A 48,740-nucleotide genomic window follows, 5' to 3' on the forward strand; every position below is an offset into this window, starting at 1 on the left:
GGGGGGGGGGTGGGGGGGGGTGTGGTGGGGGGGCGGGCGGGGGGGCCGGGGGGGCCCCGGGGGGGGGGGGCCCCGGGGGCCCCCCCCCCCGCCCATGTCCGGCACGTCTGCCCCCCGTACCCGCGCGCCGCCGTCCGCGCGACACTGGACACCGTCGGCCCGTGGCACACAGCGACGGGGCCGACCGAGCAGGAAGGGCCCCGCGCCGATGAGAATCGTCCAGTTGGGAACGTCCGGTGTGTCCGGTCTACGAGGTCAGCTCGGCAGAGGGCTCTTCACCCGCGTCGCCGGCCCCGACGGCCCGCGCAACCGCGCCCGCATCCACGAAACCCCTGGTCCACGCTGGTTCGAGCCCGAGCGCCCGGTCCGCCGCGTGCACGGGGACGCCTCGATGTTCATCGGCGGGCTCTCCGCGCTCCTGCTGCAGTCCCTCCACCCCCTGGCCATGGCGGCCGTGGCGGCCCACTCCGGCTACCGCGGCGACCCGTGGGGCCGGCTCCAGCGCACCAGCACCTTCCTCGCGACGACGACCTACGGAACGGCCGAGCACGCGGAGCAGATCTGCGAACAGGTCCGGTCCGTCCACGAGCGCATTCACGGATTCACCGCCGACGGAGACGAATACCACGCCGCCGACCCGCATCTGCTCGGCTGGGTGCACGCGGCCGAGATCGACAGTTTCCTGCGCGCACATCAGCGCTACGGAATGAATCCCCTTTCCGACGAGGGCTGCGACGGCTACATCGCCGACACCGCCCGCATCGCCACCGAATTGGGTGTGCCCGACCCGCCCCGCAATCGCGCGGAACTCGCCGAGCTGTTCGCCTCGTACCGACCGGAACTGCGCGCCACCACCCAGGCACGCGAGGCCGCCCGCTTCCTGCTCCTGAACCCGCCCGTCCCGCTCGCCGCCCGCCTCCCCTACGGCGTCCTGGCCGCGAACGCCGTCTCCCTGCTCCCCGACTGGGCCGCGCGGCAACTGCGCCTCGTGAGGCTCCCGGTCGTCGACGAGTGGTGCGTCCGGCCGCTGGGAAGCGCCGTCACGTCGGCGGTCCGCTGGGCGATGGCGCCGGCCCGCCCGACGACGTCCTGACCTACGCGCCCGGCCGCTCGCTCCTCTCGCACTCCTCGGCCGCCGCGTCCCGAAGCAGCGCGAGCAGGGGTGCCGCGGGCAGGGGGTGGCGCGTGTGACCGCGCGGTCCCGTGGTGGTCGTAGCCGTCAGAAGGGCGTTGAGAACGGCCTCCTCCACGGCGTCGAGCGCGGCGGCGAAGAGCGGGTCGAGGTCGTCGTCGCGGACGACGGCCGGGCCCGCGGGTGTGCCCAGGGGCCGGGTGCCGAAGGCGAGGCCGTAGTCGCCGCTGCCGTGGCCGTAGGCGGCACCCACCCGGGCCAGGGCGTAGACGCCGCGGCGGGCCAGGCGCGTCAGCTGGCGCGCGTCCAGCGGCGCGTCGGTGGCGGCCACCACCATGCAGGATCCGGTCTCGGGGGCCGGGCCCGCGAGCGGCAGACCCACGTCGGCGGGCGTGACCGTGCGGCCCCGTACCCGCAGCGTGCCGCCGAAATTGGCCTGCACCAGCACACCGAGGGTGATCTCCCGGCCGGCGAGCGGCAGCCGCCGCGAGGACGTGCCGATGCCGGACTTGAAACCGAGCGCGGTCAGCCCGGTGCCGCCGCCGACGCAGCCCTCGGCGAGCAGGCCGCCGGACGCCTCGTCGAGCGCGGCGCGCACGTGCTCCTCCCGCACCGGACGCGACCTGATGTCGGACAGGAGACCGTCGTTGCACTCCCCCACCACCGGGTTCACGCTCCGGACGTCCGCGGTGCCGGGCCGTTCCAGCATCCAGCCCACCAGGGCGTCCGCCACCCGGAACGCGGACAGCGTCGAGGTGAGCAGGACCGGGGTCTCCAGCGCGCCGAGCTCGGCGATCTGGGTGGCGCCGATCAGCTTGCCGTAGCCGTTGCCCGCGAACACCCCGGCGGGCAGGGGGCTGCCGGGACCCACCCCGTCCGGCACGATCGCGGTGACCCCGCTGTGCACCTCGGGAGGGCGGATCAGCGTGGTGTGCCCGACCCGGACCCCGGGCACGTCCGTGAGGGCGTTGTGCGGACCCGTCGGCAGCCCGCCGACGGCCAGCCCGAGGGCGCGGGCTCTGCCGCGGGCCGCCGGCCCTGGTGAACTGGGATCGTGCGCGCGCATGTCCCGCACGGTAGCGGCACGCCGCCACTGCCGCGGGGAGCGGGCCTGGTCAGTCCGTGAAGCGCCGCAGCGGACCGTCGGGGTCGTCGACCAGGGCGAGCCGGACCGTGAGGCGTTTGCCCACGGGCTCGCGGCGCGCCTCGAAGCTCTGCACGACCGCCATCACGATCTCCAGGCCGTGCTGCCCCACCCGTCCGCTGTCGGCGGCGCGGGCGAACGGCAGCGTCGGATCGGAGTCCCACACCTCGATGTCCACCGCCCCGTCGCCGATGTGCAGGTGCAGCAGCACCGGGCCGGGGGCGTACTTGAGCGCGTTGGTGACCAGCTCGCTGACGACCAGTTGCGCCAGGTCGACGGCACGGTCCGAGACCGTCAGCCCGCTCTCGGACCGGGCCCGGTTCAGGAAGTCCAGCGTCCGGTTCCGCGCGCCGGCGATGCAGCCGTCGGCCCCGTCGAGAGCGATGGACACGTCGGCTGGTGCGGTATCCGGCATGCGGGAACTCTCCTCGGGCGAGACTGGCGCTCTGCCGGTGATCTGCAGTACCCCGTTCATGGCCGCGCGGCTACCCCGCAATATGCGCGTTACTCCTGTGGCGCGGCCCACAGGTTCGTCATGGTTGTGCATCGCCCTCGCCTTCTCGGGGCAATCGTTGGCAGCAGAGGGGCGATCGTCGGCACCAGCGACGTGACACAGCCGGACCGAGTGCGCAGAGGACGCGAGTGGCAGACAACAAGGAAACAGTGGGGCGCGGCCAGTTGTCGGTGGCCGGCAGCGAGATCGACGGCATCACCGTGCTCGGCCTGCGTGGCGAGGTCGACTACCAGAGCGTGGGCGCCCTGACCCGGGCCATGCCGGCGCCGGACCCCGCCGACGGCCGCCGGGTCGTGGTGGACATGAGCGGGGTGACGTTCATGGACAGCAGCGGGGTCAACGCCTTGATCGCCGCCCATCAGGCCATGCAGGGCCCGCAGGGGTGGCTGCGCCTCGCGGGGGTGCGGGGCGCGGTGCTGCGCACCGTGCAGCTGGTGGGACTCGACACCCTCGTCAGCTGCCACGCGACCGTCGAGGACGCCATCGCGGCGTGACGCCAGCGGCGGCGGGCCCCCGCGTCGCCCCGTCGCGCGCCGACCGCCGCGTCGCGCCCTTGCCGCCGAACCGGGCCGAGTACCCCTGAGTCGCTGCGTCATGCCATTTTCGCGGCTCCTTCTTCTCGCCGGATCGCGGCCCTCGCACCGGGCTTTGTCGCCGGACGCAACTGGGTTAATCTGCGATCGATTTCTCATCCGGCCGCCCCGTCGAAAACGGGATCGCCGCTGGTGAGCGGGGCTTTACGGCTCCGTCTCGGTTCCGAGTCCCTGGGGTGGGGACTCTTGGGGAGCGGAACGAGGGTGCACGCATGACGGGCAGACCGACGGACGTGCGGGTGCAGGCCCCCGGCGAGCAGGAGCTGCGGCAGCTGCTGGCCGGGTTGACCGCGGTGCGGGACGGTGACTTCGGGACCCGGCTGCCGTCGGACGGCACGGGGCTGCTCGGCGACATCGCCACGGTCTTCAACGGCATGGTCGACCAGCTGTCCGTGTTCACGTCCGAGGTGACGCGTGTCGCGCGCGAGGTGGGCACCGAGGGCACCCTGGGCGGGCAGGCGGAGGTGCCCGGGGTCTCGGGCACCTGGGCGGACCTGACCGACTCGGTCAACGCCATGGCGGGCAACCTGACCGCGCAGGTCCGCGACATCGCGCAGGTGGCGACCGCGGTGGCCAGGGGCGACCTGTCGCAGAAGATCGACGTGCCCGCCCACGGCGAGATCCTGCAGCTCAAGGAGACCGTCAACACCATGGTCGACCAGCTGTCGTCGTTCGCCGCCGAGGTCACCCGCGTGGCCCGCGAGGTCGGCAGCGAGGGACGGCTCGGCGGCCAGGCGCAGGTCCCCGGTGTGGGCGGTGTCTGGCGCGACCTCACCGATTCGGTCAACTTCATGGCCGGAAACCTGACCGCGCAGGTCCGCAACGTCGCCCAGGTGACCACGGCGGTGGCACAGGGCGACCTCTCCCAGAAGATCACCGTCGACGCCCGCGGCGAGATCCTCGAACTCAAGAACACCATCAACACGATGGTCGACCAGCTCTCCGCCTTCGCCGACGAGGTCACCCGCGTCGCCCGCGAGGTCGGCACCGAAGGACGCCTCGGCGGCCAGGCCGACGTCAAGGGCGTGAAGGGCACCTGGCGCGACCTCACGGACTCCGTGAACTTCATGGGCGGCAACCTGACCGCGCAGGTCCGCAACGTCGCCCAGGTGGCCACCGCGGTGGCACAGGGCGACCTCTCCCAGAAGATCACCGTCGACGCCCGCGGCGAGATCCTCGAACTCAAGAACACCATCAACACGATGGTCGACCAGCTCTCCGCCTTCGCCGACGAGGTCACCCGCGTCGCCCGCGAGGTCGGCACCGAGGGCGATCTCGGAGGACAGGCGACCGTGCGGGGCGTGTCGGGCACCTGGAAGGACCTGACCGACAACGTCAACGTCATGGCGTCCAACCTGACCGGGCAGGTCCGCTCGATCGCCCAGGTCGCCGCGGCCGTCGCGCGCGGCGACCTCTCGCAGCGGATCACCGTCGAGGCCAAGGGCGAGGTCGCCGCCCTGGCGGACGTCATCAACACCATGGTCGACACGCTGTCCGCGTTCGCCGACGAGGTCACCCGCGTCGCCCGCGAGGTCGGCACCGAAGGACGCCTCGGCGGCCAGGCCCAGGTGCCGAACGTGGCCGGCACCTGGAAGGACCTGACCGACAACGTCAATTCGATGGCGAACAACCTCACCGGGCAGGTGCGGAACATCGCCCTGGTGACGACCGCGGTGGCGGGCGGCGACCTGTCGAAGAAGATCGACGTCGACGCCCGCGGCGAGATCCTGGAGCTCAAGACCACCATCAACACGATGGTCGACCAGTTGTCGTCGTTCGCCGCCGAGGTCACCCGCGTCGCCCGCGAGGTCGGCAGCGAGGGGCGGCTCGGCGGCCAGGCCGAGGTCGAGGGCGTCGAGGGCACCTGGAAGCGGCTGACGGAGAACGTCAACGAACTGGCCGGCAACCTCACCCGGCAGGTGCGCGCGATCGCCGAGGTCGCGAGCGCCGTCGCCGAGGGCGATCTGACGCGCTCGATCAACGTGGAGGCGTCCGGGGAGGTCGCCGAGCTCAAGGACAACATCAACTCCATGGTGGAGTCCCTGCGCGAGACCACGCGGGCCAACCAGGAGCAGGACTGGCTCAAGACCAACCTCGCCCGTATCTCCGGTCTGATGCAGGGCCACCGCGACCTGCCCGTGGTTGCCGAGCTGATCATGGACGAGCTCACGCCGCTGGTCTCGGCCCAGTACGGCGCCTGCTACCTCGCCGAGGACACCGAACGCGGCCCCGAACTGCGGCTGGTGGGCTCGTACGGCAGTCCCGACGACACCGCGCGGCCCACTCGTATCCGTGTCGGCCACTCCCTCGTCGGCCAGGCGGCGCGCAGCCGCCGCCCCGTCACCGTCGAGGAGCTGCCCGAGGGGTACGTCACCATTTCCTCCGGCCTCGGACAGGCGGTGCCCCGGGCGCTGACGGTCCTGCCCATCGTGGTCGAGGAGCAGGTCCTCGGTGTCATCGAGCTGGCCTCGCTGACCCGCTTCACCCAGATCCACCAGGACTTCCTCGCGCAGCTGATGCCGACCATCGGCGTCAACCTGAACACCATCGTCGCCAACGTGCGCACCGACGAGCTGCTGGACGAGTCCCAGCGCCTGACCGCCGAACTCCAGGCACGCTCCGAGGAGTTGCAGGTCCAGCAGGACGAACTCCAGCGCTCCAACGCCGAACTGGAGGAGAAGGCCTCCCTGCTGGCCTCGCAGAACCGCGACATCGAGGCCAAGAACCTCCAGATCGAGCAGGCGCGGCAGGAGCTGGAGACCCGGGCGCAGCAGCTCTCGCTGGCCTCCAAGTACAAGTCGGAGTTCCTGGCCAACATGAGCCACGAACTGCGCACCCCGCTCAACAGCCTGCTGATCCTGGCCCAGTTGCTGGCCCAGAACCCCTCCCGCAACCTCACCCCGAAGCAGGTCGAGTACGCGGGCATCATCCACTCGGCGGGCTCGGACCTGCTGCAGCTGATCAACGACATCCTGGACCTGTCGAAGGTCGAGGCCGGCAAGATGGACCTGGCTCCCGAGCGGGTCCCGCTGCGTCAGCTGCTGGAGTACGTCGAGGCGACGTTCCGGCCGATGACGACGCAGAAGAGCCTGGACTTCACCGTGGCCACCGCGCCCGGCACCCCGGCCGATCTGCTCACGGACGACTCCCGGCTGCGTCAGGTCCTGCGCAACCTGCTGTCGAACGCGGTGAAGTTCACCGAGCAGGGCGGTGTGGAGCTGCGGATCGAGCCCGCCGCCGACCGCGAGGTGCCGCCGGGCGTGCACCGTGGCGGCCCCGTCGTGGCGTTCCGGGTCAAGGACACCGGCATCGGCATCCCGCAGCAGCAACTGGAGACGATCTTCGGGGCGTTCCAGCAGGCGGACGGCACGACCAGCCGCAAGTACGGCGGCACCGGCCTCGGTCTGTCCATCACCCGGGAGATCGCCCAGCTGCTGGGCGGCGCCGTCACCGTGGACAGCACCCCGGGCAGGGGCAGCACCTTCACGCTCCATCTCCCGGTGGCCCGGGAGGACTTCGAGGAGCTGCTGGACCCGGCCGACCGCACGGCGGAGCAGCCGCGGGCCGTGTCCGCCGCCGGGAAGGCGCCCGCGCCCCGGGCGCTCGCCGCGCCCGCGCCGCCGGCCCAGGAGCGCCGCAGGCGCCGTCTGCTGGTGATCGAGGAACGTCCGCGCGGTCTGCTCAGCCTCGTCGCCGAGCGTGCGGTCGCGGACATGGCGCAGGGCCACGACGATCCGCACGCGGCGGTCGACATCATCACCGCCGTCGGCGCCCAGGAGGCGGCCGGCATGCTGGCGGCCGACCCCTGCCACTGCGTCGTCCTCGAACTGGGCACGCCCGACGACGAGGGCGCGGACTTCCTCGCGGCCATGCGCGGCGACTCGGCGCTGGCCAGCGTGCCCGTGCTCGTGCACACCGGTCACCGCGTGGACCTGGCCCAGGAGCAGGCGCTGCGCGCCCGTGCGGGCGACCGGCCGCTGGACTTCCTGCCCAGCCTGGACGAGTTGCGTGAGCGCATCACCCTGCATCTGTCCGCCGAGCAGCCGGGCGACGTGCTGTCGCTGGTGCGTGCCGAGGAGCAGCCGCCCGCCCAGGTCGTGGACGACTCCTTCCTCGGCCGGACGGTCCTCGTGGTCGATGACGACGCGCGCAACCTGTTCGCCCTCAGCGGGGTGCTGGAGCTGCACGGCTTCCGGGTCCTGCACGCGGACAACGGCCGCGAGGGCATCGAGATGCTGCTGGCCCACCCCGACGTCTGCCTGGTCCTGATGGACGTGATGATGCCGGAGATGGACGGCTACGCGGCCACGGAGGAGATCCGCTCCCTGCCCCAGTACGCAAGGCTGCCCATCATCGCGGTCACCGCGAAGGCCATGCCGGGCGACCAGGAGAAGAGCCTCGCCTCCGGGGCGAACGACTACGTCACCAAACCCGTCGACACGAGCGACCTCATGGCCCGCGTCGGACGCTGGCTGTCCGTGTGACCGGCCCCCGCACCGCGCCCACCCGCCGACCTCGTGACGTCCTCGGACGTACCAGCCCAGGAACTGGCAGACCGTGAGTGATCTCCGTCAACCGCCCGACCCGCAGGCGGCCCAGGCCGCGGCGGGAGCACAGCCCGCACCCCAGGGCGCGGGTCCGGCCGGCCGCGCGCCCGCGGGCAGCGGTGACCAGGACGGCGTCGCGCCGTCGTCCTCCGTCGGCCGGCTCGCGGCGACCGTGGAGCGGCTGCGCCGCGAAGTGCGGGCGGCGCAGGCCGAGGCGGACGGGCGCGCCCTGATCGAACTGGCCAAGGGCATCCTCGTCGAGCGGCTGGCGTGCGGGCCCGCCCAGGCCGCGCGGCAGCTCGCCGAACTCACCGAGCAGGCGGGGGTCACACCGCTCGAGTTCGCCGTCGAGGTGATCAACCAGGCGGCCCGCGACCGGCTTTCGGAGGTGACCGCCGCCTTCCTCGCGGCCACCGCGGCGCCCGCCGACCCCGCGGACCCGCCGGACGGACGCACCTCCGCCGTACGGCTGCGGGCGGCCGAGAGCGCCGCGCTGGCGGCCCATGACGCCCAGGCCGTCGCCGACTCGCTGCTGGAACACGCCCTGACCCCGCTGGGCGCGGAGGCGGTGGCCATCTGGGCCCTCGGGGCCGACGGTTCGCTCACCCTGGCGGGCAGCGCCGGGTTCTCCCCCGCCGAGGCCGGACGCTGGCGCCATGTGCCGCCGGGGGTGACCACCGTGGCGCGGCGCGGCCTCGCCGAGCGCAGCGGGCAGTGGATCAGGAGCCTGTCCGGGACCGGGCTGCCCTCCATCGGGCAGCACCACCGTCCCGAGGGCGGCCGGGTCGCCGTACCGGCCGGGGTGGGCGGGCGCATCCACGGCGTGCTGGAGATCGCCTGGCCCGCGCCGCTGGACAGCCCTCCGGCGCCGATCGTCCGCCAGATCGAGGCGCTGGCGGAGCTGTGCGCGCACACGTTGGAGACGTGCGCCCCGCAGTGCCCGGGCGAGGACGCCGGCCCGCGCGTCCTGCCGGACGTCGCCGAGCTCATGGACCTGGCCGACGGGCTGCACGACCCGGCGCTGGTGCTCGTGCCGCACCTGGACGCCGGCGGCGAGCTCGTCGACTTCCGCATCCTGCACGCCAATATCCACTTCCTGGACCCCGCGGGGCGGCCGCGGGGCGCCGTCAACGGCGCCCTGCTCCTGGAGGCGTACCCGCTGGCCGCCGGCCAGAGCGAGCTGTTCGAGCGGACGGAGCGCGTCTACGCCACCGGCGAGCCCTACCGCGCCCGCCGGATGCGCCTGACCGCCCTGGTGGACGATGTGCCGCTGGCCGCGGTGGCCGACATCAACATCAGCCGGCACGGCGGCAGTGTGCTGCTCATCTGGCGCATCGAGGACGAGACGGCCCGGCTGGCGAGCCTGCTGCAGCACGCCCAGCGGCTGGGCCGGATCGGCGGCTTCGAGGAGAACCTCCTCACCGGTGAGATCACCTGGAACGGCCAGCTGTACCACCTCTACGGCAAGCCCGCCGCCAGCGGCCCGGTGCGGCTGGAGGACCTGCCCGCGCACGCGCATCCCGACGACGCGGTCGCCATCGGCCGGTTCCTGCGCGCCCTGCTCCACCACCGGCGTGCCGCCTCGGCGGCCTTCCGCCTGCAGCGCCCCGACGGCGTCACCCGCCACATCCGTGTCGTGGGCGAACCGGTGCTGGACTCGGACGGCCAGCTGTACGCCGTACGCGGCGCCTACCAGGACATCTCCGCCCACCACTGGACCGAGGTGGCCCTCGCCGCGACCCGGGACCAGCTCGCCCAGAGCGAGCAGCAGTCCAGTGAGCGCAACCGCCTCGCCCTCCAGCTGCAGCACGCCATCATGCCGCCCGCGCAGGCCCCGCTGGCGGTGCCGGGGCTCCAGGTGGCCGTCCGCTACCGGCCCGCGGAGACCCAGCACCTGGTCGGCGGCGACTGGTACGACGCGGTCGTCCTGCCGTCGCGGCTGGTCCTGCTGTGCGTGGGCGACGTGGCCGGGCACGGCATCGAGGCGGCCACCACCATGGTCGTCCTGCGCAACGCGCTGCGCGGTCTCGCCGTGACCGGTGCCGGACCGGGCCAGCTGCTGTCCTGGCTCAACATGGTGGCGCACCATCTGACCGGCGCCGTCACCGCCACCGCCGTCTGCGGCCTCTACGACCCCGAGCGCAACACCCTGAGGTGGGCGCGGGCCGGCCATCTGCCGCCCGTCCTGGTGCGCGGCACGGAGGCGGCCGCGCTGCCGCTGGTCGGCGGGATGCTGCTGGGCGCGGTCCCGGAGGCCGCGTACCAGGAGCACGAGGTCCAGCTCGCCGGCGGTGACACCCTGCTCATGTACACGGACGGCCTGATCGAGCGCCGTGACCGGTCCGTCCAGGAGTCCCTGGCCCAGCTGCTGACGGCCGCCCGCGCGGTGCAGCCCACGCTGGACCAGCAGCTGGACCGGCTGCTGGTGCACAGCAGGTCCGACACCGACGACGACACCTGCATCGTGGGCATCCGGGTGGCGCCGTGACGCCCGGCTGCCGGGTGGGCGCCCGTGACGCGGGTACCGGGGACCCGGAGGATGTGCGGCGCACGCTCAGGGGGGCACCTGTGAAGCGCACGCGGACGGCCGCGGCGGGACCGGACGGCGGCCCCATCGGCGAGGAGACGGAGCCATGACGGCGCACAAGGAGACGCAGGCCGCACGGAAGCGACCCGTGCGGCCCGTCTCCGCCGACCTCCAGCGCGTGCTGCGGGCCATCGGGACCGGGGCCTACGTCGTCGACGAGGAGGGCCGCATCCTCAGCGTCAACGGGCAGGCCGAACAGCTGCTGGGCCTGTCCGCCGACCGTCTCGTCGGCCACGACGCGCACGATCTGCTGCACCGCGGGCCCCACGGCCGCCCGCTGCCGCGCACCCAGTGCAGCATGCGGCAGGCGTTCCACGCCGGGCGCACCGCCCAGGCCGACGAGGACTACTTCGCCCGGGCGGACGGCGGCCTGCTCCGCATCTCCTGGCTGATCACCCCGTACGTCTGCGGGGACGGCGACGACTGCACGCTCGTCGTCTTCCACCCCGTCGAGCCCGCACCGGACGCCGACGCGCCCGGGGAGCCGGTCGCCGCGTCCCTCACCGAGCTCGAACGGCTGGCCCTGCTGGCCGAGACCACCACCCAGCTGACCTCGACCCTCGACGTAGACGAGGCGCTGCGCCGGCTGGTGGGCCTGGTGGTGCCCAGGCTGGCGGACTGGGCGATCGTCGATCTGATCACCGAACGCGACGAGGTGTGGCGCACCGTCGTGGTGCACGCCGAGGGCGGGACCCTGGTGCACCGCGAGGACCTGCAGGGCCCGATGCCCCCGGTCCCGCAGCGGTCGCAGATGCCGCTGTCCAGGGCCCTGCGCGGTGTCGCCTCCACGCTGGCCGGGCCGCGGACCTACGACCGGGCACCCGACTCCGGCATCGCGGTCGAGCAGCGTCATCTCTTCGACGCCACCGGAATGCACTCCGTGGCCATCGCGCCCATCCGCAGCACCCGTGAGGTTCTGGGCGCCCTGACCGCGGGCCGCTGCGAGAACCCGCTGTCCTTCACCGCCGCCGACCTTCCCCTGATCGAGGACATCGCGCGCCGCGCCGGGCTGGCCCTGGACAACGCCCGCCTGTACCAGCGGCAGCGCAAGGTCGCCGAGACCATGCAGAACCATCTGCTGCCGCAGATGCCGGGCGTGCCGGACCTGCAGATGACCGCCCGCTATCTGCCCGCACCCCACGCCTCACAGGTCGGCGGCGACTGGTACGACGCCTTCCCGCTGTCCGACGGCTCGACCGCCCTGGCCATCGGCGACGTCGTCGGCCACGACCTGGAGGCCGCGGCGGGCATGGCGCAGGTACGCAACATGCTGCGCGCCTACGCCTGGTCCCAGGACGAGGCGCCCAGCCGGATCGTCGAACGGCTCGATGAGGCCATCCAGCACATCACGGACGTCTCCATGGCCACGATGATCTTCGCGCGGATCGACGCGGCCGAGGACGGCACATGGCACCTGTCCTGGACCAACGCGGGCCATCCGCCGCCGTTGCTGATCAGCCCGGACGGCATGGCCCACTACCTCACCACCGGCCACGGCCTCCTCCTGGGCACCGGGGTGGACCGGGAACGCCCCGACGCGACGGCCGGCCTGCCGCCCGGTTCCACGCTCGTGCTGTACACCGACGGCCTCGTCGAGGACCCCGGCCACAGCCTCGACGTGGGCCTCGACCGGCTGCGCCGGCACGCCGCCGCCCTGGTCCACCGTCCCCTGGCCGCGTTCACCGACCAGCTGCTGCGCCGTGTCCGCCCCGAACGCAACGACGACGACGTGGCCCTGCTGGCCCTGCGCATCCCCGACCGCGAGGAGTGACGTCACCCGCTGCCCCGGCCGTGCGGACGCCGAGGAACCGCGGCCGGGTGAGAGGCCGGCCGCGGCTGCCGGTCAGGCGATCGCCTCGGCGAGCAGCTCGATCTGCTCCAGGCCCGAGCCGGTCGGGACGAAGATGAGCTCGTCGCAGCCGCTCGACTCGAAGGCGGCGGCGTAGGACCTGACCATGTCCGGGGTCACCGCGGCGCTCGCGGCGATCTGGCCGGCGACGTCGCCGAGGAAGCCGTAGTAGTCCAGGAGATAACCGTCGGCCTGGGCGCGGGCGTCGGGCCCGAGCCCGAAGTAGGCCAGGGACAGCTTGCGGGGTGCGCCCGAGCGGCCGGCGTCCCGCCAGGCGGCGTCCACTCCGGCCGCCGCCTGGGCGAACATGTCCGGCGAGCCGCCGCCCATGATCCAGCCGTCGCCCAGCTCGGCCACCCGCCGGAAGCTGGCCTCGGTCCCGCCGCCCAGGATCAGCTCGGGACCGCCGTCGCGCACGGGCCTGGGCCCGATCCCGCCGGCGATCCCGCGCCTGTCCCCGGCCCAGATCCGCTTCATCTCCTGGATCTGCTCCTCGAAGCGGCGCCCTCGGCCCTTGGTGGACAGCCCGCTGGCCGCGAAGTCGTCGTCCCGCCCGCCGAGGCCCACTCCGAGCACGAAGCGTCCGCCGGAGATCCGTTCCAGGGAGGCCGCCTGTTTGGCCAGCAGGGCGGCGTTCGTGTGGAGCGGTGCGAGGAGCACGCTCGTCGTCAGACGGATTCTGCTGGTGACGGCGGCGGCCGCGCTGAGGGCGATCAGCTCCTCGTAACCCTGGTACACGAGCCGGCCGATCGTGCCGAGAGTGCTGAATCCCGCGCCCTCCGCCTGCCGGGCCCAGTCCAGCAGCCTGGCCGGCTCGGTACCGGGAACCGTGTTGGGAAGGCCGATTCCGATGTCCATCCGTTCCTCCGGTCGTAGGCAACTCGCTCGACGCCCATCATGCGCACAGGCACCGTGCGGACGACCGCATTGACGAACCTACGACCACCCGGCCGCGCGACCCGCCACAGTTCTAGTGCCAGTTGCTGATCTGGACGTCGCGCGGTGCGGGCTCGCCCTTGCCGGTTTCGATCAGCCTTTTCAGGCTCATCAGGAAGATCGCCCACTTCGTGCTGCAGTGGTACATGAACTCCACGGGCTCCTTCCAGCCCTCGTGCCGGAACAGCACGATCGTGAAGCCGTCCTGCTGTTTCAGGTCGAAGTGGACCTGGGTGCCGATCCACTCCTCGGGGCCGTCGACGACCTCCCAGCGCACGTGCTCGGCCGGCCGGGCCTGGAGCACCTTCATGTCGAAGCCGCCGGGACCGAAGCGGAACCGGATCACTCCGCCGACCTCGGTGTCGCCCTCCGTGTCCTGGGTCCACCAGTCGGACAGGCCCTCGATCGTGGTCAAGGCCGCGTAGACGTCGTCGGGGGACGACGTGACGCCGATCCTGTGCAGGATGTCCACCATCTCGATATCTCCCTCTCTTGCAGGTAGTCGTGGTTGCCCGGAGGTGCGTGCGCAGGGGCTCAGCCGTCCTGGCCGCGCTGGATCGTCTCGGCGATCCGCCTGATGCGCTGCAGCCGGGCGTCCCAGGCGGACCCGACGGACGCCAACTGGGCCACGGCACGGGCGAGTTGCGCCTCGTCGACCTGGTAGAGGCGCTCCCGTCCGGACGGGGTCACATGGACGAGACCGACCCGGCCGAGTACGCCGAGGTGTTTGGTGACCGCCTGGCGGGTGACCGGCAGGCGATCGCTCAGCGTGGTCGCGGTTCCGCTGCCGTCGGCCAGCAGCAGGTCGAGCATCCGCCGCCGGACGGGATCCCCCACCGCGGACCAGAGCTCGTCGTCGACGGCGGGGATCACGGCGCCGACACCACCCGGGCGGCATGGGCGACGAGCCGGGGCAGGAAGTGGTCCCAGCGCTTCACATGGTCGCGGTACGCCTCCTCGAGCACGGCCGCCTCCCAGCCCCTCTCCCGAAATCCCGACTCGCTGAAGCGCAGCAGCGTGCCCGTTCCCGAGGGGATCAGGTCGAAGGTGACCAGGAGCGAGTCGGCGGGTGCGGCGGTCTCTCCGTCGTCGTACACCCACCGGAAGCTGAACCGCCGCGGCGGGTCCGCCTCCACCACCGTGAGGGACTCGGTCTTGGCGTCCGGCGCGCTCGGGTCGCCGAACGTGATCACCCCCGTGCCGCCGGGCACCGGTTCGAGGTCGGCCTCGTCGGGCCACCACTCCCGCAGGTGTTCGGGCCTGCTGACGACCTCGTAGACCACCTCGGGCGTGGCCTCGATGCGGATCTCCCGCTCGATGCTGCCGTACTCCATACCGCCCGCCTCCTTTCGCAACCTTTGGTTGCGCATCACGGTAGGCCACGCCACCTCAATGCGCAACCATTGGTTGCAGATACGGGTCCGGTGCCCGCCGAGGCGCGGCTCAGGGCAGGGGCGGGACGTCGAGACGGCGGACGCCGTTGGGCACGGGTCTGGTGGGCATGAACAGCGGCGGCGCCTCGCCGTCCGCGGCCGTGGCGGGTGCGTCGGTCAGCCGCATCCGCTCACGCAGGCGCCCGTAGAAGTTGGCGGGGTTCAGCCTGACCAGGCGCAGTGGCTCGGGGGCCGCCGTCACGCCGATCCAGTCGCCGGGGTCGAGGACGCCCCGCGGCTGCCCGTCGACGCTCACCGCGGCGCGCCCCGAGTGGGGCAGCACGCGCAGCGTGATCGGCTCGTCGGCGTTCGCGATCACCGTGCGGTTGAACGCCATGTGGGGGGCGACGGGCGTGAAGACCACCGCCCGCAGACGGGGCGACAGCACCGGTCCGCCGGCGGCGAAACTGTAGGCGGTCGAGCCGGTCGGGGTGGCGACGACGACACCGTCCGCCGAGTACGAGGCCAGCAGCCGCCCGGCGATGTAGACGCCGAGGCTGACCTGGTGGTCCCGCGCCAGCTTCTCCACGACGACGTCGTTGAGGGCGGTGACGTCGAGCGCGATGCCCCCGTCGTCCTCGGCCGCGAGACCGGACTGCGGCGGAGGCGGCGGGAGCGCCGGTCCGTGGCCGTAGCAGAGGAACTGCTCCACGTCGGTGGGGAGTTCCAGCAGCTTCGAGGCCCTCATGGTGAGGGTCATCCGCTCCTCGCACTCGGACTCCCCGGCGTGCACGGCGTCCAGCGCCCGCTCGACCTCGGCGACCGCGGTCTCGGTCAGGAAACCGACCTTGCCCAGGTCGACGCCGAGCACCTTGACGTTCTTCTTCGCGGCGATGCGGGCTCCACGCAGAAAGGTTCCGTCTCCACCGAGGGTCACGATGAGGTCGGGGCTGCCCGCGGCGCGCACTTCGTCGCGGCCGCTGCGGCGGCTTCCCTGGCCCTGCCAGACGTCGATGTCGACGCAGCCGATGCCGTTGCGCGCGCACCACTGCCGCACGGTCCGGCCTCCCGACACCGCCTCGGGCCGGCCACCGTGCACGACGAGTCCCAGCCGGCTGATCGGCATGTCATCTCCCCCAGGGCCGTCGGGTCCGCTGCCTGTACGCCATCGTCACAGCTTTCGCGGGCGGCTGCCACGGGGCCGGGCAGCCCGCGGCGCGTCCGTCGTCCGCCCGTCGGCGCGCGGAGCCTTCACCCCGTCCGACCACGGACGGATGCCGGCCGGGCGCTCCCCGGGAGGACTCGACAGCGGCCGCCGCCCGATGTCGGCGGGGGCGACGGCCGCTGTGCGCGAGGGCTCGCGCCGTCCCCTGGCGCGAGGGCCCGCGCGGGAATGTCCCTGCGGCTCAGGGGCCGAGCGGGAGTCAGCCCCAGCTCGAACAGCCGCGAGGACGAAGGCCGGGACCCGCTGAAGGCTCGAGCGCGGGACGAGGTGGGCTCCGGCCGACCGAGGCGTCTGCTTCGCCGTCCGAGGACTGGGGACGCGGGAGGAGCGGATTCCTCCCTTCCGACAGCCTAGAACGGTCCGGCCGCCCGGCGACAGTGCGCGCGGCGGCTCATGGTGGGCCGGAGCCGGGCCGACGGTGACCAGCCCGGCACCAGCGGGCGCAGCCGCCCCCGGAGCCACCGGTTCCCGCCCCACGAGCCGACCTGGCGGCGCCCCGGGAAGGTCCCGGACTCCTGGCCGGGCAGCCTCGGCCGGGAATCCGCTCCGTGGCGTCCTACGGCCCGGTCGTCGGCCTGCCGGAACGCCGGGGCCCTTCCGTCGGGCGGACCCCGGGTTCCCCGTTCGGTGCCGCCGACACCCGTCCGGGGCGCGGTCGGGCGGCCCGCCCCTCAGGCGGAGCGGGAGAGCTGTTCGCGCACCCACGCGGGGTCGGGGTTGACGTACGGCCGGCCCGCCACGAGGACGGTGGGCACCGTCTCGTCGCCGTCGTTGGCCGCTCGCACCACGGCCGCACCGGCCGGGTCACGCCAGATGTCGACCCAGTGCAGCCGGCGGGCACGCCGGCCCAGCCGCATCCGCAGGCGCAGGCAGTACGCGCAGCCGGGGCGCCAGAAGACCACCGGCCGGCCGTCGGCCTCGCTGCGGCGCTGCGCCTCCAGCGCGCCGACCGACCTCGGGAAGATCAGCGGCGAGTTGACACCGGCGAACGCCACGAACAGCACGATGACCACCGCGGCCGCACCCGGGTTCCCCGCGAGGACCATTCCCGCCGCGGACACCGCGCCGCAGAGCACCAGCACCACCGGCAGGATCCATGCGCGCATCATGGTGATCAGGCTATCGAGGAGACGAGATCACGTGGAAGACCGGGTCCGGCGGGGTGAGGACGAGGAGCGGGAGCAGGCGAGCCCCGAGGTGTGCAAGCGCGTCCAGGACAGCTTCGGCCGGCAGGGGCTGATGAGCCACCTCGGCGCCCGGATCACGCACATCGGGCCGGGCCGCGTGCACATCGTGCTGCCGGCCCGGCCCGAAGTGACCCAGCAGCACGGCTACTTCCACGCGGGCGCCACCAGTGCCATCGCGGACAGCGCGGGCGGCTACGCGGCCTGCACCCTGTTCCCCGCGCACACCGACGTGCTCACCGTCGAGTACAAGATCAACCTCCTCGCGCCGGCCGTCGGCGAGTTCGTCGAGGCGGTCGGCACCGTTCTGAGGTCCGGACGCACCCTGACGGTCTGCCAGTTGGAGGTGTTCGGCGTCCAGGACGGCCGGCGCGAGCGCGTCGCCGCCGGTCAGCAGACGCTGATCCGCGTCGACGGGTCCGGGCAGTGACAGCGGTGCGGATACGCTGACCCCTGCGTGATCGTCGGAGGGGCCCGGAGCGAGGAGAGACGTGAGCAGCTGGTCGGACGCCCTGGACCGGTGCGGCATCGTCGATCCCTCTCTGCGCGGGGACTACGGCGCGCAGCGCGCGCTGGCCCGGCGGTTCGCGCCGGCCGAGTACCTGACGGTCCGGCTGCTGCTTCCCGGGCCGCTGCACCCGTCCGTGTTCACCGCGGTCGCCTTCATGCACGAGACGGACGAGCGCATCGACAGCGGGGAGCCGGGCGCCCGGCGGGCGGCGCTCCGCGTCTGGGACCAGGAGGTCACCGCCGCACTCGCGGGTCGAGGCGCCGCGCGGCAGCCGATGTCGAGGGCCCTGGCGGACACCGTCCGGCGGCATCCGGTCCTGGCGGCGCGGGTGCGGGCCTTTCTCGACGGGGCGCCGGCGGAGGCCGACTGGACCGGCTTGGACACGGAGAGCGACTTCCAGGCGTACGTGGACAGTTACTCCTTGCCCGCTCTGATGCTCACGGCCTGCCTGCTCGAACCGCCGTCGCCGGCGGACGCGTCGGCCTTCGAGGCCGGCTGCCGGACGCTGATCGAGGCCATGCAGCGCATCGACTTCCTGGCGGACCTGGCCGAGGACATCGCTCAGGGGCGCATCGGTGTGCCGCGGGACGCCCTGGCCCGCCATGGCCTGAAGACCGAGGACTTGGCGCGCGGCAGCGGGGGCCAGGTGCCCGCCGTCGAGCGTCTGGTCATGGAGCAGGCCCGGCTCGCCGGTGCCGGGCTGGACGGCTGCGCGAAGCTGCCGGAACTCGCCGAGCCCGGACACCGGCCGTTCCTCGACGCGCTGATCGCCGTGCAGCGCCTGCGGCTGCGGGCCGTGGAGCGCAAGGGTGCCGCGCTCCTGACGCACGGCGCCCGGCCCGCCGTCCTCGCGACCCTGCGGCTGCTGACGCAGGCGTACCGCAACACCCGCAAGCAGCGCCGCACGCGCAACTGACCGGGCCGGTCCCTCCCCCGCCGGCATCCCCTCACCGCCCACCGCCGCGAGGCGGTGCCGCCCGACCCGACCGGCCACACGGAGCACGGGCCCCACCGGCCGCCCGTGGAGGCCCCCAGCACCCCGCCCCACGAGCCGACCTGGCAGGCCCCCGGCCCGACGCCCTCGCGCCCCTCCGGCTGCCGACGGGCGCGTACCGCAACCCCGGCAGGCAGCGCCGCACGCCCAACTGGGCAGGCCACTTTCCGCCCCTTGCCGACGTACCCCGCCCGCTCACCGCCGCGAGGCGGTGCCGGTCGTCCCGGTCGGTTTCGTGCCGTGTGGGTGCGCCTCCGTGGCCGAGTGGTGGGTCGCACGTCGAGGTCCGGCGCCGCCACCGGCGGGCCGGCCGAGCACGATCCCGGCCAGGACCAGGGCGAGTCCGCACACCTGCCGCACGGTGAGCGTCTCGCCGGCCACGGCCGTGCCCAGCAGCACACCGGTCACCGGGTTGAGGAGCCCCACCAGCCCCACGGTCGCCGCGGGAAGGCGGCGCAGTCCGGCGAACCAGGCCGCGAAGGCCAGCGCCGTGGCCACCGTCGTGACGTACCCGAAGGCGAGGACGGCCGACGTGTCCAGCGCAGGGGGCGCGCCCTCGACGGCGACGGCGACCGGCAGCAGAAGCAGGCCGCCCGCGATGAGCTGCCAGGACGTCGAGGCGAGGACGTCGACCTGCCGGCTCCAGCGCTTGGCGAGGATGTACCCCAGTGACGACAGCAGCAGGGCGGTGACCGAGGCGAGCACGCCGAGCGCGCTCGCCCGCGTCCCGCCGGTGAGCAGCATGAGGCACACGCCCACGATCCCCGCGGCGGAGCCCGCGAGATGCCGGGACGACGGCCGCTCGGAGAGCAGCGGCCAGGCCGTCAGCATCATCACGAGCGGCGACGTCGCCATGATCGTCGAGGCGAGGCTGGTGGGCAGCAGCTGGGCGGCGACGTAGACGAGGACGAAGAACACACCCGCGTTGAGGGTGCCCAGGACCAGCGACTTCCACCACCAGGACCCGTACGGGCGCCGGCGGGCGGCGGCCAGCAGCAGCAGTCCCGCGGGCAGCGCCCGGATCACCGCGCCGTACAGGGGGTCTCCCGCGGGGAGGTAGACGTGCGTGACGTAGTAGGTGGTGCCCCAGGCCACGGGAGCGATCGCCGCGACCGCCGTCCACCGCAAGGTAGCTTCCATGGAAGCTAATATAGCTTCCCCGGAAGCTATAGTGAAGTCATGAGTGAAGTCATGGCTGACGACCTCGACCATGTGGCCCGGATCCAGGCGGAATGGGCTCGCGAGCGCCCGGATCTCGACGTGAGCCCGCAAGGGGTGATCGGCCGCCTCCACCGCCTCGCCGGGCTGCTCACCGAGCAACTCTGCGTCGTCTACCGCCGATTCGGCCTCGGTGAGGGCGAGTTCGACGTCCTGGCCACGCTGCGCCGGGCCGGGGAACCGTTCGAGCGGGCCCCGAGCGAGCTGTCGGAGCACACCATGGTGACGACCGGCGCCATGACCAAGCGGCTCGACCGGCTGGAGCGCGCGGGCCTGGTGAGCCGGCGCCGCTCCGAGGCCGACGGCCGCGGCCGGGTGGTCGCGCTGACCGACGCCGGCCGCGAGCTGATCGACGCGGCGTTCACCGAGCACATGCGCAACGAACGGCGCCTGCTGGAAGCACTCGCGCCGCAGGAGGCGGCACAGCTCCAGGAGCTGCTCACGGCCTGGCTCGGCCGCATGGACCCGCCACGGACCTGAGACGACGGGTGCCCGCGCGGGAAGCGGTCCGGGCGCTCGCGGCCCGACCGTCCGCCGGCGGGGGACGCCGCCGGCGGACGGTCGGGCCGGGAGCGCTCCGCACCTCACGTCCCTGCCGCAGACGTCGAGGACCGCGGCCCGGCCCTGGTCACCGGTCACCCCCGACGCGCGGCCCGCGTCCTCGGGCAGGACGATCTCCCCGTGCCGTGCCGTGCCGACGCCGTACTGCCGGTGCTCTCGGCGCCTGCCGCCGCGCCGCCGTTCCGGCAGGCGGGCGGTGTCAGCCCACGGCCATCGCGGCAACTCCCCTCGCACACGCACCCGTTGACGGCCGCGGTGAGCTTCGCCCCGGACCGTCGCGAGAGGGGTGTGATCTCGTACGCGAAGGGCCGTGGGCGCCGCCTCGGCGGACCGCCCGGCGGCGTGGGAGCATCGTTGCAGGCATTCGGCGTGGAGATGTCCGAGCGACCAGGAGGTGCCGACATGCGCTGGTGGATTGCTGGTTGGGCGGTGGCCGGGCTGGTCGTCCTGACGGCCTGCGGCGGGTCCTCCGGCGGTGCGCGGAGTACGGGGTCGGCCCCGGGCCGCTCCGCCGGGCCGTCGAGCGGTGCGCCGACGCGCAGCTCCCCGGCGGCGTCCCCCGCTCCGTCCGCCCCCTCGTCCTCGCCCACCGGTCCGGGCACGCCGGGCGGGTCCGCGTCCGCGGGTGAGCCCTCGCGGTCCGCGGGCGGTTGTGCCGCCGGGCACGCCCAGGTCACCGTCTCCCCCGGCGACGCGCCCGGGCGCCGGTTGTGCGTGCGGCCCGGGACCGTGGTGTCGATGGTTCTCGAGCCGCGGACCGACGACCGGCGGTGGACGGCGGTGAACAGTTCCGCGCCGGTGTTCGTGGTGGCGACCGGATGGCGGGTGGGCCGGGACGGCACCGCCCAGGCGTCGCTGCGGTGCGCGGGCACCCGGGGTGGCAGCTCCAGGATCACGGTGCTCGCGAAGGCCCCCGACGTGGCGGGCGCCGCGCGCCCCGCCTTCACGCTGAACGTGAGTGTCGTGCCGTATCCGAGGGAGGGGTGATCCCGCGGTCCGGGATCACCCCTCGTCCACCGGTGCCACGTCAGCGGTGGTGACGCATCCTGATCGCGTGGATGCCACGGCCGTGCGTGGCCGCGTACAGGGTCCGTCCGTCCGGGCCCAGCTTCAGCTGGAGGACGGCGACCGCCGGGAGGGAAGCGAGGCGCTCCCACTTGGTGTGCCCCGGGGCGCGGTAGACGACGCCGAGGTCCGTGCCGACGGCGAGGCCGCCGTCGGCCGTGACGACCGCGGTGTTGGTCGGCACGTCGGGCAGGTTCGCCGAGATGTCCTTCCAGGTGGTGCCGCCGTCGGTGGACTCGAAGACATGGCCGAGGCCGGCCCCGGGGCCCTCGGTCCAGTGCCGCGAGAAGCCGTTGACCGCGAGGAAGACGTGGTCGGCGTTCTTCGGGTCGATGGCGAAGCCGCTGAGGTAGCGGTTCGGCACCGTCCCGTTCACGGGCAGGCTGATGTCGTGCCAGCCGGTGCCGTCCGCGTTGCCGACGGAGATGCCGCGCGCGAAGCCCTGATCGTTGCAGGGGCCGCACCAGGCCGCGTAGACCTTGCCGCCGGAGGCCGCGACGGCGGTCGCGGTCCGGCCCGCACCGAGGTCGTACACGCTCTTCCACTCGCTGCCGCTGCGGATGGCGTAGCCGTGCGACTGCACCCACACGTGGCGGCCGCCGGCGACCCAGGCCGAACTGTTCTTCATGTCGGCCGCGAGCGGGGCGATGAAGCGGGCCTCACCCGTGGCGTTGTCGGCCGGGGCGACGTCGTACGAGGTCGCCTTGCTCGGGTCGTTGATCCAACTGCCGTCGTTGACGGCGCAGTTCTGGGTCACCTGGACCGAGAGGTAGACGTACTCCTCGGCTATGTTGCAGCCGTTGGCCGGGTCGGTGAGGGTGTCGCCGCCGTCGCCGCCGAAGTTGGAGCCCATCACCTTGTCGTTGCCGCGCAGCACCGACTGGCCGTTGTCCTGCAGCCCTCCGGTGACGGAGACGCCGTGGTGGTCGGGGTCCTTGCCGATGCCCACCGAGTAGTACTGCAGGGTGTCGATGGACCCGTCGTTGAGCGAGGTCCAGTCGGTGGCGTGGCCGGAGGCGTCCTGGGAGCCGTGCACCGGGCGCCGGTAGACGCCGCCGTCGTTGCCGACGTAGACGACGCTCCTGCCGTGGTAGCGGCCGACGGCCACGCCGTGCTGGTCGGGGTGCGTGGTCTGATGGCAGTCACCGGTCTGCTTGGCCGGGTCGATGCTCCAGCAGGGGAACCCGAAGTTCCAGTACGGGCCCACGGCGGACCAGTCGGCGCCGGCGTCCTTGGACTCGAAGACCTCCTCCAGCCCCAGGTACACGTGCTTGGGGTTGGCGGGGTCGACGGTCAGGAACTGGTTGTACCAGGCCTGCACGCCCGGCATGTATCCGGGGTCCGTCAGCGCGGAGCCGTCGGCGGCCAGTTGCTGGTAGTCGGCGACCTTCGTCCACGGACCGAACGGCGACGTGGCGCTGAAGACGCCCTCCAGGTTGCTGTCCGGGTTGGTCGCCAGCTGCTCGGGCGACTGGTCGATGGCGTAGTAGCGCGAGTTGTCGGCGGAGTGGGCGAAGGTGACCGTGCCGACGTTGTCCGGGTCGGTCGGCATGTCGCCGAAGCCGCTGCCGATCCGCTGCCAGCTGCCGCCGGTCCGGGTGTAGAAGCCGTTGTAGTCGTCGCCGCTGCGCCAGCCGACCGCGAGTACCACCTTGGCGGGGTTCTTGGGGTCGAAGGCGATGTCGTTGGTGATGTTCTTGTACGCGGCGGAGGGGTCCTTGGCCTTCGAACCGCCCGGCAGATAGTCGGGGTTGGGCGCGAACTCCAGCTTCCAGGCGCCGCTCAGCCGCTTCGTGGAGTGGCTCCACACGCCCTCGCTGGTCGCTGCCCACACCTTGCCGCCGCCGAAGCGGAGTTGGCGGATCGTGGTGCTCTCCAGCTGGTCGCCGCCGACCCGGCTGCGGGAGGAGAAGGCGCCGTGGTGGGGGTGGGTGAGCACGTACACGCCGCTGCCGAGGTAGGCGTCCGCGTTGGTGTTCGCCTCGCCGGTGCCCAGCCACAGCCGTCCGCCGCCGTCGATCGCGAGTGCGCCGGTGGCCTGCGAGGACAGTCTGTCGCTGATGGACTGCCAGTGGCCGCCGCCGGAACGCGAGCGCCACACGCCGCCGCCGGCGCTGCCCGCGTAGACGTAGCCGTCGTCGTCCGCGGCCATCGCGGCCATGCGGCCGGTGACATTGCCCGCGCCGCCGCTGGAGTTGGAGTCGATGTCGCGGTAGCGCGGATCGTCGGAGTTGTAGGGCAGGTCGGTGACCTCCCGCCCATGGCCGCCGGCGCGCGGCAGTTCGTTCAGGCTCTGCCAGGCGGCGCCGTACGCGCCCGGCGCGACGACACCGGGAGCCGTGCGGGCCTCGGCGTACTGGGCCGCGCCCTCGGCTATCTCGTCGGCCTCTCCTCCTTCGTCGCCGTCGTCCGCCTTCACCTGGGGGCTGACGTCGCCCACCGAGTGCTCGCGCTCGGCGGCGAGTTGAGCCTGCGCGCGGGCCCCGAAGGGGCTCGCGTGCCCGCCACCGGGCGCCGCGCCTGCGGGTATCGCCACGAGCCCTGTGGTGGCAGTGATGGCACAGATGGTGAGCCACCGTCTTCTGCGGGTTTGTGCTGGCACCAGATCCTCCCGAACGGGTGTGGATACAACCGTTGCGGGAGACCCGACCATGAGAAGACGGAAACCGCCTGATACTTGGTCAACTCTTTGTCCGGAACCTGTCACGCCGGGCGTCCGTAGCCTGTCGGCACGTACACCGTGCGCGCCGGTCCGGGAAAGGTCAACTACCGTGCTCGTACGGCCTGTACGTAATACAGCCAGGGCCGCACGTCCCCGTGCCCGGCCACCTCGAACCCGGCGTCCGCGATCATGCCGTCCAGGACGTCGACGCGGTTGTGCGCCATGGCGTGGGCGGTTCCGCCGTGCACCAGGTGCCGGCCGATCCGGCTTCGGGGCGGCCGGAACTCCACGACGAGCAGCCGTCCCCCCGGGCGCACGACGCGGAACATCTCGCGCAGGGCCGCCGGCCGGATCTCCTCCGGCAGGTGGTGCAGCATCAGGCTGGTGACGACCGTGTCGTACGAGCCGTCCGGCAGGTCGAGGGACTCGGCGAGCCCCTCCCGGTACTCGCAGGATGCGCTGCCGGGGCGCTGCTTCCTGCGGCGGGCGTACTCCAGCACCGGCGGCGAGGGGTCCACCCCCGTCACCTCGCCGTCCGGGCCGACCCGTTCGGCCATGCGGCGGGTCAGGTAGCCGGTGCCGCAGCCCACGTCCAGGACGCTCTCGCCCGGCTCGGCGCCGCTGAGTGCGGCGAGGCGGGTGAAGGCGCGGTTGCGGCGGCCGGCGAAGCAGACGTCGCCGCAGAGTTCGTAGGCACGTGGGGTCGCGATGGTCACACCGGGGGTGTCCGGGCGCGGCCTGCCCTGCATGAGGCGTCCGAGAGACATGGGCCCTCCTCCTTAACTTAGTCGTGACTAAGTAGCGGCCTCCAACTTAGTCGCGACTAAGAAATTCGGCAAGGGGCGGCATAGGATGGCCGTCGTGACCGAGTCCCGCCCGCGTACACGGACCCGCCTGCCCGCCGCCGAGCGGCGCGCGTCGATCCTCGCCGCCGCGGCGGAGGTCTTCTCCGAGACCGGCTACCAGCGGGGCAAGGTCTCCGACATCGCCAAGAAGGTCGGCGTCAGCGAACCGGTGGTCTTCCAGAACTTCGGCTCCAAGGCGGCGCTGTACCGCGCCACCCTCGACCACGCCACGGACGCGGTCTCCGCCCTCCTCCATCACGCAGCCGACGCGGGCCGGCCCGTGCCCGAGGTGCTGGCGGCCTTCCTCGACCCCGCCCACATGGACCGCTTCCACCAACCCGGCTCGCACGGCTTCCTGTTCGCCGACGCCACCGCGCTGGCCCACGACCCGGACCTCGGCGACGCCCTGCGCCACGTGCACCGGCACTTCGCCGGCACGCTCGCCGAGTTGCTGCACCGCGGCCAGTCGGCCGGTGAGGTCCGGGCCGACGTCGAGCCCGACACGGCCGCATGGTGGCTCGTCTCGCTCCTGGCCGGCCGTTCGTTCCGTGCCGCCGTGGTGCCGGACCGGGACCCGGTGGAGGCCGAGCTGACCCGGATGGCACTGGAGGCTCTGCTGCCGAGGGAGCGCGCGGGCGGGGAATCCGGCCAGGGCCTGCCCCGGGGCGTGGTGCGCAAGTAGCACCGTCCGCCCGCCGGGCAGGGGGACTTTCGCACCACGCCCCGGACGGTCCCGCGCGGGCAGGGGGCCGGCGCGCGGGGCCGGGCGCCCGCCTACCGGGCGCCCGGACGCGAAGCCGAAGACACCGGGACTCCACGTGTGTCATGTCCTGGATACACACACACGACCATTCATTTACCTTCCCTTTGCCGATGCCTGGTGATGTGGCGGTCGTTGGTCGCCGCACGCGGATGCGGGACACCGAACGCCTCAAGGAGCCTCATCCATGCCCAGACTCACCCGCCGTCACCTCATGATCGCCACCGCCGCCGTCGCGGCGGCCTCCGCGGCCGTGGCCGTCACGACCACCGCCGGTGCCTTCGACGGCGCGCACCAGGCGAAGAACACGATCCGGAGCGGGAAGGCGAAGAACGTCATCCTGCTCATCGGTGACGGCATGGGCGACTCGGAGATCACCCTCGCCCGCGACTACACGGTCGGTGCGAACGGCCGCCTGAACATGGACAGGTTCCCGCTCACCGGCGCGTACACGACGTACGCGGTGCACCAGGACGGCACGCCGGACTACGTCACCGACTCCGCCGCCAGCGGCACCGGCTGGGCCACCGGTGTGAAGACGGTCAACGGCCGTATCTCCAAGACCCCCGGCAGCGACAAGGCCGTCCGCACCGTCCTGGAGCTGGCGCAGAAGAACGGCTACGCCACCGGCAGTGTGACGACCTCCGAGCTCACGGACGCCACCCCGGCCGTGCTCGCCTCGCACGTCACCGACCGCGGCTGCCAGGGCCCGGCCGACATGGCGAAGTGCCCCACCGACACGATCGCGGCCGGCGGTCCCGGCTCCATCGCCGAGCAGTCGGTCAACCACAAGGTCGACGTCCTGCTCGGCGGCGGACGGCAGCGCTTCGACCAGCAGGTCACCGACGGCCGGTACAAGGGCATGACCGTCACCCAGCAGGCGCGGAAGCTCGGCTACCAGGTCGTCACCGACAGCGCGGGGCTCGGGAGCGCGAAGCCCGGCAAGCCGGTGCTGGGCCTGTTCGCTCCCGGCAACGTGCCCGTCGAGTGGTCCGGCAAGGCCGCGGCCGTCGGCGGCACCGACCCGCAGCGCTGCGTGACCTCCAACCCGAACCGCCCGTCCACCACCCCGAGCCTCGCCGACTCCGCCACCAAGGCGATCCAGCTGCTGGAGGCCAAGCAGCGGGCCAAGCACTCCAAGCAGGGCTTCTTCCTGCAGATCGAGGGGGCCTCGATCGACAAGCAGGACCACGCGGCCGACCCCTGCGGCCAGATCGGTGAGACCGCCGCCTTCGACCGGGCCGTGAAGGTCGCCCGCGACTACGCGGCCAGGCACCCGGACACCCTCGTGGTCACCACCGCCGACCACGGCCACACCAGCCAGATCGTCCCGCTGGAGGCCACCCCGCCCGGCCTGTCCTCGACGCTCGTCACCGACGAGGGCCAGCAGCTGAAGGTCAACTACTCGACCAACACCCCGGGCCAGTCCCAGGAGCACACGGGCACCGAGGTCCGCATCGCCGCCCAGGGACCGCTGGCGTACCGCGTCCTCGGCATCACCAACCAGACCGACCTGTTCACGACGATGCGCGAGGCCATGCGCCTGCACTGACGCCGTCGGCGGAAGCGAGGGGGAGGCGGCCGAGCGGTCTCCCCCTCGCGCTCAGGTGCTCCACACGTCCGCGCCGCCGCCCCGCCACTCGATGAGCGCGGAGCGGGCGACCTCCATCTCGTCCCAGTCCTGCAGGCCGGCCTCCTGGAGGAAGGCGGCGACGTCGAGGAGCCCGTAGGCCAGACCGACGAAGTGGTCGCCGATGCGGACGCGTCGGCCGCCGTCATCCGTGGGCGGGTAGACGACGACGGGCTGGTCAGTGGCCATGATCCAAGCGTGCGGCCGGGACGGGCCGAGCGCATGCGGGGGCGCCCCGGCGCGCCAGGGCGCCCCCCTTCCCGGCCGCGGCTCGGACCGTAGGGGCGACCGGGTGAGGTCGCGTGGAGCGACCCGGCGGCACGGCGAGTCGTCACCGGCGCGGAGGACCGCCGGATCTCACCAGCACGAACGGCGAGGCGTCGCGGGCAGGTGGCAGTCAGCGGTTCGTCGTCAGGGCGGGCTCGGCCGCGGGGGTGGACGGCGTGGCCGTCGGGCGGCCCGGGACGGCCAGCGCGACGACCGCTCCGGCCAGGGACAGCGCGCCGCTGACGGCGATCGCGGCCGTGAATCCGTCGGTGAAGGCGGCCGGTCCCGCGTAGCCTCCGGACCTGCTGAACGCCAGGGCCAGCACGGCGACCCCGAAGACCCCGCCCAGCTGCCGGCCGGTGTTGAAGACGCCGGACGCCTTGCCGATCTGCTCGGGGGCGACCGCGTTGAGCACGGCCGTCTGGGTGGCCGGCATCGCCATGCTCACGCCGGTTCCGGCGACGAGCATCGGGAGGGCCAGCTCCCAGTACGGCGCGGACGGTGTCGCGACGAGCGCGAGCCAGCCCATTCCGGCCGCCTGCAGGGCCAGCCCCAGCACCGCGAGCCGTCGCGCGCCGACGCGGGGCGTCAGCCGTCCCGCCCAGGGCGCCACGACCGTCACCGCCGCCGTCCAGGCCAGCAGATGCAGCCCGGACGCCAGCGGCCGGTCGCCGCGCCCCGTCTGGAAGTACTGCGCCGCGAAGAACAGGGACCCGTAGAGCGAGGCGTAGAGGAAGACCCCGGCGGCGTTGCCCGCGGCGAAGCCGGGGAGCCGGAAGAGGTCCAGCGGCACCATCGGCCGTGCGGCGACGCGCTGCCAGGCGACGAAGGCGACGGCGCACACGGCGCCCGCGCTCAGCGTCCCGGCCACTTCGAGGCTGCCCCATCCTGCCGCGTTCGAACGGATCAGTCCCCACACCAGGCCGAGCGCGGCGCCCGTGACCAGCACCAGCCCGTCGCCGTCCACGCGGCCCGCGGCGCCCCGGCTCTCCGGGACCCGGCGCAGCACCAGCGGGATGACGGTCAGACCGATCGGCAGGTTCAGCCAGAAGATCCACTGCCAGGCGAGGCCCTGCGTCACGGCTCCGCCCACCACCGGGCCGCCGACCACCGCGAGCCCGGTCAGGCCCGCGAACAGCCCCAGCGCCCGCGGCCGCTCGGGCGGCGGATAGACGGCGCTGAGCAGCGCCATCGCCAGCGGCATCACCAGCGCCGCGCCGGCACCCTGCGCGGCCCGTGCCGCGATCAGCCAGCCCACGCCCGGCGCGAGCGCGCACGCGGCGGAGGCCGCCGTGAACAGCGCCAGCCCGGCGGTGAAGATCCGCCGGCGCCCGAACCGGTCGCCCAGGACGGCCCCGGTCATCAGCAGGACGGCGAAACTCAGGCTGTAGGCGTTGACCGTCCATTCGAGTTGTTCGATCGACGTGCCCAGATCCAGCCGGATCCGGCTGAGCGCCGTCGTCACCACTGTGGCGTCGAGCGCCACCATCACCGAGGCTGCGGAGGCGAGCCCCAGTACCCATTTTCTGTCCATGCCCGTACCGACCGGCGGCCCGCCGCGATTGGCCGGGCCCGGCCCGACGAATTCCGGCGGCCCGAAGGGTCTGCACAAGAAAGGGAGGAAATTCGCGTGACCGTGATCGAACAGCAGCATGACGAGTTCGTCCGCCTGACCGGGCCGCTGCGGCGTGAACTGCTGACCCACTGCTACCGGATGCTGGGGTCGGTGCAGGACGCCGAGGACCTGGTGCAGGAGACCTATCTACGGGCCTGGCGGTCCTACGGCGACTTCGAGGGCCGCGCCTCGCTGCGCACCTGGCTGTACCGCATCGCCACCAACGCCTGTCTCAACGCCCTGCGGCACGGCAGCCGCCGGGTGCTGCCCGCCGGACTGGGTTCCCCCTCCGCCGACCCGCTCACGCCCGGCGGCAGGGACCCGGAGGTCTCCTGGCTGGAGCCGATGCCCGACGACCGCGCCGATCCCGCGGCCATCGTGGCCGGGCGGGCCGGGCTTCGGCTGGCGCTGATCGCCGCCCTGCAGCACCTGCCGCCGCAACAGCGGACGGTGCTCATCCTGCGGGAGGTGCTGGCCTGGTCGGCCGAGGAGGCCGCCGACGTCCTCGGCCTCTCCCCGGCCGCGGTGCACAGCACGCTCCAGCGCGCCCGGGCCCGGCTGGAGCGGCTGGCTCCCGCCATCGACGAGATCACCGAGCCGGACGAGCAGGAGCAGCGCGACCTGCTCGACCGCTACGCCGACGCCTTCACCCGGGGCGACATCCCCGCCCTCACCCGGCTGCTCACCGAGGACGCGGTCTGGCAGATGCCGCCCAACCCGTCCTGGTTCGCCGGCCGCGACCAGGTCGTGCGGCTGCTCTGGGCCCGGATGCCCGGCCGGCGCTTCCATCTGCTCCCGCTGCGGGCCAACGGGCAGCCCGGCTTCGCGAAGTACGTGGACGGCCATGCCTTCAGCGTCGACGTCCTCACCCTGCGCGGCCCGGCGATCGCCGAGGTCACGGCGTTCCATGACGCCGATCTCGTACGACGGTTCGGGCTGCCGGCGCGGGTCTGAGACCGGGCCCGGGGAGTGGCCCGACAGCGGCCCGGGGAGTGGCCCGGAGAGTGGCCCGGGGAGCGGCCGGAGGGCCGGCACGGAAGGGAGTGTGATCTATATCACACACTCCCCGTCGGTCGCGGTGACGGTTTTCGCGGGGGCGGCTGGTCCTGATATCCGACCGAATCCGAACGCACGAGACCACCGTCCCGGGAGTACCTGATGTCCGATCCCCTCCACACCGCCGTCGTCACCGGTGCCGGCCGCGGCTTCGGGCGCGCGATCAGCGCCGCGCTCGTGGCCGCGCGCAGCGGAGTGCGGCTCGCCTTCATCGCCGCGCTCCAGTTCCTGCCCGCCCGGCAGCGCGCCGTGCTGACCATGCGCGACGTGCTGGCCTTCAGGACGGCGGAGGTCGCCGAGATGCTGGAGACGACCCCCGCGGCCGTGGACAGCGCCCTGCGCCGCGCCCGGACCCGCCTGGCCGAGGCAGGACCGGTCGAGGACGACCTCGCCGAACCCGACGAGCAGGCACGCCGCGCCCTCCTCGACGGCTACGTGGACGCCTTCACCCGGGCCGAGGCCGACGCGCTCGTCCACCTGCTCAGAGCCGACGTCGAGATGGAGATGCCGCCGATCCCGACCTGGTTCTCCGGCCGGCGGGCGGTGGCCGGGTTCCTGGCCCGCCGGGTGCTCAGGGCGGGCCTGTGGCGGTTGTCGCCCACCCGGGCCAACGGCCAGCCCGCCTTCGTCGTCCACCAGCACACGGGCGAGGGCCGCCCCACGGCGTACGGCGTCCAGGTCCTGACCCTGACCGGCTCCCGGATCGCCCGCATCACGGCGTTCAACGATCCGCTCCTGGTGCCGGCGTTCGAGCCCACGAGGAAGGTGCGGACCTCGTCGTGAGGCAGATCGCCGGCCGGGCCGTCCCGGTCTCCGGTGCCGACCGCCGCGTGAGCCGGCGCCGCAGCGGCCGCGCGGCGTCCGCGGGCGAGAGGCCGGGCTCCGGGCGCCGCCGCCTCCCGCCCCTCATCCGGCCTGCTGCTCGGTGTCCCGGGGCGCGGGTTCCAGGATCACCACGGCCGTCTCGGAGGACCTCAGCGCCGCGAAGGCGTCGAGGTTCGCGTCGATCTCGCGCCAGCGGGCCCAGAGCCGGGAGCGCTCGTCGCCCGTCGCGGCACGCCCTCGCACCCGGCGCCGCCCACCGACCAGATCGACCGTCGCGTCCGGATGAGCCTGCAGGTTGAGCCACCACGCGGGCTCGGCCTCGCCCCATCCGTTCATGGCCAGCGTGACCAGCCGCGGGCCGTCCTCGACATACGCGACGATGACGCCGCGCTGCCGGCCGGTGCGGCGCCCGGTGGTGGTCAGGCGCAGGGTGCCCCACTTGTCGGGGCGCGGCCGCCACAGGCCGACCCGCCCGCCGAACATCCGGTAGACGCCCCGATGCACATGCCAGGCCAGCCGGATGAACCAGCGTGGCGGAAGCCACGGTGCCTTCTTATTCTTCTGCTCCTCGACCGACATGGCCGCCTCCCCGACGCCGTGCCAATGCACGGCGGAGCAAGAAAATATGACTGATCATCAATTGCACGATCAACGACGACTTTACCGGTTCTTGGTGTGGCTGGGCCAGCTCCCATGCGTCCACCCCACCGGGACCACCGTCCACGCCGCAACCGAATGCACCGGCGCCGTTCCCCCGGCAGGTTTGGGTAGGGACCGACGTGGGACGGTGACGAGTGAAGGGCGGTGGGGCGCGCGTGACCAGGACTCTGCTGAGCGGCGGCCGGGTGTTCGACGGGACCGGGGCCGAGGCCGCGGACGGCGACATCGTCGTCGAGGACGGCCGGATCCTCGACGTCGGCACGGGACTCGACGGCGACGAGCGGATCGATGTCACCGGGCTGACCGTGCTGCCCGGCTTCATCGACTGCCACGTCCATACGACCTTCTCCGGGTGGATGGGCGACCGGCTCGCCCATCGGCCGTTCTCCTACGGCTACTTCGAGGCGGTGCGCAATCTCGCCCTCACCCTGGACTGCGGCATCACGACCGTGCGCGACGCGGGCGGCGCCGACCTCGGGATGCGGCAGGCCGTGCAGGACGGGCTGATCGAGGGGCCCCGGCTGCGGATCGCGATCACCATCCTGAGCCAGACCGGCGGGCACAACGACGGCCTGCTGCCCTCCGGGGCCTGCGTCCCCCTCTTCCCTGCGCACGCGGGCCGCCCGGACGGCGTCGTGGACGGTCCGGAGGAGATGCGCAAACGCGCCCGCGAGATCATCCGCGCGGGCGCGGACGTGCTCAAGGTCTGCACCTCCGGCGGAGTGCTCTCCCCCCGCGACAATCCGCGCCACGCGCACTTCCGCCCCGACGAACTGGACGTCCTGGTCGCCGAGGCGACCTCGGCCGGGCTGCCGGTGATGGCCCACGCCCAGGCCACCGACGGCATCAAGAACGCCGTCCGGGCCGGCATCCGCTCCGTGGAGCACGGCGTCTTCCTCGACGACGAGGCGATCGGGATGATGCTGGACGCCGGCACCTGGCTGGTGCCCACGCTGCTCGCGCCGCTCGCGGCACTGGAGGCCGTGGAGGCGGGCGTCGGTCTGCCGGACAGCGTGGCCCGCAAGGCGCGCGAGGTGATCGACGTCCACCGGGAGTCCTTCGCCCGCGCGGTGCGGGCGGGCGTACGGATCGCCATGGGCACGGACTCGGGCGTCGCCCCGCACGGCCGCAACCTGGACGAGCTGGCGCTGATGGCGGCAGGCGGCATGAAGCCCGCCGACGTGCTGGCCGCGACCACCTCCTCCGCGGCCGACCTCCTCGGCCTCGCCGGCACGACCGGGACCCTCTCCCCCGGCAGGCGGGCCGACCTGGTGGTGGTGGCCGGCGACCCGTACGACTTCGACGGGCTCAAGAAGCGGGTCCGCGCGGTCTACCAGGACGGACGGCTCGTGCGGGGCACGGGTGCCCGGGACGGCCGTACCGTCAGCGGCTCCGGCGCGAGTTGAGCCGCGCCGCCTGACGTGTCAGATGGTCGCGTTCGGCGAGGTCGAGGGCCTTCCGGGCCGCCTCGGCGTACAGCCGCGCCGCCGTGTCCAGGTCGCCGTCGCGCTCGTGCAGGTGTGCCGCCACCGCCGTGTAGCGGGGCAGCGAGGTGTCCAGGTCCGCGAGCGCGGCGAGGCCGGCGCGCGGTCCGTCGGCCTCGCCGACGGCGACCGCCCGGTTGAGCCGGACGACGGGGCTGCCGGTGAGGCGGGCGAGCTCGTCGTACCACTCGACGATCTGGACCCAGTCGGTCTCCTCGGCGGTGAGCGCGTCGGCGTGCAGGGCGGCGATGGCCGCCTGCGCCTGGAACTCGCCGAGCTGGTCGCGGGCCAGGGCGGCCTGCAGGATCCCGACGCCCTCGGCGATCGCCGCCGTGTCCCACCGGCCGCGGTCCTGCTCGGCGAGCGGCACCAGGCTGCCGTCCGGCGCGGTCCGCGCGGCGCGCCGGGCGTGGTGCAGCAGCATGAGGGCGAGCAGCCCCGCCACCTCGGGGTGGTCGATCGCGGCGGCGAGCCGCCGGGTGAGCCGGATGGCCTCGGCGACGAGGTCGACGTCGCCGGAGTAGCCCTCGTTGAAGACCAGGTAGAGGACGCGCAACACGGTGGCGACGTCGCCGGGCTGGTCGAAGCGCACGCCGGAGACGGTGCGCTTGGCCCGGCTGATGCGCTGCGCCATGGTCGCCTCGGGCACCAGGTAGGCCTGGGCGATCTGCCGGGTGGTCAGCCCGCCGACCGCGCGCAGCGTGAGCGCCACCGCCGACGACGGGGTGAGGGACGGGTGGGCGCAGAGGAAGTAGAGCTGGAGCGTGTCGTCCACGCCGGGCGCGGGGCCGGGCGCCGGCTCCTCGTCGAGGCGGTCCTCGCGTCGGCGGCGGGCGGAGTCCGCGCGGGTCGCGTCGAGGAACTTGCGCCAGGCCACGGTGATGAGCCAGCCCTTGGCGTCCCGCGGCGGGTCGGCCGGCCAGACGCGCACCGCCTCGACCAGGGCGTCCTGCACCGCGTCCTCGGCCGCCGCGAAGTCGGCTCCGCGGCGGACGAGGACGGTGAGTACGCTCGGTGTGAGGCTCCTGAGCTGGGCCTCGTCCATCCGCGTCACGTGCAGGGACACTCCTCGACCGTGTGCGACGCGGTCAGGAAGGGGCGCAGCTCCAGCCACTCGTGGATCGGCCGGCCGCCCGCCCCGGGGGCCGCCGACAGCTCCGCGGCCAGCTCCACGGCGCGCTCCTCGCTGTCGACGTCGATGACCATCCACCCGGCGATGAGGTCCTTGGTCTCGGCGAACGGCCCGTCGGTGACCGGCGGCCGCCCCTCGCCGTCGTACCGGACGAAGGTCCCCTCGGGGGCGAGCGCCTTGCTGTCGACGAACTCGCCGGTCTTCTCCAGTTTGGCCGCGAAGTCGTTCATGTACCGCACGTGGGCGGAGATCTCCTCCGGCGTCCACTGCGCCATGGGGACGTCGTTCACCGCGGCCGGGGCACCCCGGTAGTGCTTGAGCAGCAGGTACTTCGCCATCGTGTTCCTCCTCGCTGGTGCGACCCATTGTGGTCGCGTTCACCCCGGGGACGGAGCAGGCCCACGGTTCTCGACATCACCGCCGAAGTTTTTCCGAGCCGGCACGGAGGGTCATGGACACCGGGGCAGGATTCGAACCTACGTCCACCCGGACCCGAGCCGGGCGCTCCACCGCAGAGCTTCCCGGTGTCCATGAGCCGGACGACGAGGGCAGGGCTCGAACCTGCGTCCAGCCGGTTGAGAGCCGGCCGCTCCACCACTGAGCTACCTCGCCGGGTCCCCATCCTCCCCACTGCCGGGCGGGAGGGTCAACGGATTTCCGCCGCCGCGGGCCGCGGCGGTCTGCCGGAGAAGACCCCCGCCGACCGCAGCAGCGACGCCAGCATCGGATCGGCGACGCTCACGCCGTGCACCAGCTCGGGCGTGGCCCGGAACGGCACCGCGTGCACCACCCGCCGGGCCCGCGTCCAGCCACGGCGCTCCGGGTCGACCCCGTGGCGCCGGCACACCTGCTCGACGAGCCACCGCGGGCACTCCGCCTCGCCGCGCAGCACGTGCCAGGGCAGGGGCAGTTCGGCCCACACGTCGGTGTCCGGGTGCAGGCCACCGCCCGAGCGCCGGTGCCAGGCCGCCACGTCCGCCGCGACGAGCAGCAGCACCTTGCCCGGGCAGAGCGTCTCCAGGATGCTCTGCGCGCCCATCGCCTCCAGCAGCGCGAACCAGTTGGCGCGTGCCGTGGTCCAGGCCCGGGCCGCCTGGTTCCAGCCGCTGGAGTCCTGCCCGCGCTCGACGATCATCGTCGTACGGTCCACGGACTGACTGCGCCACAGCGTCTCCAGCTGCTCGGCCACGTCGAGCAGGATGCGGTACCAGCGGCCCAGCAGCAGCCCCCGCCGCTCGTCGTCCACCTGCTTGAGCACCTCGGCGGTGGGGTGCACCTGAGCGACGGCGAACCAGTTCGCGGTACCCGCGTCCAGCCGACGGAACAGCGCGTCGGCCACCTCGTCGTAGGGACGCTGCTGGCCCTGGACCGTGAACTCGCTGCGCAGATTGGCCCGGGCGGTGAGGTAGGCGATGAACGCCGCCGTGCCCGGGTCGGCCGCGAAGTCCTCGTACGGCAGCCGTGCGGCCAGGCCGCTCTTGCCGATCATCGTGATCTCGCGCTTGCGCTGCTCGACCAGGATGCGGGCGAGCTTGGCCTCCATGCGCCGCAGCAGCCGGAACCGCTTGTTGTACTGCCGCTTGGAGATCTCACCGAGTCCCGCCCCGGCGCGCTCGCCGCGGTTGAGCCGGTCGGCGAGGAAGTCGCTGCGCCCGTACTCCTTGCGGATCTCCTCGCCCGCCGCCCGGATGACCGCCTCGATGCGCGCCGGGTCGTCACCGGCCTCGGCGGGCAGCTCGCTCACCGTGTCGAACAGCTGGGCCGCGCGGGCCAGTTGGCGCTGCGCGCCGACGGGTCGGGCGAAGTCCTCCAGCATCGAGGTGTAGCCGTGCCACAGCCGGCGCAGTGAGTTCCGGGTCGCCTTGTCGAGGGCCCTGCGGGTGTCCCGGTCCAGCCCGCCCGGGGTGGCGTCGAGGAGGTCGTGGATCAACTGGGCCACGTCCTCGGGGCGCTTGCGCTGCCCGAGGGAGGCATGCAGCTCCCGCAGCAGCTGCTCGGTGGTCGAGGACATGCGCATCAGGCTGACACGGCAGGTCGCACGCCTCCACCGGTTATCGCCCCGAACCGGCCGACCGTCTCAACCGGCCGGTCGGGCAGGGGTCGTGGGAAAAGCAGGTGCCCGCAAGGCGGCGCCGTCGCTACGCTCGACTCCATGATCACGCCTTCGCCCCAGCACCGCATGACGGCCCGCTCACGGGGCTGCTGAGCACGGACACACATCGACATCCGAGGCCCCCGGGGGACGGACCGGAACGACTACCCCGACGGCTGCAAGCGCGGCCGTGTCACCGTGCGCCGCAGGGGCGAGCGGCCGGTCGAGTACGCCGACGGACGAACGGGCGAGAAGGTGCGCACCACCGCGATCCGCTCCTGGTGGGAGACGACACCGGCCCCGCGTTTCAGCACCGGGCCCGACGCCTGGCTCGCGGCGACGATTCCCGCGCTTCCCGCTCTGGCGAGGGGAGAGGGGAGAATGAACCGCAGCCGCCGCGCGCGCAGCGGCCCTGGATCAACACCGTCGCGCCGGTGACCTCGGCCGCCGACGTGGGGCGCCCCTGGCAGACGCCGGGCTCACGGCAAGGGATCCGGCGCACAAGCTCAGGAAGGCTGCTCGCGGCGGTCCAGAACCTCGTAGTGCGCCGAGCGCTCGTCGAAGTCCGCGAGCACCGCCCGCGCTTCCGCGGGCACATGTGCCGTCTCGTAGTCCTCGCCCATGAACGACCGGACGGAGTCGAGGGAGTCGAACCACATCACGGTCATGAACTCCACGTCGTCGTCCCGCTCGCGCCGCACCAGGTCGATCGAGAGGAATCCCGGGATGCGCCGCTTCTCGATCCCGGGGATCACCTGCCCCCGGACGATGCGCTCGTAGGCGTCGGCGTTCTCCGGTGTGGTCCAACCCCGCCATACGCGACAGATCATGGGGCGAGTGTAGTGCGCGGCCGGCCGGCGCATCCCGGCCGCGGGACACGCCTCCTCCCGAAAATCCCTGCGCCCTCCGCCGCTGTCCGGCATACGCTTGCGCCCGCTGTCCGACGAGGGAGAACGCATGGGGATCCGAAGCCTGACCCGTACCGAGGCGGAGCGCCGGGCGGCGCTGCTGGCCGTCGAGCGGTACGACGTGGACATCGACTTCACCGCCCTGCCCGGCGGCCCCGAGGTCCGCTGCGTCTCCACGGTGACCTTCACCTGCCGCGAACCGGGCGCGGAGACCTTCGTGGACTGCGCGGCCCAGGTGGTCGGCGCGACGCTGAACGGCAAGGCGGTCTCCCCCGCGGACGACGGCCGCATCCCGCTGCCCGGCCTGGCCGAGCACAATGTTCTCCGGGTGGAGAGCGTCCAGGCGGACACCGCCACGGGCGAGGGCGTGCACAAGGCCGTCGACCCCGCGGACGGCGAGGTCTACGTGTGGACGAGCTTCGAGCCCGACGAAGCGCGTTTCGTGTGGGCCTGTTTCGACCAGCCCGACCTCAAGGCGCCGCACGCGTTCACCGTCACGGCCCCGTCCGCGTGGATCGTCACGAGCAACTCCGGTGACCCGCGCGTCGAGGACCTGGGCGCGGCCCGTCGCTGGAGCTTCCCCGACACTCCTGCGCTCGCCGTCTACAACACCGTGGTCAACGCGGGTCCCTTCCACGAGCTGCGCCGCGAGGCCGACGGTCACGACCTCGGCCTCTTCGCCCGCCGTTCCCTCGCCGACGTGCTCGATCGCGACGCCGACGAGATCTTCACCCTCACCCAGCAGGGCCTGGCCTTCTACGGCGAGGCCTTCGCGATGCCCTTCCCGCAGCGCAAGTACGACCAGGTGTTCATGCCGGAGTTCGGCGGCGCGATGGAGAACTACGGCTGTGTGACCTGGTCGGACGGCTTCCTGCAGCGGGCGACGCCGACCCCCGCCGAGCGGGAGCTGCTGGCCGTGGTGCTGCTGCACGAGATGGCCCACATGTGGTTCGGCAACATCGTCACCATGCGCTGGTGGGACGACCTCTGGCTGAACGAGGCGTTCGCGGAGTTCGCCTGCCACTGGGCCGCCGAGGGCGCCACCCGGTACACCGACGCCTGGGCCGGCCACCTGGTCGGCGACAAGCTGAAGGCGTATCTGGCCGACCAGGGCCCGGCGTCCCACCCGATCCACCAGCCCATCCACGACGTCGCCCAGGCCGCGTCGATCTTCGACAACATCACGTACCCCAAGGGCGCGTCCGTCCTCCAGCAGCTCATGACCTATGTGGGCGAGGAGCGTTTCCGGGCCGGTATGGCCGCCTACTTCGCCGAGCACGCCTGGGGCAACACCACGCTCCAGGACCTGATCGACGCCCTCGCGAAGGCCGGCGGGCGGGATCTGGACACCTGGCGCACGGCGTGGCTCGCGACGGCCGGCACCGACCGCTTCACCGTCGAGCGTGACGGCGGGCAGGTCACCCTGGTGGCCGACGGCGCCCCGCGTCCGCAGGTGCTCGCGGTGGGCGCCTACCGCGACAACGGCGAGCGGCTGGAGCGTACGGCGCTGGTGCGTGTGGAGGTGACACGGCCCCGTACCGAACTCACCGGTCTCCCGGCCGGTTCGGACGTACTGCTGATCAACGACGACGACCTCACCTTCGCCACCGCCCGCCCCGACGCCGCCACGAGGGACGCCCTGTTCTCCTCGGCCGCGCGCCTGCCCACGGCCATCTCCCGGGGTGTGGCCGCCGCCACCGTCTGGGACATGCTGACGACCGGTGAGGCGCCGGCGGCGGAGGCCGGGCGGTGCATCACCGGGATTCTGGCGGTCGAGTCGTCCGACGCGGTGATCGAGCCGTATCTGACCCTCGCCTCCGACATCGCCGAGCTGTGGGCGCCGGCCGCCGAGCGTCCCGCCCTGACCGCGTCGGTGGCGGCCGTCTGCCGCCGTCTCGCCGCCGACCCGGGCCGCCGGCAGGTCGCGCTGCGCGGGCTGGCCCGCACCGCCTCCACCGCGGACGACCTGGCCTGGCTGCGCGAACAGGCGGGCGACGACGTCGACCTGCACTGGCGTGCGCTGGTCCGGGAGGCGGAGCTCGGCGGTGACGTCGCGTCCGAGTCGGCCCGTCTGCTCGAACGCGACCCCGACCCCGACGCCTGGATCCGCGCCCTCACGGTACGGGCCGCCCGTCCGGACGCCGACGCCAAGGCGGAGGTGTGGCAGAAGGTCGCCGTCGAACGCGCCGTCCCCGTGCACGCGGTCGGCCAGGTGACGGCCGCTTTCTGGCGCCCGGCCCAGGAGGCCCTGCTGGCCCCGTACGCCGGGCACTACCTGGACGCGATTCCGCGCCTGGACCAGGGCGGCATGATCCCGGCGATGGTCTTCACCAACCGCCTCTTCCCGCAGCACGCCGTCGACGACGCCTACGTCGACACCGCCCGACGCGCCGCCGACGACGCGGCTCCGGTGGTCCGCAAGACGCTCCTCGAGCGTTCGGACGCCGTCCGCCGGATGCTTCGCTCCCGGAGTGGTACGGCCTGACCCGGGCCACGGCCCACCACGGGACGGGCCCGTGCCGCGGGCCCCGGACCAACGTCGCCTGACACGTGACGAAGGCAGGGAGATGAGAGGCATGAGAGCACACGGGCCCAGGAGTCGATCACGGGAGGACCGTCCGCGGAGCCGGTCGTGATCGGTGCGGCGGCGGCCCGGGGCGCCTACGCGCTGGACACGGTCGGCACCTGGGTGAACGCTCTCGGATGCGGAACGAGGCTGGGCAAGAAGCAGGTTCAGGGGTTCCTGCCCGTCGTGCTCGGTCGGTCTCCGCGTCCTCAGCCGGTCGCGAACTTCCGGAGCTTGTCCACGGTGTCGTAGAAGCGGTCGTGGTCGCCGACGTGCGGACCTGAGGAGGTGTACTGCCACATCGTGTACGACTTCCAGCCCGCGGGGAGCGTCCCCGCGGAGGAGGCGTAGCGGGCGATCCAGAGGGGATTGGTGGCACCGAAGCCCTTGTAGTTGCCCGTGCAGTCGGACCACCAGGCCGTGGCCGTGTAGATGACGGCGTCGCGGTGGGTGCGCGCCTTGTAGCGCTTCAGGAAGTCGCCGATCCAGGTGACCATGGCGCTCTTGGACATCCCGAAGCAGGCGTCGCCGTAGGGGTTCCACTCGATGTCGAGCGCGCCGGGCAGGGTCTTGCCGTCGGCCGTCCACCCTCCGCCGTGGGCGAGGAAGTAGTCGGCCTGGGCGGTGCCGCTGGTGGTGTCCGGCGTGGCGAAGTGGTACGCACCGCGCACCATGCCGACCCCGTAGGGGCCGTTGTACTGCTGGGTGAAGTAGGGGTTGGTGTAGTAGGTGCCCTCGGTGGCCTTCGCGTAGGCCCATCGCACTCCGCTGCTCCAGAGGGTGGACCACGCGACATCGCCCTGATAGCTGGCGACGTCGACGCCTTCGGCCTGGTTCACCCGCGGGGCCGGGGCGCTCTCGGGCACCATGCCGGGAGTTTCGTGGGCCCGGACCCCGATGCCCATGTAGGCGCTGCCGCGCACGGGGGCGGGAGCGGGCTCGGGTGTCACGTCGTCGGCGCTCGCGAGCGTGGCCGACAGCCCGGACAGGGACAGGAGGAGGCCGGTCAGGGCGGCGACGAGGCGCAGTCGTGAGCGGCCATGCTGGGGAAATATGGAGCTTCGCACGCCCTCCATCTGACCCCGCAGTGATCCATGGCGCACGTCAAGTACCGCCCAAAGAAGGCATTCCGGCTCTGACGTGTTGTCCTTTCCGGCGGTTCGTACACTGACCACGTGTCGCGGCGGGAGGAGGTGCCGGCAGGTGGAGCCTGCGGGGACGGAGCGTCCTGGAGGGCTGTTCGTCGGCCTGTGCACGCTGGACGTCATCCAGCTCGTGGACCGCGTACCGGCCGCCGACGAAAAGCTGACGGCTCGTGAACAGGTCGTCGCCGCGGGCGGCCCGGCGGCCAACGCCGCCGCCGCGTTCGGCCACTTGGGGGGCGCGGCCCGGCTGCTCACCGCGGTCGGCTCCCATCCCCTCGGACGCGCGGCCACGACGGACCTCGAACGGCTGGGCGTGACGGTGACGGATCTCGCGGCTGGCTCACCCGAGCCACCCGCCGTGTCCTCCATTCTGGTGACCGCGTCGAGCGGGGAACGCGCCGTCGCCTCCACCAACGCCACCGGCCACCGGCTCACCCCGCCCGGCGGCCTGCACGCGTGGGTCGCGGCCTGCGACATCGTCGAGTTCGACGGCCATCACATGGAGCTGGCCCTGGCCACCGCGCGGGCGGCCCGCGCAGCGGGCCGGACGACCCTGCTGGACGCGGGCAGTTGGAAGGACGGCACCGAGGACTTGCTGCCGTTCATCGACGTGGTCGTCTGCTCGGCCGATTTCCATCCGCCGGGCGCCGACACGGTGGCGGACACCTTGCGGTTCCTGCGGCGTCATGGGGTCGCCTGGTCGGCCGTCAGCCGCGGAGGGCGGCCCATCGTGTGGTCGGGGCCCGACCGCGGCGGCACGGTCGAGGTGCCCGCCGTCCGGGTGGCGGACACGCTGGGCGCGGGTGACGTCCTGCACGGCGCCCTCGCCCACCACCTCGCCGCCGGCGGGCGCCGGGTGACGCCGGAGGCCTTCACCGAAGCGCTCCACGGCGCGGCCTCGGTGGCTGCCCGCGCCTGCGCCTCGTTCGGCACACGGGCCTGGATGCGGGAGTGACGGGACTGCGGCCACGCTGGGACGCGGGGGTGGCGAGGCTGCGGCCATGCCGGGACGCGGGGGTGGCGAGGCTGCGGCCATGCCGGGACGCGGGCGTGACGAGCCCCTGAGCCCGCAGCCGCCCCCCTCGAGCCCGCAGCCGGCCCCTCGTTCACCTCAGCCCCGCTGCCCCCGGCCGTCCCGCACCGCGGTGGCCGCCGCCGCTGCCTCCGCCGTCACCTGGCCGGCGGCACGTCCCGCTCTCCCGGTGACCTTCCAGGCGAGCATGCGCAGCGCGGTCGCCGGGGCCGGCGGGAAGACGCCCAGTTGCCCCAGCATGCCGATGTCGTCGCGCACGGCCTCGTGGCCGGCCACCTTGCCGTCGCGCACGTCGAGGACATGGATCTGCTCGAAGTCGACGGCCCGGCCGGTCGGCGGCACGGCCTGGTCCAGCGCGCCGTCCCGGAAGCGGACGAAGGGCCCGGTGTGGCGGCCCTGCATGCGCAGGCGTATCCAGACCTGCCCCTCGTTGTGGGCGACGGCGAGGACGGGAAATCGCAGGTCGGCGAAGGCGGAGCGCATCCACGCGCTGGACGCGAGCACCCCCGCCGGTCCGGGAAGCGCGCAGGCCGCGGGCGACACGGCCGACTCGCGATTGCGGAAGTCCTCGTGCACGACCTCCGCCGCGAGGGCCGGATCCCCGGTCTCGAGTATCCGGAAGAGGCCGTGGGCCAGCTCGGTGGTGTCCATGCCCATTGCGTTGATCCCTTTCGACGGCCGGGCGCTCCGCGTGTGCGGTCGACGTATTGAGGTTATAGCACGCCTAATGAATTCATCATCGTACGATGACGCCATGCCCTCCAAGCGCCGCTACGTCTCCCCGCTGCGCGAGCAGTCCGCCGCGCGGACGCACGCGCTGATCCTCGATCGGGCCACGCAGCTGTTCGCTGAACGCGGCTACGGCCGGGTGACCGTCGCCGACATCGCCGCCGCGGCGGGCGTCGCCCCGAAGACCGTCTTCGCGAGCGTCGGAAGCAAGAGCGACATCCTGAACCGGATCGTGGACCGCGGCGTGTCCGCCTCCGGACACGAGCAGGCCATGAAGGACCTGCTCGCACTGCGCACCCCGGAGTCGGTCCTCAAGGCACTCGCCCACGGCACACGGGTGGGCAACGAGGAGCAGTTCGCCGTGCACGAGGCCATCCGCAAGGCACTTCCCGTCCACGAGGACGGAGAGGCGCTGTGGGAGCGGGCGACCGCGGCCTACCGCGAGGCGCTCGACACCGCCGCACGCCATCTGCACACGCTGACCGCGTCGCCCTCCCACTCGGTGCGGGAGACGGCCGACCTGCTGTGGTTCTGGTTCGGCCCTTCCGGGTGGCGGACGCTCGTGGTCGAGAGCGGCTGGTCATGGGACCGCGCCGAGGAGGTCCTCCATCACACCGCGGCCACCACGCTTGCGAGCACCTGGCGTTCACCTGCTACGTGAACCACGACCTCGGCCTGGCCCCCCGGCCGGCGCGAACCGTGGCCCGGCCTCCGGCCAGCGCGGGCGGCGCCCTGACCTCCCCGGCCGGTGCGGACCGCCCCTGACCTCCCAGCCCAACGCGGGCCGCACCCTGATCTCCCAGACCGGCCCGGGCCGCCCCCTGATCTCCCAGCCCGGCCCGGGCCGTACCTGGCCTCCCAGCTGGCGCCGACCGCCCCTACCTCCAGGCCAACGAGCCCGGGCCGCACCTGGTCTCCCGCCCGGCGTGGACCGCCCCTACCTCCAGGCCAACCGGCCCGGGCCGTACCTCGTCCCCCGCCCGACGCGGGCCGCCCCCGACCTCCAGGCCAACCGGCCCGGGCCGGGTCCGGTCACCCGTGTCGTCCTGCTCCCGCCGGGTCCGGCGGTGGCGGCCGGAGCGTGACGGCCTCGGTCACGCGGTGCGCGGCCGCCGCGGCCGTCAGGCTGTCGGCTCCGGTACGGGTCCGGTCGTCCCGCGGACCACCAGCCTGGGGTCCAGGACCGCCTCCCGCAGCTCCAACTCCGGCTTCTCCAGGCGCTCCACGGCGAACCGCACCGCGTGCTCCGCCATGAGCCGCGCGTCCTGGCGCACGGTGGTCAGGCCGATGGGCATGAGATGGGAGAGGTGGGTGTCGTCGTATCCGACGACGGACACATCGCCCGGCACCTCGACACCGGCGCGGGTCAGGTTCATCAACAGGCCCCACGCGCAACGGTCGTTGCCCGCGAGCACCGCGGTCGGCAGCGGCAGGCCCCGGTCGCGTTCGGCGAGGAGCATGCGTCCGGTCTCGATACCGGACTGCTCGGTGTGCTCGCCCGGGATGACCCGTTCCTGCGCCTGCAGCCCGTGTCGGCGCATCGCGGCGCGGTAGGCGCGCCGGCGCTCGGCCGAGCCGGGGCCGCGGCCGCCGTCGATGTGCACGATCCGGCGGTGCCCCAGCTCGACCAGGTGGTCCATCGCCTGCCGCACGCCCTTGCCCTCGGCGCTGTGCACGAAGTCGACCCGGGCGCGGGGCAGTCTGCGGCTCACCGAGACGGTGACCGCGCGCTGGCCGAGCGCGTCGAGGTAGCCGGGATCCGCGTCGGGGCCGAGCAGGATCAGCGCCTCGCAGCGGTGCCCGAGCAGCGCCTCGACGGCCTTCTCCTCGCTGCGCCCCTCGGCGGACGCGGACAACAGCACGTCGTAGCCGAGCCGTTCGGCCTCGGGGTAGATGCCCTCGATGAGGTCCGTGTGGAAGGTCTGCTGCACGGTGAACATCACACCGATGGTGCGGCTGCGGCCGCGGGCCAGCAGCCGGGCCGCGCTGTCGGGGCGGTAGCCGATCTCGTCCGCGACCCGCAGCACCCGCTGCCGGGTCTCCTCGCTCGCTCCCGGCTGATTGCGGAACACGATCGACACGAGCGCCCGGGAGACGCCCGCCTTCTCGGCCACGTCCGCCATCGTGGGCCGCTGCCTGCCCGAAGCATTCACCTGTGAATCCACCCTCCGACCTGGCCACCTTAACGGGGGTCCGGAAATCTCCCAGCAACAAGCTATTGACATGACATTTGGACAGGGGTCATCGTACTCGGACTAGAGCGCGCTAGTAGAGCGCACCAGAAACTCGTCCGCGAGAGCTCCACGGAGTCTCCGGAGCGAAGGGAAACCTGCGTTATGCCGTTGGATGTGCTGACGATGGGCCGTTGCGGGGTGGATGTGTATCCGCTCCAGACGGGCGTGGGGCTGGCCGAGGTCACGTCGTTCGGCAAGTACCTGGGCGGCAGCCCGACGAACGTCGCGGTGGCGGCCGCCCGGTACGGGCACTCCGCGGCCGTGATCACGAAGACGGGACGGGATCCGTTCGGGGACTTCGTGCGCTCGTCGCTCGCGGGATACGGCGTCGACACCCGGTTCGTGGGCACCTCGGACGTCGCGCCGACGCCGGTGACGTTCTGCGAGGTCTTCCCGCCCGACGACTTCCCGCTGTACTTCTACCGCCTGCCCAAGGCGCCCGATCTGGACATCGCGCCGGACGAGCTGGACCTGGGCGCGGTGCGCGAGGCGAGCGTCCTGTGGATCACGGGGACCGGGCTGAGCGAGGAACCGAGCCGGTCGGCGACGCTGGCGGCGCTGGAGCACCGGGCCCGGACCGGCACGACCGTCTTCGATCTCGACTGGCGGCCGATGTTCTGGGCGGATCCGGCGCAGGCGCGTGCGTTCTACGCGCAGGCGCTGCGGCACACCACGGTCGCGGTGGGCAATCTCGACGAGGTCGAGGTCGCCACGGGCGAGCGTGAGCCGTATGCCGCCGCGAAGGCGCTGCTGGCCGCGGGCGTGGAGCTGGCGGTGGTCAAGCAGGGCCCTAAGGGCGTGCTGGCGGTGGACCGGGACGGCTCGGCCGTCGAGATCGCGCCGGTTCCGGTGGACGTGGTCAACGGGCTCGGAGCCGGGGACGCGTTCGGCGGGGCGCTGTGCCACGGACTGCTGTCGGGGTGGGACACGCGGCGCGCGGTGTCCTTCGCCAACGCCGCCGGGGCGATCGTGGCGGGCCGGCTCTCCTGCTCCGACGCCATGCCCACCGAGGCCGAGGTCGACGCCAGGCTCGGCGAGGTGAACAGTCGTGTCTGAGGCGGTGAGGCGCATTGTCGCCGCCCGGGTGAACGACCCCGGCGCCATCGCGGCCGCCGCCGCGCACCGCGTGCGGGCCACCTCGCTGCTGGGCGAGCACGGCAAGGCGATGATCATCGCCGCCGATCACCCCGCGCGCGGCGCCAACGGCGTCGGTGGCGATCCGAACGCGATGGCCGACCGCTGCGAGCTGCTGGACCGGCTGTGCACCGCGCTGGAGCGCCCGGGTGTGACGGGTGTGCTGGCCACCGCGGACATCCTGGAGGACCTGCTGCTGCTCGGCGTGCTGGACGGCAAGTCGGTGTTCGGATCGATGAACCGGGCGGGCCTGGCCGGGTCGGTGTTCGAGATCGACGACCGGTTCACCGGCTACGACGCCGAGACGCTCGCCGCGATGGGCTTCGACGGCGGCAAGATGCTCACCCGCATCGCACTGGGCGACCCGGCGACCCCGTCCGTCCTGGAGAACACCGCCCACGCGGTGGACGAGCTCAACGACCGGCGTCTGATCGCCATGGTCGAGCCGTTCCTGTCGTACTGGCAGGACGGGAAGATCCGCAACGACCTGTCCACCGACTCCGTGGTCGCGTCGGTCACCATCGCCTCGGGGCTGGGCCGGCGCACCGCCTACACCTGGCTGAAGCTGCCGGTCGTCGACGGCATGGAGCGGGTGCTGGCCGCCTCCACCTTGCCCGCCCTGCTGCTGGGCGGCGAGGTCAAGGACGCCGGCGCCGCCTTCGCCTCCTGGGGCAGGGCGCTCAAACTCCCCACCGCGCAGGGCCTGGTCGTCGGCCGCTCCCTGCTCTACCCGGCCGGCGGCGACGTCGCCGGCGCCGTCGACAAGGCGGTGAGCCTGCTGTGACCGCGCACACCGCCACGTACCACCTGCCGGCCGGGACCGCGGCCGACGGCCCCTACGACCTCCTGGTCACGCCGGAGTCGGCGGGCTGGGGATACTCCGGCCTCAGGATCCTGACCCTGAAGCCGGGCGAGGCGCACGCCCTGTCCACCCAGGACAGCGAGTTCCTGGTCCTGCCGCTGACGGGTTCCTGCACCGTCACCACGGACGGCACGGCCTTCGAACTGGCCGGGCGGACGGGCGTGTTCGCCTCGGCCACCGACTTCGCGTACCTGCCGCGCGGGTCGGAGGCCCTCATCAGCAGCGCCGCCGGCGGACGGTTCGCGCTGCCCTCCGCCCGTACCGAGCAGGGAGGTCACTCGGCTCGGTACGGGCGCAAGGAGGACGTCCCCGTCGAGCTGCGCGGCGCCGGGGCGTGTTCGCGGCAGGTCAACAACTACTGCCTGCCCGGCACGTTCGACGCCGAGCAGCTGCTGGTGTGCGAGGTACTGACCCCCGGCGGCAACTGGTCGTCGTACCCGCCGCACAAGCACGACGAGGCCCGGCCCGGCCAGGAGTCGGAGCTGGAGGAGATCTACTACTTCGGGGTCTCCGGCGACGGCCAGGGCTTCGGCTACCAGCGCGTCTACGGCACTCCGGACCGGCCGATCGACGTGCTCGCCGAGGTCCGCTCCGGCGACACCGTCCTGATCCCGCACGGCTGGCACGGCCCCTCGATCGCGGCGCCCGGCTACGACCTCTACTACCTCAACGTCATGGCCGGTCCCGGCCAGGACCGCGCCTGGCTGATCTGCGACGACCCGGCCCACGGCTGGGTGCGATCGACCTGGGACACGCAGGACATCGACGACCGGCTGCCGTTCGGCGCCGAGGAGAACGAGTGATGGAAACGATCCGCCTGACGACCGCGCAGGCCCTGGTGCGGTTCCTGGCCGCGCAGTACAGCGAGCGCGACGGGCAGGAGCAGCGCCTGGTCCCCGGCGTGTGGGGCATCTTCGGCCACGGCAACGTGGCCGGCCTCGGCCAGGCCCTGCTCCAGGCCGCGGTCACGAAGGAAGCGGACCTGCCGTACTACCTGGCCCGCAACGAGCAGGGCATGGTGCACGCGTCGGTCGCCTACGCCAAGATGCGCGACCGGCTGGCCACCTTCGCCTGCACCTCCTCGACCGGACCCGGCTCCACCAACATGATCACGGGCGCGGCGCTGGCCACCACCAACCGCGTCCCGGTGCTCCTGCTGCCGTCCGACATGTTCGCCACCCGCGCCGCCGACCCCGTCCTGCAGCAGCTGGAGGACACCCGGGGCGGCGACGTCACCGTCAACGACACCTTCCGCGCGGTCTCGAAGTACTTCGACCGTATCCAGCGCCCCGAGCAGCTGATCCCGGCCGCGCTGGCCGCGATGCGGGTGCTCACCGACCCGGTGGAGACCGGCGCGGTCACCCTCGCGCTGCCGCAGGACGTGCAGGCCGAGGCGCACGACTGGCCGGTGTCGTTCTTCCGCCGCCGGGTGTGGCACGTCGGCCGCCCGGTGCCCGAACCGGCCGCCCTCCAGCGGGCCGTGGCCCTGTTGAAGAGCGCGAAGAAGCCGCTGATCGTGGCGGGCGGCGGCACCGTCTACTCCGGCGCCGAGACCGAGTTGCGGGCCTTCGCCGAGGCGACCGGCATCCCGGTGGCCGACACCCACGCCGGCAAGGGCGCGGTGCCCTGGGACCACCCCTACGCGGTCGGCGGCATCGGCTCCACGGG

The 48,740-nt window shown here is 73.1% G+C and carries 43 protein-coding genes and 2 tRNA genes; 22 read left to right on the top strand and 23 right to left on the bottom strand.

The genetic code is table 11. From position 1 onward, the window contains the following. Positions 1 to 208 precede the first annotated feature (208 nt). Positions 209 to 1,093, top strand: a complete 885-nt coding sequence (locus ACIRPX_RS36935) for an oxygenase MpaB family protein (RefSeq protein WP_404203575.1) — start codon at positions 209 to 211, stop codon at positions 1,091 to 1,093. A gap of 1 nt (position 1,094) precedes the next feature. On the opposite strand, the gene ACIRPX_RS36940 is transcribed toward ACIRPX_RS36935, so the two are convergent. Together ACIRPX_RS36940 and ACIRPX_RS36945 are read right to left on the bottom strand one after the other, a co-directional pair. Beyond that, positions 1,095 to 2,198 carry a P1 family peptidase gene (locus ACIRPX_RS36940; protein WP_404203577.1) on the bottom strand — a complete coding sequence of 368 codons (1,104 nt, stop codon included), beginning with the start codon at positions 2,196 to 2,198 and terminating at the stop codon, positions 1,095 to 1,097. Between the two features lie 49 nt (positions 2,199 to 2,247). Then, positions 2,248 to 2,691, bottom strand: a complete 444-nt coding sequence (locus ACIRPX_RS36945) for an ATP-binding protein (RefSeq protein ID WP_404203579.1) — start codon at positions 2,689 to 2,691, stop codon at positions 2,248 to 2,250. A 227-nt stretch (positions 2,692 to 2,918) separates the two neighbouring features. Between ACIRPX_RS36945 and ACIRPX_RS36950 the strand changes: the two genes are divergently transcribed. From ACIRPX_RS36950 to ACIRPX_RS36965, 4 genes are all read left to right on the top strand, one after another. After that, on the top strand, positions 2,919 to 3,284 hold the full coding sequence (locus ACIRPX_RS36950; RefSeq protein WP_404203581.1) for an STAS domain-containing protein: 366 nt from the start codon (positions 2,919 to 2,921) through the stop codon (positions 3,282 to 3,284). A gap of 311 nt (positions 3,285 to 3,595) precedes the next feature. Continuing rightward, the gene (locus ACIRPX_RS36955; RefSeq protein ID WP_404203583.1) at positions 3,596 to 7,867 is read left to right on the top strand and encodes a HAMP domain-containing protein; all 4,272 of its coding nucleotides are present in this window, start codon (positions 3,596 to 3,598) and stop codon (positions 7,865 to 7,867) included. A 73-nt stretch (positions 7,868 to 7,940) separates the two neighbouring features. Continuing rightward, complete coding sequence (locus tag ACIRPX_RS36960; RefSeq protein WP_404203585.1) at positions 7,941 to 10,418, top strand: SpoIIE family protein phosphatase; 2,478 nt, start codon at positions 7,941 to 7,943, stop codon at positions 10,416 to 10,418. A gap of 145 nt (positions 10,419 to 10,563) precedes the next feature. After that, complete coding sequence (locus ACIRPX_RS36965; protein WP_404203587.1) at positions 10,564 to 12,288, top strand: SpoIIE family protein phosphatase; 1,725 nt, start codon at positions 10,564 to 10,566, stop codon at positions 12,286 to 12,288. 72 nt (positions 12,289 to 12,360) lie between these two features. Here the strand turns inward: ACIRPX_RS36965 and ACIRPX_RS36970 are convergent, their stop codons facing one another. The 6 genes from ACIRPX_RS36970 to ACIRPX_RS36995 form a co-directional block, all read right to left on the bottom strand. Beyond that, on the bottom strand, positions 12,361 to 13,224 hold the full coding sequence (locus ACIRPX_RS36970) for an LLM class flavin-dependent oxidoreductase (protein ID WP_404203589.1): 864 nt from the start codon (positions 13,222 to 13,224) through the stop codon (positions 12,361 to 12,363). A 112-nt stretch (positions 13,225 to 13,336) separates the two neighbouring features. After that, on the bottom strand, positions 13,337 to 13,777 hold the full coding sequence (locus tag ACIRPX_RS36975) for an SRPBCC domain-containing protein (RefSeq protein WP_404203591.1): 441 nt from the start codon (positions 13,775 to 13,777) through the stop codon (positions 13,337 to 13,339). Between the two features lie 59 nt (positions 13,778 to 13,836). Next, positions 13,837 to 14,175 carry an ArsR/SmtB family transcription factor gene (locus ACIRPX_RS36980; protein WP_404203593.1) on the bottom strand — a complete coding sequence of 113 codons (339 nt, stop codon included), beginning with the start codon at positions 14,173 to 14,175 and terminating at the stop codon, positions 13,837 to 13,839. Then, positions 14,172 to 14,636, bottom strand: a complete 465-nt coding sequence (locus tag ACIRPX_RS36985; RefSeq protein WP_404203595.1) for an SRPBCC domain-containing protein — start codon at positions 14,634 to 14,636, stop codon at positions 14,172 to 14,174. Before ACIRPX_RS36985 ends, ACIRPX_RS36980 begins: the two co-directional genes overlap by 4 nt. A 109-nt stretch (positions 14,637 to 14,745) precedes the next feature. Then, on the bottom strand, positions 14,746 to 15,801 hold the full coding sequence (locus ACIRPX_RS36990; RefSeq protein ID WP_404203597.1) for an NAD(+)/NADH kinase: 1,056 nt from the start codon (positions 15,799 to 15,801) through the stop codon (positions 14,746 to 14,748). Positions 15,802 to 16,571: 770 nt separating this feature from the next. After that, on the bottom strand, positions 16,572 to 17,009 hold the full coding sequence (locus tag ACIRPX_RS36995; RefSeq protein ID WP_404203599.1) for a glutaredoxin domain-containing protein: 438 nt from the start codon (positions 17,007 to 17,009) through the stop codon (positions 16,572 to 16,574). Positions 17,010 to 17,139: 130 nt separating this feature from the next. Here ACIRPX_RS36995 and ACIRPX_RS37000 point away from each other — a divergent pair, with 130 nt between their 5' ends. Next, a complete protein-coding gene (locus tag ACIRPX_RS37000) occupies positions 17,140 to 17,514 on the top strand; it encodes a PaaI family thioesterase (protein ID WP_404203655.1) in 375 nt (124 codons plus the stop codon). Positions 17,515 to 17,575: 61 nt separating this feature from the next. After that, complete coding sequence (locus tag ACIRPX_RS37005) at positions 17,576 to 18,511, top strand: squalene/phytoene synthase family protein (protein ID WP_404203601.1); 936 nt, start codon at positions 17,576 to 17,578, stop codon at positions 18,509 to 18,511. A 273-nt stretch (positions 18,512 to 18,784) separates the two neighbouring features. Here ACIRPX_RS37005 and ACIRPX_RS37010 read toward each other — a convergent pair whose 3' ends face one another. After that, entirely contained in the window at positions 18,785 to 19,729 is a 945-nt protein-coding gene (locus tag ACIRPX_RS37010) for a DMT family transporter (protein ID WP_404203603.1), read from the bottom strand. 39 nt (positions 19,730 to 19,768) lie between these two features. Between ACIRPX_RS37010 and ACIRPX_RS37015 the strand changes: the two genes are divergently transcribed. Both ACIRPX_RS37015 and ACIRPX_RS37020 read left to right on the top strand, forming a co-directional pair. Further along, positions 19,769 to 20,287 (top strand): MarR family winged helix-turn-helix transcriptional regulator, encoded by a 519-nt coding sequence (locus tag ACIRPX_RS37015; protein ID WP_404203605.1) that lies wholly within the window; start codon positions 19,769 to 19,771, stop codon positions 20,285 to 20,287. An 819-nt stretch (positions 20,288 to 21,106) separates the two neighbouring features. After that, positions 21,107 to 21,355 (top strand): acetyl-CoA synthetase, encoded by a 249-nt coding sequence (locus ACIRPX_RS37020; RefSeq protein ID WP_404203608.1) that lies wholly within the window; start codon positions 21,107 to 21,109, stop codon positions 21,353 to 21,355. Positions 21,356 to 21,395: 40 nt separating this feature from the next. Here ACIRPX_RS37020 and ACIRPX_RS37025 read toward each other — a convergent pair whose 3' ends face one another. Together ACIRPX_RS37025 and ACIRPX_RS37030 are read right to left on the bottom strand one after the other, a co-directional pair. After that, positions 21,396 to 24,035, bottom strand: coding sequence for a glycosyl hydrolase (locus ACIRPX_RS37025; protein WP_404203609.1), 2,640 nt, complete (start codon positions 24,033 to 24,035; stop codon positions 21,396 to 21,398). Between the two features lie 164 nt (positions 24,036 to 24,199). After that, the gene (locus ACIRPX_RS37030) at positions 24,200 to 24,862 is read right to left on the bottom strand and encodes a class I SAM-dependent methyltransferase (RefSeq protein WP_404203611.1); all 663 of its coding nucleotides are present in this window, start codon (positions 24,860 to 24,862) and stop codon (positions 24,200 to 24,202) included. A 94-nt stretch (positions 24,863 to 24,956) separates the two neighbouring features. On the opposite strand from ACIRPX_RS37030, the gene ACIRPX_RS37035 reads away from it, so the two are divergent. Further along, positions 24,957 to 25,622: a TetR/AcrR family transcriptional regulator gene (locus ACIRPX_RS37035; RefSeq protein ID WP_404203613.1), complete on the top strand. Its 666-nt coding sequence runs from the start codon at positions 24,957 to 24,959 to the stop codon at positions 25,620 to 25,622. Between the two features lie 265 nt (positions 25,623 to 25,887). Then, on the top strand, positions 25,888 to 27,252 hold the full coding sequence (locus ACIRPX_RS37040) for an alkaline phosphatase (protein WP_404203615.1): 1,365 nt from the start codon (positions 25,888 to 25,890) through the stop codon (positions 27,250 to 27,252). A 51-nt stretch (positions 27,253 to 27,303) separates the two neighbouring features. On the opposite strand, the gene ACIRPX_RS37045 is transcribed toward ACIRPX_RS37040, so the two are convergent. Next, a complete protein-coding gene (locus ACIRPX_RS37045; protein ID WP_404203617.1) occupies positions 27,304 to 27,519 on the bottom strand; it encodes a hypothetical protein in 216 nt (71 codons plus the stop codon). 208 nt (positions 27,520 to 27,727) lie between these two features. After that, complete coding sequence (locus ACIRPX_RS37050) at positions 27,728 to 29,131, bottom strand: DHA2 family efflux MFS transporter permease subunit (RefSeq protein ID WP_404203618.1); 1,404 nt, start codon at positions 29,129 to 29,131, stop codon at positions 27,728 to 27,730. Between the two features lie 96 nt (positions 29,132 to 29,227). Between ACIRPX_RS37050 and ACIRPX_RS37055 the strand changes: the two genes are divergently transcribed. After that, positions 29,228 to 30,166 carry a sigma-70 family RNA polymerase sigma factor gene (locus tag ACIRPX_RS37055; RefSeq protein ID WP_404203620.1) on the top strand — a complete coding sequence of 313 codons (939 nt, stop codon included), beginning with the start codon at positions 29,228 to 29,230 and terminating at the stop codon, positions 30,164 to 30,166. 204 nt (positions 30,167 to 30,370) lie between these two features. Then, positions 30,371 to 31,051, top strand: coding sequence for a sigma factor-like helix-turn-helix DNA-binding protein (locus tag ACIRPX_RS37060; protein ID WP_404203622.1), 681 nt, complete (start codon positions 30,371 to 30,373; stop codon positions 31,049 to 31,051). A 123-nt stretch (positions 31,052 to 31,174) separates the two neighbouring features. Here ACIRPX_RS37060 and ACIRPX_RS37065 read toward each other — a convergent pair whose 3' ends face one another. Beyond that, positions 31,175 to 31,672 (bottom strand): nitroreductase/quinone reductase family protein, encoded by a 498-nt coding sequence (locus ACIRPX_RS37065; RefSeq protein WP_404203624.1) that lies wholly within the window; start codon positions 31,670 to 31,672, stop codon positions 31,175 to 31,177. Positions 31,673 to 31,908: 236 nt separating this feature from the next. On the opposite strand from ACIRPX_RS37065, the gene ACIRPX_RS37070 reads away from it, so the two are divergent. After that, on the top strand, positions 31,909 to 33,159 hold the full coding sequence (locus ACIRPX_RS37070) for an amidohydrolase family protein (RefSeq protein ID WP_404203626.1): 1,251 nt from the start codon (positions 31,909 to 31,911) through the stop codon (positions 33,157 to 33,159). Here ACIRPX_RS37070 and ACIRPX_RS37075 read toward each other — a convergent pair. The 6 genes from ACIRPX_RS37075 to ACIRPX_RS37100 all read right to left on the bottom strand — a co-directional run bounded on the left by ACIRPX_RS37075 (position 33,137) and on the right by ACIRPX_RS37100 (position 37,291). Continuing rightward, positions 33,137 to 34,282 (bottom strand): RNA polymerase sigma factor, encoded by a 1,146-nt coding sequence (locus tag ACIRPX_RS37075; protein WP_404203657.1) that lies wholly within the window; start codon positions 34,280 to 34,282, stop codon positions 33,137 to 33,139. The genes ACIRPX_RS37070 and ACIRPX_RS37075 overlap by 23 nt on opposite strands. 5 nt (positions 34,283 to 34,287) lie before the next feature. After that, complete coding sequence (locus ACIRPX_RS37080; protein ID WP_404203628.1) at positions 34,288 to 34,707, bottom strand: YciI family protein; 420 nt, start codon at positions 34,705 to 34,707, stop codon at positions 34,288 to 34,290. A gap of 114 nt (positions 34,708 to 34,821) precedes the next feature. Then, a tRNA-Pro gene (locus ACIRPX_RS37085) sits at positions 34,822 to 34,896 on the bottom strand. Between the two features lie 13 nt (positions 34,897 to 34,909). Then, positions 34,910 to 34,981, bottom strand: a tRNA-Glu gene (locus tag ACIRPX_RS37090). Between the two features lie 34 nt (positions 34,982 to 35,015). Then, positions 35,016 to 36,380 (bottom strand): hypothetical protein, encoded by a 1,365-nt coding sequence (locus ACIRPX_RS37095; protein ID WP_404203630.1) that lies wholly within the window; start codon positions 36,378 to 36,380, stop codon positions 35,016 to 35,018. A 587-nt stretch (positions 36,381 to 36,967) separates the two neighbouring features. Further along, positions 36,968 to 37,291, bottom strand: coding sequence for an antibiotic biosynthesis monooxygenase family protein (locus ACIRPX_RS37100; protein WP_404203632.1), 324 nt, complete (start codon positions 37,289 to 37,291; stop codon positions 36,968 to 36,970). A gap of 127 nt (positions 37,292 to 37,418) precedes the next feature. Between ACIRPX_RS37100 and pepN the strand changes: the two genes are divergently transcribed. After that, on the top strand, positions 37,419 to 39,854 hold the full coding sequence (gene pepN, locus ACIRPX_RS37105; protein ID WP_404203634.1) for an aminopeptidase N: 2,436 nt from the start codon (positions 37,419 to 37,421) through the stop codon (positions 39,852 to 39,854). Positions 39,855 to 40,144: 290 nt separating this feature from the next. On the opposite strand, the gene ACIRPX_RS37110 is transcribed toward pepN, so the two are convergent. Further along, positions 40,145 to 41,011 (bottom strand): lysozyme, encoded by an 867-nt coding sequence (locus ACIRPX_RS37110; protein WP_404203636.1) that lies wholly within the window; start codon positions 41,009 to 41,011, stop codon positions 40,145 to 40,147. A 127-nt stretch (positions 41,012 to 41,138) separates the two neighbouring features. Here ACIRPX_RS37110 and ACIRPX_RS37115 point away from each other — a divergent pair, with 127 nt between their 5' ends. After that, the gene (locus tag ACIRPX_RS37115; RefSeq protein ID WP_404203638.1) at positions 41,139 to 42,035 is read left to right on the top strand and encodes a PfkB family carbohydrate kinase; all 897 of its coding nucleotides are present in this window, start codon (positions 41,139 to 41,141) and stop codon (positions 42,033 to 42,035) included. A 156-nt stretch (positions 42,036 to 42,191) separates the two neighbouring features. Here the strand turns inward: ACIRPX_RS37115 and ACIRPX_RS37120 are convergent, their stop codons facing one another. Then, complete coding sequence (locus tag ACIRPX_RS37120; protein WP_404203640.1) at positions 42,192 to 42,770, bottom strand: ester cyclase; 579 nt, start codon at positions 42,768 to 42,770, stop codon at positions 42,192 to 42,194. A gap of 97 nt (positions 42,771 to 42,867) precedes the next feature. Here ACIRPX_RS37120 and ACIRPX_RS37125 point away from each other — a divergent pair, with 97 nt between their 5' ends. Together ACIRPX_RS37125 and ACIRPX_RS37130 are read left to right on the top strand one after the other, a co-directional pair. After that, the gene (locus tag ACIRPX_RS37125) at positions 42,868 to 43,503 is read left to right on the top strand and encodes a TetR/AcrR family transcriptional regulator (RefSeq protein ID WP_404203642.1); all 636 of its coding nucleotides are present in this window, start codon (positions 42,868 to 42,870) and stop codon (positions 43,501 to 43,503) included. A gap of 265 nt (positions 43,504 to 43,768) precedes the next feature. Further along, on the top strand, positions 43,769 to 43,927 hold the full coding sequence (locus ACIRPX_RS37130; protein ID WP_404203644.1) for a hypothetical protein: 159 nt from the start codon (positions 43,769 to 43,771) through the stop codon (positions 43,925 to 43,927). 36 nt (positions 43,928 to 43,963) lie between these two features. Here the strand turns inward: ACIRPX_RS37130 and ACIRPX_RS37135 are convergent, their stop codons facing one another. Further along, positions 43,964 to 44,965 (bottom strand): LacI family DNA-binding transcriptional regulator, encoded by a 1,002-nt coding sequence (locus ACIRPX_RS37135; RefSeq protein WP_404203659.1) that lies wholly within the window; start codon positions 44,963 to 44,965, stop codon positions 43,964 to 43,966. Positions 44,966 to 45,178: 213 nt separating this feature from the next. Between ACIRPX_RS37135 and iolC the strand changes: the two genes are divergently transcribed. From iolC to ACIRPX_RS37155, 4 genes are all read left to right on the top strand, one after another. Continuing rightward, the gene (iolC, locus tag ACIRPX_RS37140) at positions 45,179 to 46,132 is read left to right on the top strand and encodes a 5-dehydro-2-deoxygluconokinase (RefSeq protein WP_404203646.1); all 954 of its coding nucleotides are present in this window, start codon (positions 45,179 to 45,181) and stop codon (positions 46,130 to 46,132) included. Beyond that, a complete protein-coding gene (locus ACIRPX_RS37145) occupies positions 46,125 to 46,994 on the top strand; it encodes an aldolase (RefSeq protein WP_404203648.1) in 870 nt (289 codons plus the stop codon). Before iolC ends, ACIRPX_RS37145 begins: the two co-directional genes overlap by 8 nt. Next, complete coding sequence (gene iolB / locus ACIRPX_RS37150) at positions 46,991 to 47,875, top strand: 5-deoxy-glucuronate isomerase (protein WP_404203650.1); 885 nt, start codon at positions 46,991 to 46,993, stop codon at positions 47,873 to 47,875. Before ACIRPX_RS37145 ends, iolB begins: the two co-directional genes overlap by 4 nt. Beyond that, the coding region (locus ACIRPX_RS37155) for a thiamine pyrophosphate-binding protein (RefSeq protein WP_404203653.1) at positions 47,875 to 48,740 on the top strand (866 nt) is incomplete at its 3' end. The genes iolB and ACIRPX_RS37155, both read left to right, overlap by 1 nt.

The sequence above is a fragment of the Streptomyces sp. NPDC101225 genome, from assembly GCF_044767585.1.
Lineage (GTDB): Bacteria > Actinomycetota > Actinomycetes > Streptomycetales > Streptomycetaceae > Streptomyces.

Bases quoted from the DNA above. Each gene is read 5' to 3' on its own strand.
- ACIRPX_RS37125 (WP_404203642.1), top strand. From the start codon at position 42,868: ATGCCCTCCAAGCGCCGCTACGTCTCCCCGCTGCGCGAGCAGTCCGCC.
- ACIRPX_RS37080 (WP_404203628.1), bottom strand. From the start codon at position 34,707: ATGGCGAAGTACCTGCTGCTCAAGCACTACCGGGGTGCCCCGGCCGCG.
- ACIRPX_RS37015 (WP_404203605.1), top strand. From the start codon at position 19,769: ATGAGTGAAGTCATGGCTGACGACCTCGACCATGTGGCCCGGATCCAG.
- ACIRPX_RS36965 (WP_404203587.1), top strand. From the start codon at position 10,564: ATGACGGCGCACAAGGAGACGCAGGCCGCACGGAAGCGACCCGTGCGG.
- ACIRPX_RS37065 (WP_404203624.1), bottom strand. From the start codon at position 31,672: ATGTCGGTCGAGGAGCAGAAGAATAAGAAGGCACCGTGGCTTCCGCCA.
- ACIRPX_RS36995 (WP_404203599.1), bottom strand. From the start codon at position 17,009: ATGATGCGCGCATGGATCCTGCCGGTGGTGCTGGTGCTCTGCGGCGCG.
- ACIRPX_RS36955 (WP_404203583.1), top strand. From the start codon at position 3,596: ATGACGGGCAGACCGACGGACGTGCGGGTGCAGGCCCCCGGCGAGCAG.
- ACIRPX_RS37120 (WP_404203640.1), bottom strand. From the start codon at position 42,770: ATGGGCATGGACACCACCGAGCTGGCCCACGGCCTCTTCCGGATACTC.
- ACIRPX_RS36975 (WP_404203591.1), bottom strand. From the start codon at position 13,777: ATGGTGGACATCCTGCACAGGATCGGCGTCACGTCGTCCCCCGACGAC.
- ACIRPX_RS37045 (WP_404203617.1), bottom strand. From the start codon at position 27,519: ATGGCCACTGACCAGCCCGTCGTCGTCTACCCGCCCACGGATGACGGC.
- ACIRPX_RS37095 (WP_404203630.1), bottom strand. From the start codon at position 36,380: ATGTCCTCGACCACCGAGCAGCTGCTGCGGGAGCTGCATGCCTCCCTC.
- ACIRPX_RS37100 (WP_404203632.1), bottom strand. From the start codon at position 37,291: ATGATCTGTCGCGTATGGCGGGGTTGGACCACACCGGAGAACGCCGAC.
- ACIRPX_RS37020 (WP_404203608.1), top strand. From the start codon at position 21,107: ATGGTTCTCGAGCCGCGGACCGACGACCGGCGGTGGACGGCGGTGAAC.
- ACIRPX_RS36985 (WP_404203595.1), bottom strand. From the start codon at position 14,636: ATGGAGTACGGCAGCATCGAGCGGGAGATCCGCATCGAGGCCACGCCC.
- ACIRPX_RS37135 (WP_404203659.1), bottom strand. From the start codon at position 44,965: ATGGCGGACGTGGCCGAGAAGGCGGGCGTCTCCCGGGCGCTCGTGTCG.
- ACIRPX_RS37060 (WP_404203622.1), top strand. From the start codon at position 30,371: ATGTCCGATCCCCTCCACACCGCCGTCGTCACCGGTGCCGGCCGCGGC.
- ACIRPX_RS36970 (WP_404203589.1), bottom strand. From the start codon at position 13,224: ATGGACATCGGAATCGGCCTTCCCAACACGGTTCCCGGTACCGAGCCG.
- ACIRPX_RS36935 (WP_404203575.1), top strand. From the start codon at position 209: ATGAGAATCGTCCAGTTGGGAACGTCCGGTGTGTCCGGTCTACGAGGT.
- ACIRPX_RS37075 (WP_404203657.1), bottom strand. From the start codon at position 34,282: ATGGACGAGGCCCAGCTCAGGAGCCTCACACCGAGCGTACTCACCGTC.
- ACIRPX_RS37030 (WP_404203611.1), bottom strand. From the start codon at position 24,862: ATGTCTCTCGGACGCCTCATGCAGGGCAGGCCGCGCCCGGACACCCCC.
- ACIRPX_RS37000 (WP_404203655.1), top strand. From the start codon at position 17,140: ATGAGCCACCTCGGCGCCCGGATCACGCACATCGGGCCGGGCCGCGTG.
- ACIRPX_RS36940 (WP_404203577.1), bottom strand. From the start codon at position 2,198: ATGCGCGCGCACGATCCCAGTTCACCAGGGCCGGCGGCCCGCGGCAGA.
- ACIRPX_RS37110 (WP_404203636.1), bottom strand. From the start codon at position 41,011: ATGGAGGGCGTGCGAAGCTCCATATTTCCCCAGCATGGCCGCTCACGA.
- ACIRPX_RS36945 (WP_404203579.1), bottom strand. From the start codon at position 2,691: ATGCCGGATACCGCACCAGCCGACGTGTCCATCGCTCTCGACGGGGCC.
- ACIRPX_RS37010 (WP_404203603.1), bottom strand. From the start codon at position 19,729: ATGGAAGCTACCTTGCGGTGGACGGCGGTCGCGGCGATCGCTCCCGTG.
- ACIRPX_RS36990 (WP_404203597.1), bottom strand. From the start codon at position 15,801: ATGCCGATCAGCCGGCTGGGACTCGTCGTGCACGGTGGCCGGCCCGAG.
- ACIRPX_RS37050 (WP_404203618.1), bottom strand. From the start codon at position 29,131: ATGGACAGAAAATGGGTACTGGGGCTCGCCTCCGCAGCCTCGGTGATG.
- pepN (WP_404203634.1), top strand. From the start codon at position 37,419: ATGGGGATCCGAAGCCTGACCCGTACCGAGGCGGAGCGCCGGGCGGCG.
- ACIRPX_RS37040 (WP_404203615.1), top strand. From the start codon at position 25,888: ATGCCCAGACTCACCCGCCGTCACCTCATGATCGCCACCGCCGCCGTC.
- iolC (WP_404203646.1), top strand. From the start codon at position 45,179: ATGCCGTTGGATGTGCTGACGATGGGCCGTTGCGGGGTGGATGTGTAT.